Genomic DNA, 57,671 nt, shown 5'->3' on the forward strand with positions numbered 1-57,671 from the left:
TCGGCGATTTCGTAACCCAGGGCGTTGAAGAAGAGGAGTTTGACAGCGAGCACGGCAACGCCTGGCGCATCAAGTGCATGACCTGGCTGGCGCCGTTTGACCTCGGTGTATCGCAGAGGGTTGCCATCGAGACCGCACCGTCCGACACGGCGGACGTGTACGCAATACGCCTGCTGATCCACCGTGAGTCGGGCGATATCAGTAACTGGAAGCGCGTGAACCGCCGATTCCTGAATACCCTGCGGAAGCAGTTCCTGATCTGGCGCACTCTCAAGCATGCTGAGCGCGACAAGTATCTGCAGGAAGCTGCGGCCCCAGCCGCGATCGATCCGAACCCGGCGCCGGCAGTATAGCCGCCGCATAGCCTTACGCCAGTCGTTTGGAAAGGAGCCGCATCCAGCGTGGCCGATTCCGAAATCAGTCAGGTTCGGGAACAGACCGAAGCCCAATCGGCCGAGGAGGGGCATCTACCCACCGAGGTCACGTTTGAGGAAGGCTTCAGCGCCAAAACCGTTGTTGGCGCGCTGTTCGTCGGCTTTATCATGCTGCCCGGCGCGCTCTACCTGGGGCTCATTGCCGGAACGTCGCTTGGTTCTGCGGCAGAGTGGGTCACCATCGTCCTCTTCGCGGAGATCATGCGCCGGTCGTTCCTGCCGATGAAGCGGCAGGAGATTTACATCCTCTTTTACATCGCGGCTTCACTCACCGGGCTCGATACCAGCAAGGGGCTTTCGGGTGGGCAATTCGCCGGCCTCATCTGGAACCAGTACTTCGTTCAGTCGCCAAACGCCGCCATGGTATCGCGGCAGATTCCACACTGGGTCGTTCCGCCGGCCGGTTCGCCGGCCCTGCTGCACCGTACGTTCTTTGACCATGCCTGGCTGATTCCCATCGCGCTTATGCTGCTCGTCGACCTGCTGGGTCGGGTGAACAGCCTGTGCGCCGGGTACTTCCTGTTTCGCGTTACCTCCGACATCGAACGCCTGCCGTTTCCCATGGCGCCTATTGCGGCATCCGGAGCCACCGCGCTGGCGGAGGCAGCGAGCAAGGAGGAGAGCTGGCGATGGCGCGTGTTCAGCGTTGGTACGGTCATCGGGCTCGTATTCAGCGTGTTTTATATCGCCATCCCGGTATTCACCGGCGTGGCGTTCGGGAAGGCGTGGACGCTGCTGCCGATCCCATTCCTCGACCTCACCCGCAACACCGAGTCGCTGCTGCCGGGCGCCGTAAGCGGCCTTTCCTGCGATCTCGGCGGCGTCCTCGTAGGCTTCGTCATCCCGTACCCCATCGTAGTCGGCACCTTCTGGGGCTGCATGCTCACGCGCGTGGGCATGGCGCCGGTTCTGTACCACTTTGGCCTGTTTGGCAACTCCGATAACAGTGGTTGGACGCCGGGCATGAACGGTATCTACACGAAGCAGATCACCGACATCAAGTTCTGGATGGCTATCGGTATCGGCCTGCAGCTCGCGGTGGCGGCGATCGGAATCTGGATGGTAATACGTACACTGTCCAGCATGCGGAACACCGTGCGCAACCGAGGCATGCGTCGGCCGCTACCGGCCGGTCGCGGCGACTTGCCGCTCTGGATTCCCGTGCTGATCTGGTTCACCATCACGGTGACATTTCTGTGTATCTGCGACTACTTGCTGCACGTCGATTCCACGCCGACAGAGAATCACGCTATCTTCCCGGTTTGGCTGCTGGTGTTTTACGGGCTCGTCTGGTCGCCCGTGCAGTCCTACATCTCGGCGAGAATGATTGGCATCACGGGCAGCGGCGTGTCGTTTCCATATATGCAGCAGGTCTCCATTATGAAGTCCGGATACCCCTACGTGGATATCTGGTATATGCCCACGTCTCTCAATGACTATGGCGGCATGGCGCAAAAGTTCCGGGAGATTGAACTCACAGGCACCAAATTCAAGAGCGTCGTCAAGGCTGAGGTGCTAGCGTGGCCCGTACTGGCGATTGGAAGCTTCATCTTCTGGGCGTTCTTCTGGCACACTACGCAAATCCCAAGCGCTCAGACGCCATTTGCGGCAACAATGTGGCCCATTGCCGCCACATTCCAGGCCCTGTTCAATACGATCAACCGCAAGGTTGGCGCGCTCGCGTGGGTTAAGGAGGCGATCAACTATCCACGCATCGGTATCGGCTTCGCCGCGGGGCTGGCACTCTACGCCGGGTTCGCCTTCTTTCATCTACCCGAGCTGATGTTCTACGGCTTCATCGGTGGCACGGGCACAACTCCACCGTACGTGATTCCAACGATGTTTGGCGCCTGGTTGGGTAAGCGTTACTTTGAAACACGGTTTGGCGTGACCAGTTGGCGAATGTACGCGCCGGTGCTGATGGCGGGATTTGCCTGCGGCACAGGGCTTGTCGCCATGGCAGCCATCGGTTTGGCGCTGATCGCCAAGTCCGTGAACTATCTGCCCTTCTAGTCAGCCGGAATGTCGATAGCACAAATAGCAAAAATCGTTCAGCTCGGCGTGCTCACGCTGCAAGCCATTGCCCTGATGCTTGGCCTGCTGGCGTCGCGCCGCCTTCGTGCTCCGCGCCGCGCGGCCGGGGTCACGGCGCTAACACTCCTGGTAGTGCTCGCCGCAGCGTCCTGGCCGCTGCGCGCTCGCGTCGGACCGGTTGCTTCCTGGGAAGCATCGCTGATCGCCGGCGCCGTTGGCGCGTTCTTCGCTGCCGGCATCGCGCTGCCACGGCGCAAAGCGCCGGCCGCGGCTGCACTGATACTGGGCGTCGCTTGCCTTGGTGGTACGGCCGTCCTGAATGGAAAAATTGTATCGTTGGCCAACCGGATCGGCATCGCCGGCGGCGCGGTATCGTACAAGCCTGAAGTGAACAAATCGTGCATACAAAACCTGCACAGCCTATACCTGGCGTTCTCGATGTACGCACAGGATTACGACGCGCTGCCGCCGGCCGCCGGATGGCTTCAGAACCCGGACCTCGTCTCCAAGGTCCGGGAGAACACATGGCTGCATTGCCCTGCCGTCTCAAATCGGCATGACGACAAATATGGCTATGCCATGAATGATGCCGTCTCCGGAATGCCGATGCATGGACGCGATCTGAAGCAGACTCCGCACGCGGCCGAAACCGCGCTGGTCTATGACTCCAGTAATCTCGCCATAAGCGCGCACGACCGATTCAGTTCGCTGCCCTCACCGGGCAGGCATGCCGGCAAAGATAACGTACTGTACATGGATGGCCATGTCGCTGCCGTGGCGCCACACTGAATGACAGCAACCGCACCCAACGTCACCGGGGAACCGCTCCCGAGCGCCATTGATCCGCGCCGCACGCGGGTGGGATGGCAGGGCGTCACATTGGATCTGCCGCCGGACTGGACTGTGAGTGGCTTTTCGCTCGATAAAATGGATGGCTACGTTAGGGTGGATTCGCCCGGTAACGGCGGAATGACCGTGCAGGTACGCTGGCTCAACGCTACGCGACCGCGATCCGGCTCGCAGAGCCTCTACTCGCTCACCACGCAGTGGATGCGCCGTACGCCGCGCGTTGTCGTCGGCGCAGGAACAACGCCGGACTTGCGCGATAACCTTGACCGGATGATGAAGGACGCGGAGAAGCAGGCAAAGAAAGCGCGCCGGGCGTTCGAAAGCAGCGCCAAGCCGGAGCACACGGAGGGTGAGGACGGCGAACGCCAGGCGGTCAATTTCAAGTGGCAGGGCGATGGCCGCGCGCAGGGCAAGATCTGGTACTGCTCTCAGTGTCAGCGGGTTGTCATTGCGCAGGTGGTGGGACTGCAGAAGGATGCGGCAGCAATCTCCACGATCGGCGCACTCCTGTTTCAGAGTATCCGGTGCCATAGTCGGACGGATTGTGATCTCTGGGCGATCTTCGGCCTGGAGCTGGAAGTTCCAACCGATTTCCTCCTAAAGGCACACAGCCTCACCTCAGGCCACATGCACCTGGAGTTCCGCCGTAGGGCAGAGCGACTGCTGGTAGATCGCTGGGGGTTGGCCAATGTGACACTGAAGAGGTTTTCGCTTGCAGACTGGGTGGCCAACAACGCCGTGGCACGCGTCTCACGATTGGCGGCGCAGCCCGAACTTGAGCGCGCTCCGCACGGCGCGGTAATCCGTAGCGGCGGCAGTCCGTTGATGCTGCGCCTCCGAATGTTGCCGGAAATCATCACAGCGCCCAGAACCTTCCCGGCCCTCCTCGACGTGGCGGCATGGGAGTGTAAGGAAGCCAATCGAATTATGCTGCTGCAGGCCCTGCGCAACCGCAGAAGCGCCGGGCTTATACCGGCGGTACTCCAATCATGCCGCTGCCACTGAGACAACGTGTATATGGAATGGCAGCGCGACATCTGCCATTCCTCAAGCTCCGACCGCCAATAGCTGATCGCGCGGCGGCGCTGTCACTCAGGCCGGGCCGAAATTCGCGCATCGAGTGGGAGCAGTTGGATACCGGTGAAGTCGTTCTTCGGATACCGGTCAAGGAGGCCGGAACGCGGCGGACCCGCTTCGTTCGGAGCCTGTTTCACCTCCCGGGCGAAAAGAGGGTGGAACTGGATGAGGTGGGAGCCTTTGTGTGGCAGCTTTGCGATGGTGCGAACACTGTGGAACAGATCGTCCAGCAAACCGGGCGCCAGTACAAGATGAACCGCCGCGAGGCCGAGGTTTCGGTGCCCACATTTTTGCAGATGCTGCACGAGCGCAACTTTATCGCCTTTTACAAGAAGACGGGTAAGGTCAGGAGATGAGAGTGAGCCCAGCATGAGTGCGCCATCGCAAGGAACCGTGGCTCTGCGCAGCGAGGTCCAGCGCCAGATCCAGCTGCCGCTCTACAAGGCGTGGCAGATCAGCCTGAAGAGTATCCGAATGCGTTTTGCACGATCGGTGATTACCGCAATGGGCATTCTGCTGGGCATCGCCTTCTACAGCTCCGTCCGCACATCGGGCCTCTTCCCAAACCACGGAACCAGCGCCGAAGCGTTGGCTGCAGCGCACCGGCAGGAGTGGCTCGCGGTGATGGCGCTCCTGGTCTGTTTCGTCGGCATTATCAACTCGATGCTCATGTCGGTTACGGAGCGGTTCAAGGAGATCGGCACGATGAAATGCCTGGGAGCGCTCGACAGCTTCATTGTGCGCCTCGTGATTATCGAAGCCGCACTTATGGGCTTCATCGCCTCCGTCTTGGGCTGGTTTGCGGGTTGGGCCATTATCATTCTGGTACATCTAATTGGTACCGGCTTCTCCATTTTCACCGTAGCGCTGCTCCGCAACTCGTTGCGCGAGGCCTTGATAACAACTGCGCTCGGCTCTATCATTACGCTGGTGGCCGCTGTGCCGCCCGCGATGCGCGCAGCGCAGATGCCGCCGGCGGCTGCGCTTCGAACAGAAGTTTGAACGCCGTCTCTAGAACAGGTGACCTATGACATCTCACGAATACGTAGTTCGTACCAAAGGGCTGGTGAAGGAGTTCACCATGGGCGATCAAACGCTTCGAGCCCTTAATGGCGTCGATCTTGATATCTACCGTGGCGAGTACATCTCCATCATGGGTCCTTCCGGCAGCGGAAAGTCGACGCTCTTCAACGCGATCGGCGGCCTCGATAAGCCCAGCGAAGGCTCTGTGTTTATCAACGACGTGGATATGGCCCAACTCGATGCCCGCGAACTCGCTTATCTGCGCTGCCACACCATTGGATACATCTTCCAGACGTTCAACCTGATCACCGTTATGACGGCCCTCGAGAATGTAACGCTGCCAACCGTCTTTGCCGGCATGTCTACCGATGACGGTGTGGAGCGCGGGATCGAACTGCTGAACATTGTCGGCCTGGGCCACAGGCTGCACCATCGACCAAGCGAGCTTTCGGGCGGCCAGCAGCAGCGGGTTGCGATAGCGAGGGCATTAGCAAACCGCCCGTCGATTGTGTTGGCGGATGAACCCACTGGGAACCTGGATCTCAAGACCGGAAAGGAGATCATCGAGCTTCTCCGGCAGTTGAACCGCGAACAGGGTGTCACCATCATATCCGCCACTCACGACTTGAAGATGGTGGATGTAAGCGACCGTATCGTGTGGATTCGGGACGGCAGGATCGACCGGATCGAAGAGCGGGCCGACGTGGACCTGGACAAGATGCATGAGATGGAGGGCGAGGTAGCGCACGCCTGAGCGGCGCTGTTCTCATCCGCTGATGAAGGATCGAGATTACGCTGCCGCGCGTTATCAGGATTGGCGCCGCCTTGCCGGCATCGTTGAGCGCGCCGGCGCCAACCGGCGCGTGCTGCCTGAGGATCGGTTGGCGCTGCCCAAACTCGTCCGGCACGCCGCGGCCGATCTGGCTCGACTGCGTCGTTCGCCGTACGATGCGGAAGCAATCGCATGGTTGAACGTAGTGGTTGGCCGTGGTCGCGCGCTGATGCAGGCGCCGGGCCGGCTACGCAGCACCGTTCGCGCCATTGCCAACTTCTACCTGGTGGAGTTTCCCGCTGCGGCGCAGCGTGAATTCAAGTTGTTTGCCTTGGCCTTTCTAACCACTGCCATCGGTGTGGTGTACGCGTACGGCGTCTGCGTGCATAATGCGCACGCACTGAACGTCATGATTCCGCCGATGTTTCAAAGCTCGGCCAAAGCCTGGAAGAGCGGACATGTGACCGCTCAGTCCAATGCCGCGTTCTCGGGCTTCTTGATGACCCATAATCTGACGGTGGATCTTATCGCCGGCTGCGGCGGCGTGTTTGGCGGCGTGCCAACGCTTGGCGCGGTCTTCGCCAATGGTGCGACGATGGGTGCATTTGCGGCACTGATGACCCGCGCACACGCACATGCAACCTTCTGGCCGGGCATCCTGCCACACGGCATCGCGGAGCTTACGGCGCTGATGCTATGTGCAGCCGGCGGCCTGGTGCTAGGCCGGGCGGTACTATTGCCGAAAATGCCGTCACGCGCCGAATCGCTGCGGCTGGCGGCGCCGACGGCGATGACGCTCATGCTGGGAACGCTACCCCTGACGCTTTTTGCCGGCCTCGTGGAAGGCATGCTCTCGCATGTGAATCTATCCCACGCGGTGCGGTACACTTTTGCGGCCATCAACGGCACGCTCTGGTACCTTTACCTCTTCGTGCCACGCCGGGCCGGAGTGCCTGCCGGAACGGAACCGCCTCCCGCTGCGTAGTGCAAACGGTAAGGCTCGCCGGCTAATCCCAGCGCGCATCCTTCTGGCTGTCTGCTCTCGTTTATGGTCCTAATAGCCGAAGATACCGCACCAGCCGTCGTTCTACGGCAGTTGATTGCACAGCACCCCGACGTGAGGTTCCTTGCGCTGGGCCAAACGCCGCTTTGGGACGAGCCACTGAAGGCTGCCCTCATACCGTGGCTGCGCCGGGTGGGAATTGCCACCGGGATCGTAATTGGCGTGCACGATACCGACTATTTCGCCAAAAGCCACATCCACAGCGGCGGCGACCCCGGATTCCGATCGCTGCCGCACAACGACGGCTCAACGCGCAACCTTTGGTCGGCCGCGGGCGAGGTTTCGCAGCTCTTCGGCAGCGAAACGTTTCTTACCAGACACGACCTGCAGTCATTTGGAGTGGGCCTTAAAACAGCGTCCATGGCTGCCGGCGCTGCCCCGGAGGTACTTCTGGATCAGCTTACCGAAGCGTGGGGCTGGCGTGGGCTGGTAAGCACCCGTTCCGACGACATTACGGTGATGGCGCTGCCACTTTCGCAGGTCGGTGAACCGCTCCTTCGCCAGCTCCAGGACTCGGTGGAAAGTACCGTCGAGCTGGTTGGTCCCGAGTGCTGTCGGCGCGAAGGCCGTCGTGCCGGTGAGGCGCTCACGAACCTTTGCACCAGCTACTGTCAAACCCATCCCGACGCAACGCTTTCCGACCTGTTTCAGCATATCTTACCAAGCCTGTTCCGCCAGCTCTTGGGCGAACTGCCGGATAACATCACTGTTCAGAGCACCTCCCGCCTGCTGCGCTTCAACCGGCAGACCGCTGCCCAGAAGCGCTTCCAGTTTGTCGAGCTCTTCCTCAATCCGGCAACACGACCCATTGCGGAGCAGGCTTACAATCACGCTCTGGCCGGTTCCGAAATCTATACGCTCGATCGATTTGGCAGGGGAGCGATTCCCTTTGACGTGGTTACTCGGCTGCATGGGCGCGGCACACTGCGTGTTACACCCCGCGTCGTATTCGTAGAAACGCGCAACCCGGTGGCCATAGCATTGACGGAACCGGTTACCTCCGTCGCACAACTCGCGGAGGTACTCGAGCATCGATTTGGCCCCGATGTGGTCCTGACCGGCAAAGCCGTTGCGCTCATCTCGATGCTGGCGCACGAATTCAGCTTTGTGTTCAGTGAAGAAGGCTCGATGTACGTGCGCAGAACACGCGCGATGAATGACCAGATTGTGAATGCCGGAATACAACTCCGACTGATGCCGCTGCTGCGTATGCGGTATCACACCTGGAACAGCCTGTCGGAGGCGACATGTACTCTGCGTCTACCGGGCCATCTGGCACGGGCGTTTGGCGCCGACTCGATCGTAGCGCCGGAGTTCGCGGCCGGTTGGCGCGATGTGGTCCAGCGCCAACGTGAACTAAGCCGCCAGGCTGCGGAGTGGCGCAAGCCGGTGGTCGCCATGGAGCATCTGGCCCTGCTTCAGCCGGCCGAGGATTGGGACGCCCGTCGGAGCTCGTGGCTAGCGTCACGGGCCATCATTGCAGCCAACTATCGCGACTCGCTGCCTGCGCGCGCACACATCAAGGCGTTGTGGCAGCTGCTCCACGAGATAGACGGCACAATCAGTGCGTACCAGAGAGGCAGGCGCGAGGCGGTTACCGCCGCTCGCCATGCAGATCCTGACTCTGGTGCTGAGGTCGTAGCGCTGGTCGGCGACCTCACCGCCGCCAATGCGCGCCGGGCGGATCTGTGCAGGCAAATACGGAAGGCACAAAAGGGTATTCGGTGCTGGGATCGGGCGCCCGCGGTAGCAGCGGCTCGGGCAGAACAGAAACGAATCGAAGCCCAGGTTGACCTGGCCCGGATCCAACTGCTTCAAACAGCGATGCTAACTATTCGCGGCATGGAGCACACCAATCACCGGCCCACCGCATGGTGGTTTCCGGTCGTCGACAGCTCCGGCCGGTGGTTCCAGGAGGTGATCCGCACGCTGGAGCTGTATACGGAACCCGTTGTCACGGCCGGCTGAGAGCATGGCCCACGCCGCAACGGCCATGGCGGATGCCGTATGATTGAGTCGCCCGACCAGCTCCCCGATTTGCGGCGGTTGATCGCGATGTGCGCTGTCATCGCTGTAGTCGTATTCGCTATAATAGCCCGTTTGTGGTACCTCCAGATTGTTCTTGGCAGTTCACTCGCAAGCGCTTCGGATTCTCAGCGGACACGGCTCATACGCCGAACTGCCGCACGCGGCATCATCGAAGATCGCGCCGGCAATATTCTAGCCACCAGCAAACCACGCTATGTTGTATCTCTCCTGCCGAACGAGGTCCATGCCAACAGCCTGGTGTTGCCGCGTATCGCCGCTCTGATCGGCGTACCTGTCAGCGACATCGTTCAAAAGATTGCGCAGAACCGTACGACGCCGTTTGACCCGGTGCCTATTGCTGTTGGCGTGGACATGCACGTAATTACGCGTGTGGAAGAGCAGAAGCTCGACCTGCCGGGTGTGCTCATCACGCGCGATCCCATCCGGTACTATCCGCAGGGAGCTCTCTGCGCACACATTATTGGCCTTACGCGGCCGATCTCGGCAGCGCGGTTAGCGGAACTTCGGCCAAAGGGTTACCGCGGTGGAGACTATGTTGGGCTTACCGGCCTCGAAGAGAGCTACGAGTCGGATTTGCGCGGAACCAGCGGCGGCCTGGTGGTTGCTGTAGATGCAAATGGTCGCCTACAGCGAGATCTCGGCGAAACGCCTTCCGCGGCAGGGCACACGCTGGTGCTGAACCTGGACCTCAACCTGCAAAAGGCCGCCGAGCAGGGCTTGAACACGGCTCTACAGGAGGGTCATCCCGGCGCCGCCGTGGCGCTGGACTGTAGTACCGGCGGTGTGTTGGCAATGGTGAGCACGCCGTCGTTCGATCCGAACACCTACGGGCACGATTACTCGCAACTCCTCGCGAATCCCCAGCATCCGCTTATTAACCGCGCCACCGATAGTCACTATCCGCCGGGCTCAACCTTCAAGCTGGTGACGGCTGCTGCCGGATTCGCTTCGGGCACCACGTCGCCATCTACCGGAGATTACTGCAGTGGCTCCATCACGGTGGGAAAGCGCGTGTTTCACTGCGACAAACGCAGCGGTCACGGCGCCCTGGCCTTCGTCAAGGCACTGGGTGTTTCGTGCGACGTCTACTTCTGGCACGTGGCGATGCGCGCCGGCACTGCCGCACTTTTAGACGCTGCACACCGGTACGGGCTGGCGCAGCCCACCGGTATCGACTTGCCCGCCAGTGTGGATGACCGCGGTAATGTGCCGTCGCCAGATTGGAAAAGAAAACACAAGCTAGGTCCCTGGCTCCCGGGCGACCTCCTCAATATGGCGATTGGCCAGGGATACGTGGGCGTAACGCCGCTCCAGTTGGCCGACTACACAGCTGCAGTAGCCAATGGTGGAAGCCTGATGGTGCCACACCTGGTATCGGAGGTGTTGGATGACAGTTCCGGCACGGCCAGGGTGGTACGCACCTTGAGCCCGGCCGTCCGGTCGCACCTGGGCCTCACGCCGGATCAGCGCGACGCCATCGTTTCGGGCATGATCGAATGCCTCGGGAAGGGCGGTACCGCAGAAAACTGCGGCATATCCGGCCTGACCTGGGCCGGCAAAACCGGCAGCGCGCAGGTGTTTATTCACGGGAGAAAGGCCACCACTTCCGTGTTCGTCTGCTTTGCGCCGGCATGGCAGCCTCGCATTGCCATAGCAGTGCTGGTAGAAGGCGGCGGCTACGGCGCCGATACAGCCGCGCCAATTGCCCGGCAGATGGTGGCTGAGTATCTCCACATCAAACTGCACCACCAGGTGGCCATTGGGCCACGACCCGGCCACTGACCACATGCTTGCATCCCTCAGCATACGGCAGTTCGCCATCATTGAACGGTTGGACGTTGAGTTTGGACCTGGTTTGTCGGTTCTTACGGGTGAAACCGGTGCGGGCAAGTCCATAGTTATCGACGCCCTAGGACTTGTTTTGGGTGAAAAAGCCGACTCGGCGGCAGTGAGGGATGGCGCCGACCGCGCCACCGTTGATGCCGTATTCGATCTTTCCCGTGCACCTGCCACGCGCGCAGCGCTGCTGGAAATGGGATTCGACTTGGATGAGGGTACGCTTCTGGTCTCGCGCGAAGTCACCACAGCCGGCAAGTCTACCGCGCGGATCGCCGGCCGGCCCGTGACCAATGCTCAGCTGCGTGAGGCCGGCGCCGTCCTCGTGGACCTTCACGGGCAGCACGAGCATCAGTCGCTGCTCAAAACCTCCGCCCAGCTTGCTTTCCTCGATGAGTGGATCGGCGACGCCGCTCAGGCGTTGAAATCGCAAACTTCCGCCATCTGGAGAGAGCGCGCGGAGGCAATCGCCGAGCTGGAACGTGTGGCCGCCGCCGCCAGCGCTCGCGGCAGTAACCTCGAGCTGGCGCGCTTCCAGGCAAGCGAGATTCGCGAGGCAGGATTCACGACGACGGAGGCGGAAGCGCTCGAGCGCGATCGGGAGCGGGCTGTGCACGCTCACCGTCTCGCCGAGCTTGCCGGCACCGCGTTGATGGCGCTCTCCGGCGACGAGCAGACGCCCGGTTGTGCGGATACTGCGGCCCTCGCAGCGCAGGCGCTGGACGCCATGATGCCGCTCGACGCCTCGGTCAGTTCATTGACGGACTCGGTCCGGGCAGCCCAGATTGCGCTTGTGGAAGCGCGCCACGAGCTTGTGAGTTACCACGAGCGGCTGGAGATGGATCCGGAACGGATTGCTCAGATCGAGGCGCGCTTCGACCAGCTTCAACAGCTCCGTCGCAAATATGGCGCCACCGTGGAAGATATCCTGGCTTATGCGGAGGCCGCGGAAGCGCAATTGAGCGGCGCGGAGGATCAAACTGCACGCATGGCCGAACTGGAACGCCGTGTTGAGGAACTCAACGCGCTCATGGCGGAGCAGTGCACGCACCTTTCTCGTGTTCGTAGCGAGGGCGCCCGGCGCTTTGAGGCAGCCGTGATGGAAGAACTCATGGGCCTAAGTATGGCTGGCGTCCGTTTTCAGGCAGAGCTGCACCCCTCGTCGCCCGGGGCCAATGGCGCCGACACCGTGGAATTTCTGATTTCAGCCAATCCGGGCGAGCCGGCCAGGCCACTTGTGCGGATCGCGTCCGGCGGAGAAATATCGCGGGTGATGCTTGGCATCAAGTGTGCCCTGGCGCGGAATGAACCGATGCCCTCTATGGTTTTCGACGAGGTGGACGCCGGTATCGGTGGCCAAACCGCCAATGCGGTTGCCCACCGTCTCTCATCCCTTGCCGAAAGCGCGCAGATACTCTGCATCACCCATCTGGCTCAGATTGCCAGTCGGGCGGGCCACCACTTCGCCATCGTAAAGACGGAATCCGGTGGGCGCATCACCACGTCGCTGAATCCGCTGGATGGCGAGGATCGGGTCGTGGAAATCGCACGCATGATTGGTGGCGCGGAGCAGAGCGCAGCGGCGCTCATGCACGCTCGTGAGATGCTGCGCACACCGTCGCGATCCGACGACCACACGGGTATGAAGGGCCCAGCCTAGTCCGCCTTGCCAATCGCAGACCGCATGGCCGTGTAGCGAGCGTACAGCTCGTCCCACTGCGCCGTCTCGGCTCCGGGCAGATACTCCGTTACGGAAAACGACCGGCGCACCACCGCCCTGGCATCTGCCAGACTGCCAATGTGCCCCAGGCCGATTGCCTGGACCAGGACGTTGCCAATGGCTGTGGCTTCCACCGGTCCGGCCGCTACTCGTCGGTTGGTCGCGGATGCCGTCATTCGGCACAGCAGTTCGTTCTGAGAGCCTCCGCCCACGATGTGGATCGTGGTGAAGCGGCGCCCGCAGAATTCCTCCAGCCGTTCCAGAGTCCAGCGATATCGCAGCGCAAGGCTCTCGAAGCAGCAGCGCGAGATTGCGCCTATGGACATCGGCTGCGGCTGGCCGGTGCGACGGCAGAACTCCTGGATAGCGCCAGGCATATCGGTTGGGGCAAGAAAGCCGGAGTCGTCCGGCTCAAGAACCGCGCCGAACGCAGGCGCCGCGGTCGCCTGCGCCACCAGGTCGCTGTACGAGTACTCCTGCCCGGTACGCCGCCAACTGGCCCGACACTGCTGCAGCAGCCACAATCCCATGATATTCTTAAGCAGGCGGGTGGTGCCGAACACGCCGGCCTCGTTGGTAAAGTTGCTGCGCAAGGTCTCTGGCGAAATCCTCGGCGCTTCCAGCTCCACACCCATCAGCGACCACGTACCGGAACTGATCCACACAGAGTCCTCGCAATCCATGGGCACGGCTACTACGGCAGATCCGGTGTCGTGCTCCGCCGGGGCAACATAGCGAAGGGCGTCGGCGCCGGTCTCTTCCGTAACCGCACGGGTCAGGCTTCCGCGAACGGCGCCGGAGGGACAAATCTCCGGTAGAATCGCAGTGGGCAGGCCGAGCCGCTCCAGCAGTCCGCGCGCCCAATCTCCAGTTGCCGCATCCACCATCTGCGTGGTGCTTGCTATGGTCCGTTCCGCTCCGGATTCTCCCGTAAACCAGTAAGCGAGCAAATCCGGCATCATCAGGAGCCGGTGCGTTTGCGCCAACAGTTCGGGGCGGCGCTGCTTAAGGTACAGAAGCTGAAACAGAGAGTTGAACTGAAGGAATTGGATACCGGTAGTCGCGAAGAGTTCGGCACGCGGCACAATCTCAAATGCCGCCTCCGGCATTCCCTCGTTACCGGCATCACGATAGTGGCGTGCCGGCGCCAGGAGCGCGCCATCCCGCCCGACAAGCCCGAAATCCACACCCCACGTGTCGATACCCAACGAGGCGATCGCCGATCCATACGTGTGCGCGGCCTTTGTCAGACCAGCTTTCAGCGCGGCAAACAACGCCGGCGCGTCCCAAACCAGCCAATCGCCCTGCTGTTGACCGCCGTTGGCGAACCGATGCGCTTCGTCCAGAGTCAAGCGATCGCCGTCAAACGCGCCGACCAATGCGCGGCCACTTTCGGCTCCGATATCAAAGGCAAGGTATTTCTGTTCGGCCAAAGGCTCCTCCCCGCGCGGCCACCCACGCTACCTCATTGGTGTGGCGACGGACGTAAATCCTGCGGCATACCGCTCGGTTGCCGGCGCTCGGCGTGAGCCGCCGCACGCTGACGCCTCGCCCGCTTGACGATGCGGCCAACGCGCGCCACCGCCTACAGAGCCTGGCTGCCGGCCCGGTTACCGATGGCCTGGTGGAGGAGCTTTGGCGTGCTACAGAACCCGCAGCTCGCCTCTCTGCAGACCCGGATCAAGCCGTCCGCTCGTTGGTGCGCTGGGCCGGTGCGGTCCATACACCATATCCCCACCTCCGATTCCTCATTGATCACCCGCCGGCGCTCAAGCTCTTCTGCCTGGTGACGGGCGCCAGTGGCTACGTTGCGGACCTGCTTGTACGCCATCCCGGCCTTATCGAGATGGTAACCAATCCCGGTATGCGAGACAGGCTGGTCACCGGTGACCAGATGCGAGCTGATCTCCTGCGCCTGATCGGAGGCATCCATGGCGCAGCCATGCAGGGTGAAGCTCTGCGCAGTTGGAAGGCTCAGGAAACAGTTCGGATAGCAGTACGAGACCTCGCCGGCCTCGATCCGCTGCAAACCGCCGTCTCCGGTTACTCCGCCGTCGCCGACGCCAGTATTGAGGCGGCGCTAATGATGGCAGCCGGAGTGTGCGGAGTCGATTCGGCCCGGCCACTTGTGGCGGCCGTAGCGCTCGGCAAACTCGGAGGAAGCGAACTCAACTACTGCAGCGATATCGACCTCCTGTTTATCGCGGACGAGCTCGCCGATGAGCGCGTGGCGACGGAGGTCGCAGAGAGAACTATCCAGATACTCTCGGATACAACGGCGTCGGGCATTGTGTTCCGCGTGGATACGCGCCTGAGGCCGGAAGGCAATTTCGGAGCGCTCATCCGCTCACCCTCCTCGTATAACGCCTACTACGAAAGCTGGGCCGAAGTTTGGGAGCGGCAGGCGCTGGTAAAGGCACGGTTTGTATCAGGCAATCGTGACGCGGCCATGGCATGGCAGAGGTTTGTTACGCCGTTCGTCTACCGGAGCGGGACCACACCGGATGTGGTAGCCGCCATACGGAGCAACAAGCAGCGCATCGAGGCAGAGGCCGAACTCACCAATGAGCAGCACTCCAACATCAAACGCGGCATCGGCGGTATACGGGATATCGAGTTTACGGTTCAGTTGCTGCAGTTGGAATATGGCGGAAGGTTTGCAGACCTGCGCACGCCAAACACACTCGACCTGCTGCACCGGCTCGCGGAACGGGAATTGATGGCGGCCGGCGAAGCGGAGTACGCCGCCGAAGACTACATCTACCTGCGAACGCTGGAGCATCGGCTGCAGCTGGCGGCTGGGCATCAAACTCAGTCGCTACCCGAGCCGGGCCGCGAGCGCGACCTGCTTGCGCGCCGAATGGGATTCTCGGACCCGAAAGTGTTCGAAGCCGATCTTGCGCGCCGGCGGAGCCGAGTACGGCGCTTGCTCGAGATGCGATTCTACGGCAGGCTGGCGCAACAGTCGTCGTCTGAGACGAGCGCAACCACCGAGTTGCTGCGACTGTTGCAAACGGTGGATAACCCGGATGCCAGAATCCGTCTCGCACACAGCTTGAGCGCGATGGGTTTTCAGCGCCCGGATGCCGCAATTGAAATCCTATCGACGTCTGTACGGGGCAACGAATACGGCGGCATGCCTCCGGATACGGCGCTAAGGTTCCGGCGCCTGGCTAACAGGCTTTTATCGCTCTGTACTTCCACGCCGGATCCCGATGCCGCGCTCAACGGAATAGAAGAGCTTGCGACAGCGGTGCCGAATCGGGCAGAGCTCTATGCCGCCATGCACGACGGAAGCGACCTGATGGAGCGTTTGGTGTCGCTAGCCGCGGCGGCGCCGTCGGTAGTCCGGCAGTTGGCCCGGCATCTCGAATGGTTGGAAGGCATCATTGAGTCGCCAGATCAGTCCGAGGAGGGTTACGGCAGCGCTGCGGAGGTTGTCGCAGAGCGCGATACCGACTCCGCGCTTCACGCACTTTCGCTGTATCATCAGCGGCAGCTGGCGGGAATAGCCGCAGCCTCGGTCGCGAGGCAAGCCGGCGCTGCACGCGTCGGCGCGCAGCTCTCCGCACTGACAGATGAGACGCTTGCTGCGCTTCTCAGCCTGGCGGTGCGCCAAGTACCCGGCGTGGCGAGCGCAGATCTGTGCGTTGTGGGCCTAGGTAAGCTGGGAGGCCGCGAACTTGGCCTTGGGAGTGACTGGGATGCCGTCTTTGTTTACAACGACGGCTCAGCCGATGCCGCGACCCGCCAGGCTGCTGAGGAGGCAGTTGGCTGGCTGTTACGCGCGGTCGACACGCTCCGGGATTACGGCGCGGCCGTTTCACTCGATTTGCGCCTTCGTCCTTGGGGCGCCGCTGGCGCCATAGTTTGGGGACTTCACGCTCTTGCGGAGTATTATAATCGGGACGCCGAAACGTGGGAACGGCAGGCAGCTCTGAAAGCGCGAAACGTGGCAGGCGCCGCGGAAACCGGGCGAGCGGCCGTACGGCTGTTGAACGAGGCCTCCTGGGGACGTGGGCTTTCGGGCGAAGCCGACTCCGAAATCCTTGCGATGTGGCGCCGTGTGCGCCGCGAGCGCTATCGCCCTGCCGACGAGTGGAGAGATCTGAAGCTGGCGCCGGGCGGAATGCTGGATATCGAATGGCTCGTCCAGCGGTTCCAACTTTTAGGCGCCGTGGCGAATCCCGATCTGCAGGCTGCTTCAACACGCGCCGGCCTGCTCGCGCTTGTTTCTGCGGGCTATATGCACAGCGACGACTGCACTAAAATGGTCGAACACTACGATGCGTACGGACGGTTGCGGAATAGCGCGTGGCTGCGAGCGCCAGGTGAAAACCGATTGCTGCCGGAGGACCCCGGCGAGATGGCTCGGCTTCTGCTCCTGTCGGATTGGAGGGATTGGCAGCCAGACTATCCTCCTGACCAGAGGGTGACGGCACGCATGGATCAGGTTCGCGAGATAATGTCGCGCAGTTGGTCCGGCGCCGGGTTAGAGGAATCGGAATAGTGCCTGGCATGGCGGCAATATGGGTGCTGGCTTCGTACCTGCTCGGCTCAATTCCGTTCGGTCTATGGATCGCACGCCGGTTCGCAGGCGTGGATATCACGGCGGCAGGAAGCGGTAACATCGGTTCCACCAATGTGATGCGCGTTTGCGGCCCACGGCTGGCCATCGTGGTGTTTCTGCTGGATGTGCTGAAGGGATTCGTGCCACCGTTCATCGTGTTTCACGCCGGAATGGCTCCGTCGGTCATTATCATGGCTGCCATGGCCGCCATAATCGGGCACAACTTTTCGGTGTGGCTTGGCTTCCGCGGCGGAAAGGGCATCGCCACCAGCCTTGGCGCACTGCTGGGCGTATCGCCGCTCGTCGGCGTTTCAGCGCTTGCCGTGTTCTTACTTGCCGTTCTCGTCGTCCGGTACATATCCGTTGGGTCGATTCTGGCTGCAATATCGCTGCCGGTGTTCATGCCGATCTACTACCCGCACGATTTATGGCGACTAGGCTTTGCTTCGCTTGCTGGAGTGATGGCGTTAATAAAACATCGCGCCAACATTGGGCGTCTGCTCAAAGGGACCGAACCTCGCCTCAACCTTAGGCGCCGAATTGCGCGAGATTGATAGAAGCGACTATTCCCGCAGCGGAAGTGACGGTGTGGGGTGGGCTGCCGCGCGACAACGCCACGCTCACGTGGTGCGTACCGCCGCATCTTGTGGGTTCGCTGGAAGTCGGCTGCTGCGTGGAGGCGCCGCTCGGGAGCGGTACCGTCTTTGGATTTGTAATGCGGCTTTGGAATATGCCGTCGCAGCATCCGCTTGCTGACCGCCTGCGCCCGATCTCGGCACGGATCCTTGGCGGACTCGACCTCAACCCGGAGCTCGTGGACCTGTGTGCGTTTATGGAACATCTGTGGCTCGCCACGCCGGGCGAGGCCCTACACACGCTGGTACCTGGCCGTGGCGGCGCCCGCATCGTGCGTCGCTTACGTCTGGTTGACGGCGTTAACGCCGACAGGCAGTTGAGGAACGCGCCAAATCAGTCCGCTATCGTACGTGCACTCGCCTCTTTGGGAGGCGCGGCCGAATCCGGCGCCGTGCAGCAAGCGAGCGGTCTCGCGGCGTTTCAGCCAGCAAAGGCTGCCCTGGTACGTCGAGGCATGCTGGTGGAAGAGCCAGCGCTGGTAGCAGCGCGCGCGCCGGTTCGGGCACAGCGGTTTTATCGGTTACCGCCGGATTACGCTCGGATCCATGCGCGCCTCGGCCGGCAGCAGCAGCGCATCCTGGAACTTATAGAGGCAGTTGGAGAGACGGCCGGCGGCGAGCTGAGCGAGGAGCAGGTCATCTCCGCCATCGGTTGTGCACGGGCTTCCATTACCACGCTGGTGCAGTCCGGTCGCCTTCTTGTGCGCTCGGCCGCACTCTGGCGGAATACAGTGGCAGCTCACAGCAGCGCCAGCACGCCTCCGGTGCTCTGCGGCGAGCAGGCGGCCGCGGCGCGGAGCATGTGCAGCGCAATCGACGCCGGATCGTTCCGGCAGATACTGCTTTTCGGTGTAACCGCAAGCGGCAAAACTGAGATCTATTTGGCCGCGGTGCGCCACGCACTCGACCAGGGCCGGACGGCACTGGTGCTTGCGCCTGAAGTGGCAATCACCGCGCAGGTGCTCGACCTGTTTGCAGCCAGGTTTCCCGGCCAGTGCGCGGTGCTTCACTCACATCTGGCCGATGGCGAGCGGCTGGACCAATGGCGCAGGATAGCGGCCGGCGAGGCGCGCGTGGTCATCGGCGCGCGCTCCGCCGTATTCGCACCGCTCACCAACATCGGTCTGGTGGTTGTGGATGAAGAGCACGACGCATCGTACAAGCAGGAGCAGGGCGTGCGATACAGCGCGCTAGATGTTGCGCGATGGCGCGCGCAGCGCTGGAACGCACTGTTGGCCCTCGGTAGTGCGACGCCGTCTTTGGAGTCGTACTACCTCAGTGAGCAGACGGCACAAGGCGCATGTACGCCGCTGGTGCGATGCGAGGTCACGACGCGAGTGCTGGACCGAGCGCTGCCAACGTTTGATGTCGTAGACATGCGGGTGGCCGGCAGCCGGACCCTGCTCTCAAAGCCGCTTACCGACGCCCTGACGGAAGCGGTGCGGGCCGGCGAGCAGGCTATTCTGTTCCTGAACCGTAGGGGCTACGCGCGATTCGTTCTCTGTCGCGATTGTGGCCACACTCCACACTGCGTGAACTGCGACGTGGCGCTAACGCTCCACATGGAGGACCTCACGCTGCGGTGCCACCACTGCAACAGCAAAACGCGCTGCCCGGTGGTCTGCCCCCAATGCAGCAGCAAGCGCATCCAGAGTTTCGGAATCGGTACCGAGCGGCTTGACGAGGAGCTGCGGCTGTTGCTCCCGGAGGCTCGGATTGCGCGGCTGGACCGCGACACCACAGCGCGTCGCGGAGCGCACTCCACGATTGTGCGCGACTTTCGGAACCACACGTGTGACATTCTGCTGGGAACGCAGATGGTGGTGAAGGGTCTCGACTTCCCCGGCGTGACGCTGGTCGGCGTCGTTGCAGCAGATACCTCCCTGCAGACGCCGGACTTTCGCGCAGCGGAGCAGACGTTTCAACTCGTCACCCAGGTGGCCGGTCGGGCCGGGCGCGGCGAGCGGCCGGGCAAGGTGGTTGTACAGACGTTCAACCCCGATCACTATGCCCTGCGGGCGGCGATAGCACACAACTATATCCAGTTCTATTCCCGTGAGATCGAGTATCGGCGCGAACTGGGCTACCCGCCATTCGGCCGCATTGTGAATCTGCTCTGGCAGGATGAGCAGTCGGATGCTGCCAGGCGCAGAGCGCGCAGCGCGGCTGGCATCGTGCGCGGAATCGTGGCTGACGGCACTGTGAAGGTACTGGGCCCGGCGCCGGCGCCAATCGAGAGAATAAAAGGTCGCTATCGCTGGCACGTTGTATTGCGCGCACCAAACGCGTTCGACCTTACAACCGCCGTGAGTAAGACCATGCAGGCCGCTCCGCCCGATACAGCCACCGGTCTTGTGATCGACTTCGACCCGCGAAGCCTTGTCTAAGGCTGGGCCAGGCGCGAACATGCCAAAAGCAAGCTCACTGCCTATCGCCGAACTGGTTGAACTCGAAACCGGCCGTGTGATCGCGCCGCGATTATTCGTGGCCACTTCGGCTTGGAGCAGAACTGCCGGGTTACTCGCGCTCCCACGGCTCGCTCGAGGCGAAGCGCTCTGGCTGCAGCCATGTAACGGTATACACACCTGGATGCTGAGCTATGCTATCGACGTTCTGTTTCTGGCGGCCGATGGCGCCACGCTCCGTCAACAGAGCCATCTTGCGCCATGGCGGTTTTGTGGCCCGGTGCGTGGGGCGCGCGTCGCCGTGGAGCTGCCAGTCGGCGCGCTTCACGAAGCCAGGCTCGATCTCCGGATGCACTACGGCCTGAGGCGTACGGAGGGCCGGTAAAGGAACGAGATTCCCCAGGCGGCCGTCAAAAGTAGCGTCGGCCTGCACTGTGCCCAACTTTTGGCTGAATCAAGGAGCATTTATGTACGGAACGTTCCAAAACGAACCGATTGTGGGATTTACCGATGACAAAAGTCGGCGCTTGATGCAGGATGCCATCAAGCGCGTCGGCGGCGAATTGGGCCGCGACCACCCGGTGATCATTGCCGACGAGCGCATTCATACCGACCATACCATCGCCAGCCGCAACCCGGCACGACTTACGCAGAGCCTTGGCGTGGTCTACGACGGTACGCCCGAGTTGGTTGACCGCGCCGTAGATGCAGCCACCGAGGCGTTTCCGTCGTGGTCACGGCTCTCGTTTGAAGAGCGCAGTCGCTATCTGGCCAAAGCTGCCGCGATGCTGCGCCGCCGCATTTACGAGTTTTCGGCGTGGATGGTTTACGAGGCCAGTAAGAGTTGGCCGGAGGCGTACGGCGACGCCGCTGAGGCGGTTGATTTCCTCGAATACTACGCCCGGGAAGCGGTTCGGATGGGTGAGTACCACGAAATGTCGCCGTATCCCGGCGAGGAGAACGAGCTCCGCTACATCCCAATGGGCGTGGGCGCCATCATCAGCCCGTGGAACTTTCCGCTGGCAATTCTTTGCGGCATGACGGCGGCCGCCATCGTTACGGGCAATACCGTTGTGATCAAGCCGGCAGAACAGACGCCGATAGTCGCCTCGAAGTTCTGGGAGCTTCTGCACCATGCCGGCGTGCCGCGCGGTGTGGTGAACCTGGTGACGGGTCCCGGTGAGACGGTTGGGGAAGCGCTTACGGGCCACGCCGGCATACACTTTGTATCGTTCACAGGCAGCCGGGATGTTGGTCTGCGAATCTACCAGCGCATCGCCACGCCCGTGGCCGGGCAGCGCCACATCAAGAAGGCTGTTCTGGAGATGGGTGGCAAGGATGCGATTATCATCGACCAGGATGTGAACCTCGATGGCGCCGCCGACGGCGTAGTCGCCTCGGCATTCGGCTTTCAGGGACAGAAGTGCTCGGCCTGCTCGCGCCTTATCGTACACACGAAGGTTTACGATGCCATCTTGCCCAAGTTGCAAGAGCGCGCGGCTCGCCTTACGGTTGGCGATCCTACAAATCCGGAGAACCAGATGGGCGCGGTCATCGATGCCGATGCTTATACCAAGGTCTCCTACTACTCCGCGGTTGGCCGGGCCGAGGCGCAGTTGCTTTTCGGTGGGGAGGATGCCAACGAAGCTCCCGATGGTGGCTACTTCGTCCATCCCACCATATTTGTGGATGCACGGCCCGACTCGCGCATTGCCCAGGATGAGATATTTGGACCGCTTCTCACCGTAATCCGGGCCGAGTCGTTCGAGGAGGCGCTGGTTATAGCCAACAACAGCGATTACGGCCTGACCGGCGGCGTCTACTCGTACAATCGCGAGAATCTTGCGCTTGCGCGCCGCGAATTCCAGGTCGGTAACCTCTATCTCAATCGCAAAATAACCGGGGCCCTCGTTGGCGTTCAGCCGTTCGGAGGCTTCAAACTCTCCGGCACATGTTCCAAGGCGGGTGGGCCGGACTACCTGGGCCACTTTGTGCAATCCAAGGCGATCTGCGAGCGCTGGTAGGCTTCAGCGCGAGGCTGGCCGAGTTGCCCATCACGTATCGTCTGCGCCGCGAAGCTTGTCCAGCGTCGGTGCCGTTCATCCAACCGGCTTGTCATTCCGAGTCAAGCCGAGGGAGTGGCAGTTGATGGTTCCGGGTCTGCCATTGTTTGCCGCGTTCCTGTCTGGCCCGTGAGTACCCGAGCCCGGAGCTGGAGATAGTCCCCGCGTCGCTCAGAATGACAGTTCGCGCCTGGTTGACGTCTGCGGATGGGTCGTCACGTCCGGCCACGCCCTGGTCCCGGTGCATCCGCCGGATCCGACCTTATTGAGGTTACCCCCACCTGTGACGCGGCCGGCTTCGGTTCTGCCGCGCAAACCAGCGCTTGACGCTCCCGAAACACCATGCTATACTTTCGTTTGTGCCATGCCGACGTAGCACAGTGGTAGCGCAGCTCTTTCGTAAAGAGCAGGTCGTCGGTTCGAATCCGACCGTCGGCTCTCGCAGCCTTCGGGCACGCATAATATCGCCGGCTTGAATACCGGCACGGCAGTGTGCGGCCCGTGGCTCTCTATCCGCCCGGGCCGTTTCTTGCAGCAGACAGATCGCCAGGCACGGTGGGCAGCCCGAGATGGCGTGGTGATCGAAATCGGATCGCGGTTGGATGGCAGGCGCTTGCCGGTCCACGTTCCCAAGCTCTGCGGCTCCCGATGAGGTTGCCATGGATTTCGATCTGAACACCTCGATACCGCAGTCGGCGGATGCGGATGGCGAGTACAGCATCGTCGCGATGGGTCTTACCAAGCGATTCGGTGCTCAACTGGCCGTGGATAACGTTGATCTTGCCGTGAAGAAGGGCGAGTTCTTCGGCTTTCTGGGGCCGAACGGCGCCGGTAAGACAACCGCTATCCGGCTGATGTGCGGCCTCCTGCGTCCGGATGGCGGCGGGGTTCGCCTCGCCGGCTACGAGTTGGCGACGCAGCCGCTTTTAGCGCGCGGATGCCTTGGTGTTCTACCGGAAGAGCCTTACCTATACGAACGGCTGACCGCGCTGGAGTTCCTGGTTTTTGCCGGTCAGATGTACGGCATACCAAAGGCCGATGCCACGGCCCGCGCGGGCGATTTGCTGGAGTTGATGGAGCTTACCGAAGATCGGAACAAGCTGATCATCGATTTCTCCATGGGCATGAAGAAGAAGACGGCGCTCGCGGCGGCTATCATACACTCTCCACGGGTGATGTTTCTGGATGAGCCGTTTAACGGTATCGACCCAATCTCCGTTCGAGCAATTCGCACTGTCTTGCGTCATCTTACTGAGCGTGGAACCACGATCTTTATCTCGTCACACGTTATGGAGGTCGTGGAGAAGCTGTGTGATCGCATTGCAGTGATCAATCATGGCCGTATTGTGGGTATGGGCGCTATCAGCGAGCTGCGCGAGCAGGTTCAAGCCGGCACGGGATCGACGCTGGAGGATATCTTCCTGAAAATGGTGGATGCCCGCGAGGAAGCAGAAGAGCTGAAGTGGCTGTAGCGCCGTCCCGGCGGGCGCCGGCGCAGCCCTCGCCGGCCAGGTCTGCGCGTGTCATCCGACTTCTGGTCTGGCTGAAGACCAAAACCATGTTGCGGCAGATGCACGGGCGATCCCGCGCCAGCGCGATTATCACCGGCCTCGTTCTTCTTGTGATGCTTGGGCCGGTAGGTTTCGGCGCCGCATTCGCCGTCGGCGGGTTCGCACTCAGCGTTTCGGATGACGCGGCGCTCCGCCTGGCCGAGGTGCTGCTCTACTTCGTCTACTTCGTTTGGGTGATGGGACCGTTGATGGGCTTCCAGATCAGCGAGATGTACGATATATCCCGCCTCTTCATCTTTCCGGTTACGCACCGGCAGATTCTGATCGCTGCAGTGGTCGGCTGCCTCTCGGATTTCTGGGTGATCTTTGCATTGCCAACCTTGACGGTTCTGGTGCTCGTCTTCTCCAACCGTACCGGTACCGGCGCCATCCTTGCGGCAACTGCAATGGTTCTTTTTCTCATCCACACATTCGCTCTCTCGCAGGCGATCGGCATCTCCAGCAGCGCGCTTCTCAAGAGTCGAAGATATCGCGAAGTTGTGACCGTTGTGGTAACGCTGTTTTCGCTGGGCTTCTATTTCGCCTGGCAGATACTGGCCCGAAGCGCATTTACATTCAACTACCGAAACCTGCTGCACAAACCGCTGTGGACATGGTTGGCCGCGATGCCGCCGGCGATGGCCGCGAATGCGATGGCCGATGCGCGTGCCGGCGCAATACTGCCGGCGCTCACCTGGATCATCGTGCTGGCGTGCGCCGCCGCAATCACGGTTTGGGCGGCCGCCTGGGCCGTGGAGCGTACGTGGCAGGCGGGTGAAGTCCTTCCACGCCAACCGAGACGCGCCGCGACAAATCACGCCGAGGTCGAAGTTGCACCATCACGGGCGCTCGCGACGCCAACCTGGATACCGCGAGTCGTGGCTGCGATGGCGAGCAAGGAGAGCGCGTACATCGTTCGCGATCCGATCTACCGGCAGTACGCCCTCAGCCTGATCTATGCCGTTGGCGTTGGCGTGCTCCTTGGACTGAAGCGTGGAACTGCGCAGGTTTTTGGCGGCGCGGAGCACGGCTTTGTATTTGCCTGGCTGCTATTCATGGAACTTGCGCTGATGGCGAACTGCTTTGGCGCCGACGGCGCGGCGGCTGGGCAGCTCTTTCTGTTCCCCTGCCGGCGCAGGGAGATATTTCTCGGGAAGAACCTTCCCATGTTCGCGATTCTTTCCGTAGTCAACTCCGCCGCGATCGTTCTGGTGGCGGCGATTACGGATACCTTGCCCGGCATCTGGCAGTGGGTGGTTCTGACTGAATTGACGCTAGTGCTCACGATTGGTGTCGGAAACATCACCTCTGTCCTCGCGCCGTATCGAGTCCAGCTTCGCAACGCGCGGCTACGTGGCGCGGCCGGTGCGCGTGGCTGCACCTACTCGCTCGTCTATTTTGGCGTCTTCCTGGCGGTTGGTATTCTGGCGCTGCCGCTAGACGCCGCCGTGTTTGTGCCCGGCTTGCTCGTAGGCGCCCAGTGGTACGCGCTTTCAATCCCATTGGCCGTGCTGTACGCGCTGGCCATGTATGCCGTGACGCTGACCATTGCTGAGCGGCTGCTTAATGGGCGGGAGCCGGATATTCTGGCCAAGCTTGCAGCAAGTACTTAACCCAACAGTGAAGGAGATAAGAGATTGGTAGAACCGATTGGCCTTGCAGTAATCGAGAGCTATCTGGACGGCCTGGTCCCGGCGCGCAATGCCGTGATGGCGGAAATGGAAGCCTACGCTGCGGAAGTCAACTTTCCCATCATTGGTCCTGCCGCAGGCTACTTCAACTACACCGTTGCACGCATGCTGGGTGCCCGGCAGGTCTTCGAACTGGGTTCCGGGTACGGATACTCAACTGCATGGTTTGCGCGCGCAGTACGGGAGAATGGTGGTGGCACAGTTCACCATGTGGTTTGGGATGACGAACTCAGCGGCAAGGCTCGCGGTTATATCGAGCGGCTTGGCTACACCGATACCGTGGAGTTTCACGTGGGCGAGGCGGTGAAGACGCTCGCTGAAGTTGGGGGCGAGTACGACCTGATGTTCAACGACATCAACAAAGATGGATACCCGGCCTCAATTCCGGTGATCAAGCAGCACCTGCGGCCCGGCGGCGCACTGCTTATCGACAACATGGTCTGGAGCGGAAAGGTGCTCGGTTCAGCAGACCAGTCCGCCGAAACCAACGGCATACGCGAGGCAACCCGGCTGCTCACCACTGATCCCGATTTCATCACCACCCTCGCGCCGATCCGCGATGGTGTTATGCTGGCGTGGCGAGCCCGGTAACCGAAAATGGTGCCCGTGGTAGGCGTGGGACCACCGACACTCGCGGTCGATCGAGAAAAGCCTGCAGCGCCAGGCCAGCGCCCAGCGTGACCAGCAGGTCCTCTCCGCCAGCCGTCATGCTCGGCCCGCAAGCCATAGCGAGATAAGCCCGTTGCGGGCATTCGGCGCACCGGCTTCGTGGCCCCGTGGCTTTAGTATCGTTAACGGGATAGCTCCGTTTCTATCCCGCTGAAGTCCCTTCTGCCCGTTCAGCCATCCTGAGCGAGGACGAGCCGCAACTCGAACAGGAACCGGGATCGTACTCGCGATGGTCGGGCTATCCGGCAATTCACCGCGTAAGATGGCACGGCGTCTCCGCGGGCGTGCATTACTCGTTGAGGGCAACTGGATCCGGCACAGGAACTAGGCGCACTAATGCGTCAGTACTGCGGCGAGAGGCTGGCGCCCGATCCTGCCCCGAGCGCCACGGACCCGTGTCTATACCGGGTCGTGAACCGCTGGCCGGCGAGACATTACGAAACAGTCATCCTGGTGATCTGCACGGTTGGTTGTGAGAAACCATTTCGGGACCGCGCGCTTGAGGCTATCCCTGGCGCTGGACTTGCAACGCTGTATTCTCCTCCGACGGCTTGGACTGGCCGGCTCACTGTCTTCTCGTACCACCCAGTGACATGACGCTCCATAAGGCGAAGGCAATCCTCAAGCGCCTGGACCACTACGGCGAGATTCGTGAGCTTGTGACTACCAACGATCAGTACAACCTGGAGTCCAGGTCTGCACCGTAACGCTTGATCGATGCGGTTCGGGTGCTTTGGCTCGGCCCTGGAACCATCGCGCTGTGCCTCCTCCACAACGCCTGGGAGCGGCGTCACCATCAGAACGGCAGCGGCGAAGCGTGGATGGCGGACCGCATTGTTATCCTGGGCAAAGCGAAGGATCACTCTGCCGGCCCTTACGACGTCAGCCGCAACCCGAGCTGCCCGGCATCCGGAAGCAGACTTCAGGCACGCGTATCAACCTTACCGAGCCTGGTGCCCGGCCGCCTGGGCGTCGCCGCCGAGAGCGGGTACGCGCGAATAAGAATGTCAGAAGCGATTCCGAGCGTACCGCTGAGTTTACGTATCATCGTGATTGTCAGCGCTCGCCTCCGGTTGAGTACCTCATTGACGCGCGCGCGTGAACCGATACAGGTCTGCAACTGACGCGGCGTGATTCCACGGCTCTCGATGTAGTACCGCAGTGCATCAATCGGATCAGGCGGCGCGATTGGGCAAAACCGTTTCTCGTGCGCCTCAATCAGTGTTGCCAGTACGTCGAGTGTGTCCTCGTCCGTTGATCCGGTCACGGCGTCCATCAGCGACTCCATCTGAGCCAGCGCCGCATGATAGTCATCTTCAGATCTAATTGGGCGTATATTCATCGCGCGTCCTCAAACGGTCCCAGCATCCACTTTGTCGTAGTCAGCATGAGTTGCGATGAATCGTACAAATACGATCTCACAATTGTAGTGGATGGCTACGATCAGTCTATATTCATTGCCTTTGATACTAAACATGACGCGATTATTGGAGATAATACTTGCGTTCCGATAGCCATCTCGGACAGCCTGTGGAGTGTTCCAGGCTGCGGACTCTGCGTCTTGCAGCCATGCACGCTACGGACCCTCCGAGTCGACATTCGCAGGTTTCTCCCAGAACTCCCGCAACCTGCGCCGCGCGATTACTCTCATATTGCGCTGTACCACGTTCCCAGTATGGGATCGAGCCCGGGCGAGACGGGTGTGCGCACTGCATTATGAACGCCGGGTCGGCTGATGGATGCCTCAACCGCCGCCTGCAAGCAATAAGAGGTCTGGCCCCGTCTGGGAATGCGTCCCAGACGCTCCATTGGTCCCAGGGCGCGGACGCTTAGCGTGCAGCCGTATCGCGGCCAGTCCGAACGGATCCGTGATCGCTCGCTCGGTTAAAGGCGATCCGCAGTTTCCGTGCAGGAAGTCGGACCTGGTGGTGCGAATCCTGGATCACCTGGATGTTGCGAACAAGGAGCGAAACCGAAATGGGAAAAGTAGATCTGCCCGCGTTTCTGGGTGGCCGATTGCGGCATGCCGGAAATACGCTCGCCGAGGCCTGTGAGAAGATGCCGGACGACCGGTGTGCATGGAACCCGATCGTGGAAGGCAACAAAGGGCGCGATGCCCTGGATCAAGCGCTTGAGTGTGCGTACCTGAATGGGTACGGAGCCGGCGCATTCCGGGATGGCGTGATGCCGGCATTCGATGCCAGCGACTACAAGAGCCGGCAGGATGCACACCGCTCGCCGAAACAGGCCATTCCGTGGCTGCGTGAGGCTACGGAGTACCTTGCCGGCGTCGTGGAAGCCTGCACCGAGGAGAAACTCGCCACAACCGTGACGAATCCGTTCACAAAGAAGGAGTGCTCACTCGCAGACTTCGCGGATTTCCTCTATTGGAATACCGTGTATCACGAGGGCCAGGTGAACTACATTCAGGTTCTATACGGCGATATGTCGTAGTTTCGGCGACTGCTGCCGCATCGTAAGCCCACGCCGCCGACTCCATGTTGGCGGCGCGGGCGGCCTGCCTTGACCCGGGAATAGCGGATATGCGCCGTCCTGCCGACGCACTGCGGCGCACGATATCGCCCGCCACGTATTACGATTCGGCACGCATTTGCGGGTCGGCGGAGTAGTTCGGTGGCTCCTTGGTGATCCAGACGTCGTGTACGTGACCTTCACGCAGCCCGGCGTTGGTCACGCGAACAAAGCGTGCCCGGTTGCGCAGGTCTGCAAGCGAATGCGCGCCGAGGTACCCCATACCGCTCCGGATGCCGCCCACCAGTTGGTGAATCGTGTCGTGCAGATCACCCTTGTATGGTACGCGGCCCTCAACGCCCTCCGGCACCACCTTGGATGATGTGTCGGTGATGATGCCGTACCGGTCGCTGGAACCCTCGCGCATGGCGGCTTCACTGCCCATTCCCCGGTACTCCTTGTACGCGCGGCCCTGATACAGCACAACCTCCCCAGGCGCTTCAGTGGTTCCGGCAAGCAGGTTTCCAACCATGACGGCTGCGGCTCCAGCTGCCAGCGCCTTTACGGCATCCCCGCTGAACCGGATGCCGCCGTCGGCAATCGTGGGTATGCCGCGTCGCGCAGCTTCGGTGGCACACTCCATCACGGCAGTCAACTGAGGCACACCCACACCGCTGACGATGCGTGTAGTGCAGATGCTTCCGGCGCCCAGGCCTACTCGGATGCACGACGCGCCCGCGCTGATCAGGTCTCGCGTTGCCTCAGCCGTTGCAGCGTTGCCTGCGATGATTATCAGATCCCTGTGACGGCTTCGGATTGCAGCTACAGCGTCCAGTACTGCCTTCGCCTGCCCATGGGCGGCGTCCACCACAACGGCATCAACGCCTGCTTCCACCAGGTGGTCGGTTCGGGCCACCGGCTCACGAAGCGGACCTACCGCCGCGCCGCACTGCAGCCGTCCCCGCGCGTCCTTGGTGGCGTTGGGGAACTGCCGCACCTTCTGGATATCCTTCAGCGTGATCAGACCAAGAAGCACCTCAGCGGCGTCTACAATCGGCAGCTTCTCAATTCGGTGCTCCTGAAGAATACTCTGCGCGGCGTCCAGTGACGTGCCGGCCGGCGCCGTGATCAAACCGCCCGGCCGCGTTTCGGCCGAGGTCATCAACTCCGAGACCTTGCGTCTTGGATCAGGCTCAAACCGGATATCGCGGTTGGTGAGGATGCCGACCAGGCGGCGCGAGTGGGCACTGTCAACAATCGGTACGCCCGAAATGTGATACCGGTTCATCACTTCCATGGCTTCACCGATGGTGGCGTCCGGCGCCAGGCTGATCGGCTCACTTATGATGCCGTGCTCCGAGCGCTTGACCCGGTCAACCTCGGCAGCCTGTACACCCACCTCCATGTTGCGGTGGATAATGCCGAGGCCACCCTCACGCGCCATTGCGATAGCCATTCTGGCATCGGTAACGCGGTCCATCGGCGAACTGACTATCGGCGTTCGCAGAACAAGATGCTCCGCCAACGAGGTCGTGGGGTCGACGCCGGATGGCGCCACATCGGTACTGCAGGGAATCAGCAGGACGTCATCAAAACTCAAGCCCTGCTCAACGGAAATACCAGCCTCGATCATGGTTCAACTCTCCCGGGGTATTTCCAAACAACTCTACCGCAGAATCGCTCCGGAAGTCAACTTTGATGCCGGGGCGGTTCGTCGCCGTTCTGCCTCCGGCTGCCGGCTTCGGCGACTTCAGATTGGTCCTTGACATCGTGAGCGTTGACGCACAGAGGTCCAGCGCCTTGTTCTTGATGACAGTTAGCCCCTGGCTGGCTGGTGCGAATAGCATCTCATTGCTAGCCGGTAGTCGGCTCCGACGGATTTGGCCCATCCGACCTGCCGTGGTTACCGCGTTTATTACCGTGTGCGAGCCACGAATGGCTTCGGTTCTGCATTCGGTTTTGGCTTTCAAGCCGGGCTGTAGTCCGGGCTTCGCTACCCTTACCGTGCGTATGCCCGAGAAGCAGGCTGCAGCCAGGGCTTTCGATGAAGCCACATGCTGTGTTGACAGCGCCTTACCGCACAGGTACACTCCGTCGCGCGTGAGGGCCCATAGCTCAATGGTGGAGCGGCCGGCTCATAACTGGTTGGTTGTAGGTTCGAATCCTACTGGGCCCATCCGTCGGCGCTGTACCCGGAGTGCGCGATTTGCAATTCGCCGCCCATGTGTGATATCTTGTGCACACTTTGCTTGTACGCTTCGCGGCCAATCATCTTGTGAAAGGCATGATCTCGTAGGACTGGGTAGGGCGCGTCGCGCAGGTTGCGCTCGACGTACTACCAATTGCTCCATGTTGTCTATCGGCCTAAAAAGTCCGCGGTACCACCGGCGCAAAATGCTCGCCTGCCTGTGTCTGCTCCTGTCTTGCAGTGCTGGCGCGTCCGCCAAGCCGGGCCCCGATTCAGGCAGCCTTCGCGACTCGCGCGAAGTTCACCTGGCAAATGTGCGGCAACTCACATTCGGTGGGCAAAATGCCGAGGCGTACTTCAGCCGGGATAGCATGTGGTTGACCTTTCAGGGTGTTCACGGAGCGCATGGCTGCGATCAGCAGTATGTAATGCGCACCGACGGCTCCGGTATGCGCCGCATAAGTAATGGACTTGGCCGCACCACATGTGGCTGGTGGCTTGCCGGAGATCGGCGCATCCTGTTTTCCAGCACATTTGCGTCGGACCCACACTGCCCGCGCAAGCCCGACATGTCCCAGGGATATGTTTGGCCCGTTTACCCAACTTACTGCATCTATTCGGTAAAGCCCAATGGATCCGACTTGAAGCGTCTGTTCCCACGCACTTTGAGGCCCGGCGAGCTGCCTGGCTATAATGCCGAATCGGTGGTATCGCCCGATGGAATGCGGATCACCTTCACCAGCAGCCGCGGCGGTGACCTGGACGTCTGGGTGATGAATGTGGATGGAACGCATGCCAAACAGCTCACACATGCGCTGGGTTACAATGGCGGGCCATGGTGGTCACCCGACGGTAAGCGCATCGTTTATCGCGCTTATCATCCGAAGGGCGCCGCTGCCGTGGCCGAATACAAGCGCCTTCTGGCAAAACACCTCGTGCGACCTACCACGCTCGATCTTTTTGTGATGAACGCCGACGGCAGCCATAATGTACAGGTAACCCATGACCGCGCGGCGAATATCGCCAACTTTGCGCCGACCTGGTCGCCGGACGGCAAATGGCTTGTGTTCGCAAGTAATCGGGCAGATAAGCAGCGGATGCGTTTTGACTTGTGGCGCATCAGGCCGAATGGCTCCGGGCTGGAGAGGCTGACATGGGGCGGATTCTTCGATGCGTTTCCATGCTTCAGTCCGAACGGTAAACAGATCGCCTGGATCTCTGCGCGGGGAGCAAAACAGCCGGATGAAACGAACGTCTTTATAGCGGATTGGAGACCCTGAGTCAGGGTGCTGCGTCTGGCCCAGGAACGCAGGGCGCAGCCGGAAAGTGAATGGCAACATGTACGACGACGTAAAAGCGATGCTCATCGCTCAGTACGGGGAACAGTGGTTGAACGGCATAACCAACCAGAACGGTATTGCCGAAGACCTCTCGATCTTCGAAAAGGACGTTACGCGCATCAGCCGAAAGTTTGGCCTTGCAGCTCGCGGCATGTTCCTCTCGACGGAATCGGAGGTAGTTGCGCGCTACGAGGTCGTCCGACCGGTTAAGACCCTGTTCGATCTCGACGCCATCTTCTACGCCTGGTGGGGGCATCGCGCATCCGAGAACATCAGTTATGTGCAGCGCGAGATCGCTGACGACGAGGTGATCTACCACTTCATCACCGGCACGCCGACGCATGGCCACTCCGGACGAATAGTGTTTATGGGGCGCGAAGTTCGCGCAGTGATCGCCAAGCGATGGGAACGGCGCATGCGAACCCTCGATCCTCGAGCACCTGCAGATTCCCATGGCGCCACGTCGGACCGGCCGGCCGCAACAGACGGCTAGCATCGTGGGCGCTGCTTCGCTACGCGACGCGGTTGCCAATTCGATTTGTGTGATCGGCAGTGAAGCGTATTCACCGTGGCAGGCTGCGTGTGGTATGATCGTGAGTCATGGACGAACGCGCGCGGCTCTGGCCGGTGGCAATCCCGTCGAAGTTGCGCGGTACCCGCACTGCGCACTGGTCCGAAGTATTCCCCGCTCACCGGCTTCCGGTGCTTGCAAAAACGGTCTTGCTGGTTGCGCTTGGCGCCTGGCTTTCCGGCACGCGTTTGCATCCGTACCCCCTCGGCGCGACCATCGTGGTTGCATCGGTGCTCTGGCTGGGCCTCTACGGCATCAACGAGTATACGGACCTTACGCTGGAACAGCGGCTGCAGCCGGCGCCGTTCGGTTTGGCGCTTGCCGTATCGTTCGTACTCGTCGCACTTCTGGGCTCTCTCTGGCTGTCGCACATCCTGACATTATTGCTGTTAGCGATGGTGGCTGGACAGCTGCTGTACTGCGTGCCGCCGGCCCGGGTCAAACGCTGGTGGTTTGCCGTTGTTTTGCTCAGCGGCATGGCGAATCCGCTTCTGCGGCTGGAGTGCGGCGCCACATTTGGCCGTCATGGCATACCCATCTCATTGGTGGCAACCGTCATTCTGCTGCACGTCGGCGCTACCCTTCGCTCCAGGGGATTGCTGCGCCGGCGTGATGCGGGTTTCGGCTATCGCGTGGCTCCCCCGGTAGCAGAGGCGGCCGGGAAGACGTTTACAGCCCTCGGCCTGATTGGCGCCTGGGCGGTGTGCCTGGCCGGCATCGTTCCGCCTATCTTTCTCAGCTTTGTAATCCTGGCCACATTCTTTGCCGCGTACGCATGGTCCGGCCGGGCGCCAACTGTGGATAGGCTGCGGGGCGGTTGGATTTGGTTCGCCATTTTCACCGGCATCGGATTGCTGGTGCTCATCTACCGGGGCTAGGCATTCGATCCATGACCGATTGCGTTTTCTGCCGCATAGGCTCCCGGGAGATTCCGGCTTCCGTCGCGTGGGAAGACGAGGAGTTCCTGGCATTTCAAGACCTCAACCCGATGGCCCCGGTGCACGTGCTGGTAATTCCCAAACAGCATATCGCCACGCTGATGGAAATCACCGATGTCGGGCTGTTGGGGCGTGCGATGCTGGCGGTACAGCAGGTTGCGCGGGTGCTCGGCATATCGGAGCACGGTTTCCGCGTCGTGGCGAACATCGGTGACGATGGCGGCATGACTGTGGGGCACCTGCATTTCCACCTGTTGGGTGGTCGACAGATGCATTGGCCGCCCGGCTAGATCCGGCGTGAAGAAGGCGAGAGCGCCATATTCCGCCGGTCGCCGGCACTACCGCATCGCCGTCGCAGAATAGTCCACCTGCGGCAGGGTGACCAACGCCCGTAACTCGTGAAACAGGTAGCGCCGGTCCGCCGACCACGCGTCGGCTCGTCCGCTAGTGCTCACAACAACAAACGCCGGACGGTCCGCGAACCGTTCGCGCTGCAATCCCCAGGACGACGCGGGTGTGCCGGAGCACATCTGGTACACATCCTTGCCGTTGAAGCAGATTACGTCGGGCCGGTACGTTGCCAACTTGTCGCAGAGTTTCTGCTTATCGGCAGCAGGCGGCGGCGGCAGATCGGCGTTGGCGTGGATGGCGATGTACTTCATCAGGCCGGTAAGGCCAATGCCGTACCGGGTAATGCGCTCGTCATCCTCAGGGCGGAGCTCGCGATCGGTAAACCCGGTCTCGTGGAGGAGTGACCAGAACCGGTTGCGGGTTCCGGCATAGTAGTGGCCCTGTGCCGCGGCGGCCATGCCGGGAGCGGACCCTACAAAAACCACTCCGAGCCCAACAGTCAGATAGTCTGGCAGTAAGTCAGGCAGGTCAACTCGATCAGAGCAAATGCTCAAGGCCGGTAACCAGTCCCTGGAATTGGTGCACACGGCGAATAGCCAGCAGTATTCCCGGCATAAATGAACTTCTACTCATCGAGTCGTGGCGTATTGTCAGCGTCTCGCCCGCACCGCCGAAGGTTATTTCCTGATGCGCCACCAAACCCGGCAAGCGGATGCTGTGCACAGGCACTCCGTTTTCATCCGGAACGTTGAGTCCGCGAGAGGGTAGGGCTGGTCCGGCCGGTCCAGGAGTGCGTACCGCACCGGCAGCTGACCTTGTGGCGACAATACGCTGCGCGGTGAGCTTTGCGGTTCCGGATGGCGCGTCGCGCTTGCCGGAATGATGCATCTCCACAATCTCCGCATCCGGCAGGTAAGCAGCCGCGCGCTCCGCAAACTGCATCATCAATACGGCGCCGATGGCGAAGTTTGGAGCGAACAGGATCGCCGTACCATGCGCAGCCGCCTCGGCGCCAACCGCTTCCAGATCGGAAGGTGCGATACCGGTGGTGCCCAGGACGACGTGCAGACCGGCGGCCACAGCGTCGCGGATGTTCAGCCGAGCCGCATCGGCGTGCGTGAAATCCACCAATACGTCCCCACCGACCGCGAGGGCCTCCGATAATTCGCCGACTAGCAGCGCTCCGCCCGTTGCGTCACGCCAGAGCGCAGCTTTAGCAGCCTCGCGATCGGGATCGTACCCGGCCGCAATTTGCAGATCCGTGGCGCCTGCCACGGCGCGCCCAACTTCCATTCCCATTCGGCCTAGCGCGCCGGACACAATCACGCGAAGCTCAGCCACGCTCAGGCCGCCTGTCCATACTTTCCGTACGGACCAACGGTGGCAAGTGCAAGTTTGTCGAGATCCAGAACCTTGTCCGCCACCTCTGCGATGGTTGCTCCTGAGACCCGGTCGTATTCAGCCAGAATCTCGTTGAGCGGTATCACGCGCCCAAAAGTCAGCAGGTGCTCACCGTAGCGCGCCATCCGGGCAGCCATGCTCTCCAAACCCAATACCAGCTCGCCGCGTACCTGGCGCTTACCTTTCACAATCTCCTCTTCGGTCAAACCTTCCGAGCGTACTTGCGCAAACTCGGCCCGAGTAAGCTCAATAACCTGATCGAGCGCTTCCGGTTTGGTGCCGCCGTACACGCAGAAGAGACCGCCCTCCTTGTACGTGCGCGCGTACGAACCGATCGCGTAGGCCAGGCCGCGCTTCTCGCGAATCTCGCTGAAAAGCCGCGAACTCATGTTTCCACCCAGAGCGTCGTTCAGTATCGAAAGCGAGTACTTCTCCCGGTCGAATTTGCTGTACGCCCCGGTGCCCAAGCAGAAGCTGACCTGCTCCACGTCGCGTTTGTGAATCTGTTTCCGTTTTGTGGTGGGTGTAGGCGGCTCGGCCGCACGCGCCTTTACCTCTCCGGAAAGCGAGCCAAGCGCCCGCTCGGCCTGTGACACAAGTCGGTCGTGGTCCACGAGGCCCGCGGCCGAGAGTATGATCCGATCGGGCCGGTACCGCTCGGCAATATAGCCGGTGATTGCGGTGCGAGTAAAGCCACCAACGGTCTTTTCACTACCGATGACCGGGGCGCCAAGAGGGTGCCCGTGCCACAACGTGCTCTCAAACACATCATGGACCAGGTCGTCGGGCGAATCCTCATACATCTTGATCTCAGAGATCACCACGCCCTTTTCCCGTTCAATCTCTTCTTCCATAAACAGCGAGTTGCAGAGCATGTCGGTGAGCACATCCACAGCTGTCTCGCAATCGTCGGCGAGTATCCGCGCGTGGTAGCAGGTGGACTCCTTACCTGTGAATGCGTTCAAGTGGCCGCCGCGACTCTCGATTTCCGAGGCGATTTCGCGCGCGGTCCGTTGGGAGGTTCCTTTGAACAGCATGTGCTCGATAAAGTGCGAGATGCCCCGGTTCCGGGGAGTTTCATCGCGGGAGCCCGCGCCGGCCCAGAGTCCAACAGCGGCTGATCTTACGTATGGAACCGACTCGGATACAACGCGCAGACCGTTCGATAGGGTGGTAACCCGAACGTCCTCGACATGGAACTCTGTGCTCATTTGGCTATGATACCCGCACGTTGTTGCGAGGTTGACGGGCCGCAGGCGGCCCGCGTCTGCTATAATCGGCCCTTGTGAACACCTGGTTTAAGAGAGGATCCGTATGCTGAAGCCCCCTTCGGACGAGTCCACAGCCCGTCTCTATGCCTGGATTGACGACCATACCGATGAAATGGTCGCATCGCTTCAGGGCGTACTCCGCATTCCGAGCCTGGAAGCTGCGGCCGAGGCGGGCGCGCCATTTGGCGCCGAGGTAAAGCGCGCACTCGCGTTCACGCTTGCGCACGCCGCCGAACTTGGTTTCCGCACGAAAGACGTGGATGGTTTCGCCGGCCATGCCGAATTCGGTGAAGGTGATGAGATGGTTGCGGCTGTTGGCCATCTGGATGTGGTACCGGAGGGCGATGGCTGGAAGCATGCTCCCTACGGCGCCACGATAGAGGATGGTTACATCTATGCCCGCGGTTCATCCGATGACAAAGGGCCAACCTGGGCAGCGCTCTACGGCGCTTGCGCACTGTTGAACTCCGGGCTTCCGCTGCGCCGGCGCGTGCGCGTTATCTTTGGGTGTAACGAGGAGAGTGGCTTCCAGTGCGTGCACCACTACTGGGAGGTAGCGCGTGAGGAGCGGCCGGTATTTGCGTTCACGCCCGATGCCGGGTTCCCTCTCGTCTATGCCGAAAAGGGTATCGCGAACATCGTGCTCCACTACGCTTCACAACCGGCGGAATGCGATCTGTGTGTCACGAGCTTGAGTGGCGGCCGCCGACCCAATATGGTGCCGGATAGTGCCGATGCAGTGCTTGCCGGATCTGCCGAGGCGGTAGCATCTGCCGCCGCCGCGCTCGACGCGCTTGGCGCCGAGGGAGTGACCAGCACCGTTGAGCATGCTGAACTGAAGGTACACGCCGTTGGCAAATCGGCCCACGGCAGCCGCCCGATGGATGGCGTCAACGCCGTAATCCGGCTCGCCGATGCCCTGCTTCACCTCGCACTACCGGCCGATGAGAAGTGGCTGCGGTTTCTTGTGGATGCATCCGGTCCGGATGGCACCGGACTGGGCATAGCGGGCTCAGACGAAGTGGCCGGCGAGCTGACCAGCAACCTTGGCATTTTCGAGTTTACTCGCCAGAACGGTGCGCTGGCCACATGGAACATCCGATATCCGGTTACCTGGAGCATCCAGCGCGTCAGCAGCGCCGCCATGGCTGCGGGTGCGACCGCTGGGTGGAACCTGCACCAGGTCCACGACCAGCCGCCGCTCTATGTACCACTCGACAAAGAGCCCGTGAGCACACTGCTTCGGGTTTACCGTGAGGCCACCGGCGATGAGGAGAGCCAGCCGCGCACTATGGGCGGGGGCACGTACGCGCGGGCGACGCCAAACGCCGTGGCATACGGCGCCGGCTTCCCGGGTGGCTCCGATGGACCCGCTCATGAGCCCGACGAGCGTATCGCTATCAGCACCGTCGTGGATGCCGCCAAGGTCTTTGCCGTGGCGCTCTACGAACTTGCGCGATAGAGCAATGGGTTCAGCGGGCTGATCGCTGGTTCACCGGGGGCAACGCCAGGCAGCCAGGCGGCAAGGTCAACCAGTCTGTTCTCGTTGCCTGGGTCCGCCATAACGCGAGTCCCATCCGCGAAGTAGATCACCGTCATGACCTCGCGCACCTGGTCGGTACTATTGCCCGGTGCGGAGTGAAGCGTCCAGCCGGAGTGGAATGTGGCGTCACCGGCTTGCATCGCGCTGCACGTGGGCGTGTAGCCTTTCCCGGCAACGTACTGGTCAAACTCCTCCTGTGACTCGTCGGAGATGCCGATATGACCGAGGAAGCCGCCTTGTTGCGAGCGGCTTGCAAACGTGAGTGCGCCCATCTCTACGGGTACATCTACAAGTGGCATCCACATGGTGACGGTGTCGCTGGTATCCAAAGGCCAATAGAACTGGTCCTGATGCCACGGCGTCAAACCACCGTGGGCCTCCTTGAACAGCGCCTGGTCATGGTATAGTCGCACGCCATCCACGCCCATCAGTCTGGCGGCAATCTCGGCAAAACGCGTCGCCAGCACGAAGCGAGCCACTGTCTGGTCGCGCTGCCATAGGTTTGTGATCTGGATAAACGCCTTGTGGTAGGTGTCACGTTCCTCCATCGGACGCGTCTCACGATTGTACGCGGCTACCGCGGCAGCGATCGCGGGGCGGTATGCCGCAACCTCCAGCGGCGATGCCACGCCACGCAGCAGCACGTGGCCCTCAGTGCGGTAATGCTCCACAGAGCCGGCATCCAGTGGATAGGCGTCGCTCAAGTCCGGGAGAACGGATACCTGCTCGTCTGTAGCCATATTGAACCTGCCTCTCTACCGCGCACGGTGGCTTCACGCTCGCGCTGTTCGAGCCATGGCAGGCCGCTTCCTGCATACTTCCCGCGCAAGGTCGTTACCAGTCCACCAGATTTGGAACTAAAATTGCACGCAGCAGTTGTCAGGCGCTACTTCATGAGTTATACTGGCTGGTGTGAATTGACCTGCATCGTGCCGTTAACGCGCCCATCAGAGGCGTGGACTGCCCTGCCTGAGCCGGAAGCTCGTTTTGACAAGCAGTTCTCAAAACAGATTGTTGCCGCGTTAACCAGCAGCAGGAGGTCCATATGCCCGTAGTGCCGGCAGAGGCGCACGAACGGCGCAAGCGGTGGGTGCTCGCCAGAGCAGCCGTTTTTGGCGCTTCGGTACTGGCAGCCGCGTTTCTTTCGGTCGCTTCTTTGCCCGCGGCCGGTCTGGCAAATCTGCATCCTGTGAGGCTGCGGATTCTCGGGTCCGATTTTGTTTCGTCTGTTGCCCCATTGTCCGATGGAACCGATATCTGGGTTCCACTTAAGGTTTTTCCGGAGCTCGGCATGCAGGCGGTAGTGGCGCCGGCTGGTGACGTTGTCTCGGTTGTACGCACGAGCACGGGCCAGCACGCGGATATCGCGCTTACCGCCATTGATGGCCGCAAAATGGTCGCGTTGGGCGATGTTGCGCGCGCATTCTCGGCCGTGGTCATCAATGGCGATGATCCGCCGAAAGGCGTCAGCGGCGCCCAGCGAGGTGTTGTCTATTTCCTTGCCCGAGTTACGGGCGTGCAGTACAAGCCCACCGGCGTCACGGTCACAACATCACTTCCAACGCCATATAGAACGCGCTTTCTTGCCGGCAGGCAACCGCGGGCCTATATCGACGTTATGGGCGCCTGGGCAAACGAAGAAGGCGCAAGATCGGTTGAGCCCGGTGTCAGCATCCATACCGGCCAGTTTGAGGTGGAAACAGCGCGTGTCGTGCTGGACGTGCGGCCGGGCATGTCGATTACCGATTCCGATAATGCTCGAAACAGCAGCAATACCGTGGGTGTAGCGATTGAAACTGCGGCCAACAGTCCACAGGTGGCAGTCGGTCAAAAGCAGCCCTCGGTGCAAGTTCGCACTCCCATCGCTGCTGCACGTGCCGACAGCACCTCCGCCTCCGCCGGTGGGGTGGGCCTCAACGTCTTCGGGGATGATCTCAATCATACGACCGGCACTGCGGGACCGCGAGCCAGGGCAGTAGCCCACACTGCGCCGGCTCATTGGTCACCAATCGCCGCGGCGCCGATCCGCCATAGTACACAGCTTGCTTATCGCGGCGGCAAGGTCGTCCGTGGCGGATTCCCAGTCTCGATCACCGGCATCGGCGTCGACGACGTGGCCGGCGCCACGCGCCTGGTCATACGGACCAGTGGCAAAGTGCGTCCCACCGTACAGTACCAGCCTGACGGATCGGGACTTGCCATCCACATTCCAAATGCCGTAGCAGCCACATCGATCTCGCCGGGTTCGCCGTCCGGGATCATCTCAGCTCTGCGGGTTGTGCCCGACGGTGACCCGGCCACCGGTACCCGGATCGATGTGACAACTACCCGCGTCGCTGGCTTCACCGTTGACGAATCGCGCGGCGCTATCGTGCTCAATCTCCGGACACCGCGCCATTCCGGCGGAACGCTTCAGGGCAAGTTGATTGTTGTTGATCCCGGGCATGGCGGTACCTCCACGGGTGCTACCGGCCATGACGGGCGCGGCGTGGTGTACGAAAAGAACATCGCTCTCGCGATCGCCCTGCGGCTGCGCGATGCGCTTGAAGCCCAGGGCGCCAACGTCCTGATGACGCGCGATGCCGACGTGAATGTAGACTTGTACGAACGGCCCCGCATGGCCGATGCAGCGCACGCCGATTTCTTTGTGAGCATCCACAACGATTCTAACGGCACGCCAAACTCTGCAAGTGGCACCAGCACCTACTACCACCTTAGCGATCCCAGCAGCCACGCACTGGCCGAGTGCGTTCAGCGCGATGTCTCGGCTGTGACAGGCCTACCAAGTCGCGGCGCGCTTTCGGATGGCATAATGTATGCTCACGGATTCGCCGTGCTGCGTATGAGCACCATGCCCGCCATACTTGTTGAGGTAGCCTACATCAACAATCAGCGCGATCTTGCACATTTGGAGAACAGTGATTTTCAGGAGAACGTGGCGCAGGCTATCTGTCAGGGCCTGTCCGACTATGTTGCCGGCGTCGGCGGTCGGACAGCAAACCCGCAAGATCAGCAAACCATCCAGCCTACCGATACACCGCCGCCGCTGCCGGGCGACGGTGGTTCACAGGATGGTCATTAAGCGGGTGCGTCGGACTCACCGGCTGATTCTGGTCGTGACGTCCGCTGCCGCCGGCATTTGCGGTTGTGCTGGTCACAAGCCCGCTCCACTAGCGCCGGTTGTTCGCTTGACGCCCACCGTCGCTGCGCCGGCTTCCAAGTCCCCTACGCTGCGGGGCCCAAGCAGCGCTCAAGCAGCGCTCCAGGCGGTATCGCGCCTGCTTCAGGCCGACGCTGCCTCGGCTAATCCGCACTTTCCCACCGGCACGCGCGTTGAGCGTGTGCGGGTTCACCGCGGGATTGCGACCATACAGTTCAATCGCGCGTTCGCGCATCTTGCGGATATGGGCGAATCGAACGAGTCATTGGTTCAACACGCGCTGCAGGTAGCGCTCTCCAATACGCCGGGAGTCTCTTCGATGCGGGTCCGCGTCGGCGACGGCCCGTTTCGGAGTGACGTTACCGATTGGGATACGCCATTTCCGGTCCGCGGAGTCGCCGACGATGAGTCGTCTGACTCGCGATCCGGCCACAACCAGTGAGCGCCGCCAATCCCGAAATGCTCGGCGTTTTCGACTCGGGTGTCGGCGGGCTTTCCGTGCTGAACAGCATCGCGGCGGCCGGCGTGAATCTGCCTACACTGTATGTTGCCGATCAGGCCAACGTGCCCTATGGCGGCCGGCCGCTCGACCAGATCCGCAATTACGCGGCGGCAATATGCCGCGCTCTTGTGCGGGCCGGCTGCACCCACATTGTTATGGCGTGCAACATCTCAAGCGCGGTGGCGTACGAAATCGTCCGCGCCGAACACCGCAACCTCATCGTTATCGGCGTCATTGAACCCGGCGCAGCGGCTGCAGCGCGATTGGAAACAAACCGGGTCGCGGTGCTGGCTACGAAGGGCACGGTGGAATCGCAGGCGTACCGACAGGCATTTCACCGAATCGATCCGGGCATTGAGGTCGGCGAGCTGGCTTGCCCCGAGCTTGTTCCTCTGGTAGAGGCCGGGGTCACCACAGGCGAAGAAGCCGTGGTTGCGGCGCGAATGCGGATGGCGCAGGTACAGTCCTACGGCGCCCGTACCGTGGTGCTGGGCTGTACCCACTATCCCTTCCTGCTGCCCGTGCTTCGCGCGGCAGCTCCCGAGGTGCGGTTCGTTGACCCGGCAGAAGCCACGGCGCAGTTGCTCCGCTCTTACGTTTCGCTCAACAACGGTGGCCCGCAACATGTGCGACGGTTGATAACCACCGGCTCGCGCCACACGCTGCAGAAGCAGGCAGCAGCCATGATGAATGGCACGGACTTCACGGTGGCGGAAGCTGTGTGGAAGGGCGACGAACTGCTGCTTCCGGTGGGATTGCCGACCTGATACCGGTGCGCCGCACAGGAGTTTGCAGCGCACATGCCGAATGGCTCGGCACCTTGTCCCGCACCGCATTGCGCCGGTCGGACCCGATTCCGGGCGTTTCTTCAAGGAGTTTACTGCCGTGACCCGACCCGATGGGCGCAAAGCCAGCCAGCTTCGACCGGTTTCCTTGACAACCGGCTTCATGCCGAACGCCGAAGGGTCCTGCCTTGTTGGTATGGGCAACACCCAGGTCATTTGTACCGCCTCCGTAGATGACAAAGTCCCGCCGTTCTTGAAAGGCATGAACAAGGGCTGGGTGACGGCCGAGTATGCGATGCTGCCGCGCTCCACCAACACGCGTTCTCCGCGCGAAAACCGCAGTGGGCCGGGCGGACGGTCCGTTGAGATACAGCGCCTCATCGGGCGCAGCTTGCGCGCTGTTACGCGTATGGATCTGCTGGGTGAGCGGACGGTTGTGCTCGATTGCGACGTCCTTCAGGCCGATGGTGGTACCCGCACCGCCGCGATTACCGGGGCCTGGGTGGCGCTGCACATGGCTTTTGGCAGGATGCTTGCCGCCGGCGTTCTCGCCACGATGCCGCTGGAAGCGATGGTGTCGGCCGTAAGTGTTGGGGTGGTCGGCGGCGCAGAACTGCTGGATCTCTGCTATCTTGAAGACTCGTCTGCCGATGTTGACATGAACGTGGTGCTAACCGACGCCGGAGCATATATCGAGGTCCAGGGCACGGCCGAGCGGACTCCCTACAGTCGCGAGCAGTTGAACCGCTTGCTCGACCTGGCCGCGACCGGCGCGGCCGAACTGTTTGAGCGTCAGCGCGCGGCAGTCGCCGCCGCATGAGCGGCGCTCGGCGGGTCTGGATCCTTGCGAGTGCGAACCGGCAAAAGGCTGCTGAGATCCTGGCGATTCTGCGGGCCACCGATCTGCCCATTGACTGGCGGACTCTAGCTGACTATCCCTCCCTGCCGCCCATAGATGAGACCGCAGACACGTTTGAGGCGAACGCAGTACTCAAAGCCGAAACGGCCCGCTCACTGGTGGGCCTGCCGGCGATAGCCGACGATGGCGGGTTGAGTGTAGACGCGCTCAACGGCGCTCCCGGTGTGCATTCGCACCGATACCTCGGTGAAGCAACGCCTATGCCGGCAAAGATCGCCGAAATCTTGCGGCTGATGGAGGGCCGGCCCGAAGCCGAACGGAGCTGCCGCTTTACTTGCGTGGTCGCCATTGCGGTGCCCGGTCGCAATACCGTGTGCTGCGCCGGCCACCTCGCCGGCACCATCGCCACCGAACCGCGCGGTGTGAATGGCTTTGGCTTCGACCCGATCTTCCAACTTCCAGATGGTCGGTGCATGGCCGAGCTGGCGCCGGCGGAGAAGAATCGGATCAGCCACCGGAGCAACGCACTTCGCGCAACCGCGGAGATCCTCAGCAAGATCGTTCAGGATAGTGATGCCGGCGTCCGTCAGCAATAGCGAGCCGCTTCTTGCCGACCTGCGCCTTACGGTGCAGTTTGTAGCCGCATGGAACAGGCGGCACTACAGCCTGATGGCCGCCGCCTGCGCGTATAGCGCCCTGTTGGCCGTGGTGCCGGCACTTGTCGTCTCCATGTCTGTCGTGGGGTTCGTGGTGCACGCTTCGTCCGCCCGCACGTCGGCCGTGCTCCATGCAGTGCAGGCGTACATACCGGTACGCGCGCCGTGGCTGCGCAGCGTACTTGCCAGCACAGCGCACAATCGCGCCACTATCGGGATTATCGGCCTGCTCAGCCTTGCGTATACCGTTGCCCGCTGTTTCCTGGCGGTCGAAGCGGCGCTCAATACGGCCTCCGACTCTGCGCCGGTACGGACCTGGATTCATCGCCGGCTGGTGGCGCTGGAGTGCGCTACCGCCGCCATCATCATGTTGAGTGGCGACGTGTTTCTCACCGGCCTTATTCCGCACCTGCACCTCCACGCGCACTCCGCCGGCTGGAGACACATTGCGGCTGTTATGCTCGTCGTCGCCACTGTTGGGCTTACAGCGCTTGAGTTCGCCTTTTTCTACAGCCGGCTGCTTGAGCCTGGTCATACCATGCGCAGCCTGTTATCCGGAGGGGCTATAGCCTCACTAACGTTTCAGACGACCAAGATCGGATTTGCCGTCCTTTTGCTGCATCTCAACAGTTACGACGCTGTATATGGCACGGCAGCCGGCCTGATTATCGTGGTGGTTTGGGCGTGGTACAGTATGGCGATATTTCTGGGTGGGGCAGAGTTGGTTCGGCTGCATACGGTGCGGCGTGGAGTCAACCTGCCCGGAGCGCGCGTGGCCGGCAGCGCGGAGGTGTTATGACGCGTTATCGACTGTTTGAATTCCTGGCAGCCATCGCCATGCTCCTGACACTGCCTGGCGCCGTCCAACGTCCGGCGGATCCTGCTCAAATCGCCGTCCTCATGGTGGGCGGCGGACCGAGCCGTCAATACAACCAGGTTGCAATAGAAAGCAACATGCGGTACGTGGGCCGCCTGTTGCCATCAGGCGCCACCGTCACCAGCCTGTTCGCCGACGGCGATGCCGGCGCAAGCTCTGTGGAGTATGCGTCCTCCGACCGGGCACTCGGCGCGCGCGTGCTCTCGCTGGCGCTGGATCGCGTCACCGAGGATGACCCAACCATCAAGTTTCGCCAGCCTGCCATCGGTCGGAATATCGACGGTTCAAACCGCAAGAGCAGCATCGATTCCGCCTTCGGCCGTCTGAGGTCGTTTGCCGTGGCTAATCCGACGGAGCCGGTCCTCATCTACTTCACGGGGCACGGCAGCCCAAATCGCCGCAATATTGAAGACAACTACTACGACACCTGGAATGAGTCCCGCGGCCTTTCGGTGCGCGCGCTCGCCGCTGAAATTGCTCGACTTCCGGCGACAACTCCGGTAACCATTGTCATGGTCCAGTGCTTCTCTGGGGCATTTGGCAATCTGCTCTTCGATAATGGTGATCCGAGCGCTCCGCAGGTCCGGCGTGACCTCGTCGGCTTCTTCGCCACAGTAGAGGACCGGGTTGCGGCCGGCTGCACAACGGCAGTTAACGAGGCGGAGTATCACGACTTCACTTCCTACTTCTTTGCAGCGCTCACTGGCCGCGATCGGGTAGGGCGAAAGGTGGAAGGCGCGGACTACAACCATGATGGGCGGGTCGGCATGGACGAAGCGTTTTGCTACACGCTCATACATGATCAATCGATTGACGTGCCGGTCTGTACGAGCGATGTTTTCTTGCGGCGGTTTGTACCGATGTCCGATGCCGCCGTGACGGCCACGCGATTCAAGGACCTGTTGAAATGGGCGCGTCCGGCGCAGCGCGCGGCACTGTCGGCACTGCAAAAAGAGCTCAAGCTACGCGGACCGAGTCGGTTCCAGATTGCTTACAACGAAGCAGTGAAGCGCCTCGGCAAAAACGCAGGTATGCGGTCGACGACAGATCCGGGAGCAATTCGCAGCCTCAATCGTCAGGAACAGTCGGCCAGCCGCTACGTACTGGCCCAGTGGCCGTCGCTGCAGCATCCGGATGCGCCGGAGGCGAAGCCGGAACTGGACGATGCCCTGACTGCCCTCACCGACCAGGCAGTCTCCGGTCGGTGGAAGAAGCTGCTGGATGCAGATGACCGTGTAGAGATCAGCGAGAAACAGGGCGAAGCCAGTGAAATCGCCGACAGCAAGCTGTTACGGTTCATCCGTTTGGCAAAGTCGGTTGTGCTGGCGCACCGGCTGCAAACTGCCGGCACACCGGCAGCGCAGGCTGCGTTCAACCGGCTCTCCAACCTGGAAGCACGGTCGCTGCTGCCCAAAGCCGGTCCGTTTGCGACCACCGTTAAAACGTCGGCGGACGGCAACGGTGCAGAACAGACTGCCATGCTGCTCCGTGAGCTTCGAACGGCCACGCTGCGCTGCTGCGCAGAGTCCGGCGCGCACGGGCGCGGTGCATCGTGGTTCTAGGCGGTTGACGAAGGGAGTTTTGCGCACGAGCACCCACGGCGAGCGGGCCGTATCGGCGCCTAATGCGCGGCGACATATGCCAATGCATCTTCCGCGGTATAGTCGTCAGGCATCGCCGTCAGGAAACCCAGATCATCGCCCAGGGTTACCAGCGGCAGTTCGTCAATGCCACCGGGGCGCACCTGGCCCAGGCCCATCGTGGCCGTGAGACCATTGCATAAGCACGCTCGCCCCAGCGCATCTTCCTCGCGCCCGCCCTTCCGAATGAAGTGATCCAACGGCTCAGCGGGACAGCGGTAACCGACCTGCCCATCTGCGTTCCGATAGAGCGTCCGAAGCGCGCCGATGTCGCACAACTGCCGGCGCAGCGGCATCTCCAGATCGGTGATCGTACCTTCGAGCTCTGCGCATTTGAACGGATATCCCGTCGGAGATATCCGGCCGTCTGTGCGGATAACCAGCTCCCCGGCCCGTGCCTTCGCTATCACTCGCGCACGCAGAGTGGGATCCAAGCCCGAGTCCTGCGACAGTGCAAAGATCGTGCCAACCTGAACTCCGGCCGCGCCGAGGGCACGGGCCTCACTCAACTGGTCTGAAGTCGATCCGGCCAGCCAGAATGGTCGGCCCAGCGCAGCTATTTTGCTCAGATTCGGCCTGTCCTTGTCGCCGTATACAGGCTGGCCCGAGGCGTCAACCTCCTTGCCCCGCGGCGGCGCATTGTGACCACCCGCCGTCGGGCGTTCAACAACGAAGCCCTCTATAGATCCCTTCGCGCGATTCGCGAGAATGGTTGCCACGATGTCTGTCGATATGACTGCCAGGAAGCTGGCCCGGCTAAGTGACAGGTGGGTCAAACCAAATCGGGTCGGGTTGAACGACACGGAGTAGGCGTACTCCGGGGCAGCACCCTCCACGTGCAATCTGTACGCTGCAGGCTGATGCGCGGCCAGCAAGTCAAGAACCTCCGGAATCTGGATCGGCATTCCGGCTCCAACCAGAACATAGTCGACGCCCGCCAGCAGGGCGCCATAGAGCACCGGCATCTGCATCAACTGGATTTTTTCAAGCAGGTTTATGCCGACCACGCCGTCGTGCCCGGCTTTTGCCAGCCACACCTCCGCGAAACTGGCGAGAACCATAAGGTTCTCCAACCTCGGATCCAGCGTGGCTTGCTGCGAGTTTTGCGCCTTCTTCAGGTTCAGCATCGGCGCAGCGCGATATGGCCGACCGGTCCGGCCGCCAGGCTGATAATAACGCTCCAGCACTTCGCGGACGATCTCTTGATTCGGAAAGGCTGCAAAGGCGCGCCGCAGGTGACCATCGGTGTCGCCGTCCTGCAGCATGCGCGCAGCCAGCACCCAGATACCCGTCCCGGATACGACGCCAAGCTGTCCGGCTGCGCTCACCTTGCGAGCCAGGCGCCAGCCGGAGATGCCGATCCCCATCCCTCCCTGGATGATGGTCGGACGAGGTGCCATAGGTGCCTCTTTTCGCTACCGCCCCGGGCTGCACGTCTCGGCGCTGTTGACCCGTGCGGACGTCAATGCAACTGCATTGAGAATACCATCCCGGCCGGTCAATGCCCACACCACTCGAGCGTAATGCAGCTGCACGCCGCGTGAGCTTGGTCCGACGCCTACGGTGACGATCTGCAGATGGTTACCGAGCATGGGCGGCACACGCCGGTTATGGATCGGACCGCGTTGCCCGCGCCGGTGCCCTGCACAAATCCCGTATTCGGTTCCCGCCGGCGTGCGCTACTGCACCGAAGCGGCATAGGCCCCACTCAGGCGCGCTCGGTGAATTCGCCCCGCTGCTGAGACCGTGCCTCCCGCGTGATGAAGTGCAGCGCAATGAAGAAGCAGAGCGCAGCCGGCGCCAACTGAATTACAAAGTTGAGCAGCGGCAGCCAACCGAACGGCCAGTTGAACACGCGCAGCATCAGAAGGACGAATCCGGCTGCAGCGTACCGAAACATAAAGCGTGCGTTGCGTCCACGGCACCGATTCGAGGCTGCGTAGCAGATTCCGCCGGCAACCAACGGTCCGATGTGGTACAAAAGCCAGAACAGAATTAGCATGATCGTGCCTCTCTCCATGCCCGCCGCATCTCAGTACGGTAATCGCGCATGCACGGTGTCATTTTATCAGAAAAATGGTTCGATTCCAACGTCGGCGACCCCGTCCACCAACACGGCGCGAATCTGCGACAGGGTGCGGGGCGGCGTGCAACTTTCGAGAATCCTGTGCGTCTTACAAGGTTGGAACATAATCGGCAACGCTGTTCAAGACGGTGGCGTCGCCGTTCGGGGGTGCCCGCTGCTGCTGGTGCGATCAAATGTTGAGCGATTCTGAGCGACCCTACGAAGACGACGCCATTCTGCTCGCGCTCAACGCGTGGTTTGATGGCGAAGCGGAGCCCCAGGAGTGCGAGCGACTGCTCGGCCTGCTGGAGGCGAAACCGGACCTCGCTGACGCGTTGCGCGTGATGCGCGATACACGCGTCACGATGCTTGAGATCGGCGACATCGAACCGCCGCTGGGCCTTACCGAAAACATCATGGCGGCCGTTCGCGCAAGCGCGCCCGACCAGGTCGCACCGCAGGCCGCACGTAAGCGCGTCGCGCTTGCAGGCGCGCCCGTGGCTTGTGCAGCGGTGCTGCTTCTGGCCATGGTGCTCAGAACCGCCGCGCCCCGGAACGCCATCGAGGGTATGCTCGCCCGCTCGTCGTTGATTAGCGACGCCAATCACGCTCCAGCCGCCGCTGCCGCGGTTGCGCCTGGACGCGTCCGGCCGGTCTCCGGTCCTGTGCTCTTCCAGCCGGAAGCTGATCGCGTGGATGCTGCCTCCCAACTCGCCGCCAACGCGTTGGAAACGGCATCCCGGATTGCGCTGAACCTGGTTACGACGCCCTCGCCACGCACGGCCGCGGCTCGTCCAGACGCTGCACGCACGCAAGTTCGGCAGCACATACCGGGTGTTACGTGGCCGCCAGACATCAACATGATTCCGCCGCCCCCGGCCGTCAGTCTGGCCTCGTCGGAGTCCGATGCCTCTGCTGACTTCATGGCCAAAAGTGACGCCAATTCGTTTACGGAGGTCGCGCAAGAGCCGGTACCAGCCAAGGGAATTGAACACCCGGTACGAGCCGTCACCGTCGCTGCTACGCCACCACAAGCAGCGCGCCCTGCACCGGCTCCGCCAGTCGTCCACCGCGGACGCCTGATGCTATCTGAACTGCCGCCGGCATCGCACTTCAACGGGATGGACGTCAAGCAGCAGATTGCGGCAATGAACATGGGTTACAGCCGCGAAACACTGGAGAATATCAAACGCCACGTAGCAGCAATTTCCATCATCGATAGCTCGTTCTGACGATCCGGCGCCGCATTGCGCGGCGCTAAACACCATGCCGACTCGTAGCGCCCACAACTCGGTTCGTAATGTGTTGATGGCAGTCTGGCCGATCTCAATCGGTCTCTGCGCGCTTGCGTGTACGCGCGCGGCCGTTGCGCAGAACGAACTTGGAAGCTTCGGTTCGCCTGCAATGGTTACTCCGGCGCCAACCACCCAGGTGGATTCAGCCGCCGGCCCGGTGGGAATTGCCGCTCACGAAATCCTTGGTGGAAATGGTACGCGAGCAGGCTACAACCTCTCCCACGGAAACGTTCTCCCGCAATCGGTGGTCATGTTCGGGCCTTCCGGAGTAATGCAGCCGAACAGAGACTACTGGCTGGATGCGCCTTCCGGCTCCATTTTCTTCGCGAGCTCGCTTTCTAACGGTGATAACGTAACCGTCACATACCGGTACCTCGACGCCAAGGACGTGCCCAACTCCGGAACCCAAGCGCCCGGTATCCAGCTCAGCTTCGGTTCGGCCGCACACGTCGGCCTCTTCTATGGTTCGTCCAGCAATGCAGCCAGTGGGCTGAGCACCTCCACATACGGGCTGTCGTTGAACAACACGATTGGCGGTTCCCTGGCCGGCACCTGGTCGGGGCTGCTCTATTTTGCCAACAGTTCCCGCAGCAACAACCTGGCGCTCAACCTGAACGGCTCCGCGCCGGCCGCGCCCGTGACTGGGCCAACAAAGGCTGGTCTCGATCACCTCATCGTGCAGTCGTTGAACCTCAGCAAGGGAAGATGGCTGATCAAGGGCCTGTATCAGGATGTGGGAAGCCAGTTTGGCGGCTTCGAGGCACTTCGCGCCGCAAACGCTGGAAATGCAGCCGCCGTCCAGCAGCTAACGCAACTGCAGTCCGAGACCGGTATCAAGCGGACGGGCCTCACGCTTGGTTATTCCCTCGGCGCAAAGCCTGGCCTACAGGATGGTATCAGCCTCGGCTTCAACACGATCAACGACGGCAAGGGCTCCATTCTGCAGCAAACTGCGGCGCTGCAGACCGGCGCAATGCATCTGAACTACAACTCACAGCAGATTGGCGATCAATTCACCCGGTTCGCCGGCCTCAGCGATGCCAACAAAGCCGATTTACAGAAGGCGCACGGATTGTGGTCCCGCAGTCTCGGCATTGGCTTTACCCTCAACGGCGCCCACGCCAAAGGCAAGCCGCCCTCGGCGCCCGGCGCGCTGGATATGAACAGCCAGAGCTTTGGCGATAAAGATGGCAGCCTGCAGGAACAGTCGGTCAGTCTAAATCAACACGCGCTTCAGTTCAACTGGATGCATCGAAGCACCGACGCAGCGTTCAACAGGCTGGGCGATCTTAGCGATGCCCAAAAAGGCGCACTGGCGCTGGACGTGTTTCACGCCTACGATCCGCAGGCGATGCTTCAGCAGGTAACGCCCGGGGATCGCAATGCGATAGCGGCTGAGGCGGGCATGGCCCGCAACGCCCTTATGGCCGGATTGGCGCTGGGCAAGTCGGATGCTTTTTCGTTTTCCGACGTTTCATTGGCGACGGTGGCTAAAGGGACAACACCGGCTGCCGGTTTCGACCGGCAGCAAATCCGCTTCTCAAGTCCGCTGCTGAGCCTGGACCTCACCGGGCGGCGCGTGGATCCGCTCTTTACCGGAGCAGCGGCGCTCACAGATATCGACAAGCGGTACCTGGCTCTCGACATATTGCGCCAGTTCAATCCCGACGCACCGGCCGCGCAGGTCACGCCCGTCATGATGCAGCAGGCGGCCCAGCAGACGGGCTTCGAGCGATCGGCTATGAGCGCGGCCATGAATCTGGGATCCAACAAGAATCCGAGCTCGCTAACGGTCAACACGTTCCGCATCGCCGACATCTCGCAGCAGGCAGTCGCGCCGGGAACGGCCTCTACCTCGACCGGATCTCCGGCAATTCAGCGCTCCGCACTTGCGTTTACAAATCGGGCTCTATCGGTTAACTGGATGTCGCAGAGTATCAGCAACGCCTTTGACCGCATCGGGACGCTCACCGACGTTGAGAAGGCTCAGTTCGGCAACGAATACGGACTCTCCCGCAACCAGCTTGATGTCATTTGGCAGCTTAACAAACTTACTAAGCTCACCTTCCATTCGCTGCACTATGGCTTCACCCGTGACGCTGCGGCTGCGGCGGTGGCGGCCGCGCTGAAGGCAGGTGCGGATGCCAGGTCGGTAAGCGCCATCATGGCCGCGCAACTGGACCGTCAGTCGTTCAACATCGCGGGCAAGAATCTCAACTTTACCTGGGATACCGGCGCGGTGGCGAAGACCTTCGATCGCGCTTGCGACCTCGCACTGGCTCCTGCCGACAAAACCCTGGCGCTGGCCGAGCTTGGCTTTCAGCGCACCGACTGGGCCGGACATTGGGTGGCGCTCAAGGGCTTGACGCTGGATGGCACAGGATATAACGCTGCCGATACGCCGGACCAGCTTCTGCATAACAAGTTCCACCAGGCCGCGAGCTATATCGCAAACAAAACCATGAGCCTGGCGTACACGGCCGATGGCGACGTGGCATCCGCAGCAGGTCAGCGAAACGGCACGGTCTCCAGCCTGTTTTCGCTGGTCAAGTCGTTCTCCAAGGGGCTGTCGCTGTCGCTCTCGCAGAATAACCTGACCACAGTGGTCAACAGCGCGCCAACGCTCCAATCCTCGGAGTTGCATCTCGAATCGCTCCAAACGCAGCCAAACAGTTTCCAGTTTGATCAGAAAAACGTCGTGCTACCGGGCGGCCAGTTTCAGGACTCCGTTGACGTGAATGTCCACGCCAAGCCAACCCGCCTCTTCTCGTTCAGCCTGGGCCATTCTGAACTCACCGCCGATGCTCAGAACCCCTCCTATTCAACCAACTCCGTTGGCATACAGTGGCAGGCAACGAAGCAGTTTGCCGTGGTTGCCGGGCTGGCGGGAACCACCGCTACCAACAAGCTGAACAGCGACACCGTCTCCGTGGGCCTGCAGGGCCAGCCGGTGCAGAACATTACGTTGGCAGCCAAGTTCGATGAGGCTCACAACAACGCGGTCAATACCAAGGATACGGCCGATATCGCCCTGAGCAATGGTAAGCCGTTCAACTGGGGGCCGGTTCACGGACTCACGTTTACCGCGCGCTATGCGTCGCTCAACGACCAGCGCAAGCTTCAGAACGAAACGATGACCGGGCGCGCTGCATGGACGGTGTTTAACAACCAGTTTCTTCTGGATTACAGTGGCGTGACGCTTCCCTCCGGAAGCAGTACCATTGAGCGTACGTACCAGTTTGTTACCGACAGTAACCCGAAGCGCTGGCTTCATGGAAGCTTTATGTACAAGGATCGCACCCTCATCGATGGCAAAGAGGTGCTGGTGCGCAAGTTTGCTGCCGATGCCCGGATTGACCGGAAGACTCAGTTCACATACTCGTTCGGCACGATGCCGGAGGACGCCAAGGGGAACATCACTCCGGAGACAACGGCAGACCTGGCGCTCCACCGGACCTTGACGCGGTTCCTCACCGGCCAGTGGTTCTACAAGTACGATAACAACCTGGCCACCAAAATATACACGCGATCATTTGGCCTCGGCCTGACCGGGAAACTCGACTCCGTCACAACCCTTGATTTTGCGTACAGCGTGGATGGAAACGGCTTCAACACGCTCTTCGATCACTCCGACCATTTCCACCTCGGCTTCAACCGGCAGGTGGATGCGAACCACACCCTGGGGATCAGCGCCGAAATCCGCACGCACGATCAGATGGGCCTGATCGGCGCGCTCCAGTGCAATCTCGATTTCCACACGATCTTCTGACATTGTCGGCATGCGTTGATCCCGGGCCTCGCAGTTTTGGTGGATGAACCTCCCCGACTTTATCGCCGATACCCGCGAGGGTAAGTCACTTTCGGGCGAGCGGATCCAGGAATTTGTTGCGGCCGTAACTCTCGGTACGGTTCCCGACAGCCAGGTGGCGGCATGGTTGATGGCTGTTACACTGCGGGGCCTCAGCTATGCCGATGTCCGCCATCTTACCGAAGCCATGCGCGCCTCCGGTCGTACTCTCGATCTGGCCGGGGCGTTCCCCGGAACTACGCTGGACAAACACTCGACCGGCGGTGTGGGTGACAAGACAACCCTCGTAATGGCGCCCGTGGTGGCTGCTGCCGGCCTGCACATGCTCAAGATGAGCGGGCGCAGCCTCGGCTATACCGGTGGCACCGTCGATAAGCTCGAAGCCGTCCCCGGGTTGAGGGTGGAGCTCGGGGCGGACGAGGCGTTAAGCCAGGTTCGCCATATTGGCGCGGCGTTCAGCACGCAAAGTACCGAGCTGGCGCCGGCAGATGCTCGTATGTATGCCATCCGAGATGTGACGGCAACCGTGCGCTCCATTCCATTGATTGCAGCCAGCATCATGAGCAAGAAGCTGGCGATAGGCGCCGGGTGCATTCTGCTCGACGTGAAAGCGGGCGCCGGCGGTCTCGTTACCACGCGAAAAGATGCCGTTGAGTTGGCGGAGCTGATGGTGCGGCTCGGCCGTGCCGCAGGTCGCCAAACGGCGGCTGTCATCACGCCGATGAACACTCCGCTAGGTAGGGCCGTGGGTAATGCGCTGGAAGTGCGAGAAGCGCTCGACGCATTACAAGACCCCGATGCCGCCGACAGTAACCTGCGCGCACACTGTGGCCTGCTGGCCGCGCTTGGCCTTCGTTTGGCGCTGCAATGCTCGTCGGAGGTGGCAGCTGCCAAAGTGGACGAGGTGTGGCGCACCGGGGCAGCCTTGCGGAAGATGGTTCAGATAGCGGCGGCGCAGGGCGCGCCGGATAACCTGGACGCTCTGCTCGGCTCGCTGCCCGTGGCGCCGTACCGATTCCCGGTGCGGGCCACATCGAGCGGTTTCGTACGCTCCATCGACGCAAGTCTTGTTGCCCGAATTGCCAGCGAGTTGGGCGCCGGCCGGTTCCGACCCGGTGACCGTATCGATCCCGCAGCCGGCGTGCTGCTCACCGCCGGCCCGGGTCAGAGGGTGGAGCGGGGAGATGAAGTTGCCGTGCTGCACAGCAGTAGTGCCGCACACTCCATCCTGACGGCCCGGATGCAGGCCGCAGTAAAGATTGGCGTAGAGAGGTCGAGCGAGCGAGCGCCGCGGACCATGATAATCGGTTTGGAAGGGCCCCTTCCACCATCGCACCATAGGTATGGCGATCGGTGCGCAGAGCGCACCGGCCGCCAATAAGAAACAACAGCCCTCCGCCGGTGGCGGAAGGCTGCTGCAAACTCCGGAACGCCGAATGCCCGATTTGAACTAGAACTTCATACCCAGCGTAAGGCTGTAGCCATTCAGCTCGCTGTTCGATCCGCTGATGAAGTAGTAGCGCAAGTCGGCCGAAATCGGATTCGGACCGTGAACCAGGTCGTATCCCACCAGCAGCATTGCGGCTGCGCCGTCGGTACCGGTACCACTCGCGCGCTTCCCGAACGAATAACCGGCGCCACCGCCGTAGCGCAGATTGTCCTTGTGCGCGATAAGGTTGACCATCACAGGGATGCTGTAGACAGTGTCCCAACCGTTGTAGCCGATGCCAACGGTGATGTCGTATTGATTCCCGGTGTAGACCTGCCGCTCAACCATGCCGCTGAACGCCACGTTGCCGATCTTGCGTGAGGCGGCCTCGCTGCCTACAAAATACGGACCTACGCGGAGCGTCCAGTTTTTGGCTAACTCCGGCGTACTCTCGCCATCCTGAGCACGGCATATGCCGGGCGACATAACCAGCACCAGTCCGAAGGTTAGGGCAATGAGCCCGGTTCCCAGAAAGCGTTTCACAGAGCCTCCTCCTATTTCTGCTTCAGGGTATGCCGCGGCAGCAAGCCGCAGCAAACAGCCGAACACCTGCCACTACTGTACCCGGTTCCACTTCCGCACCGCATATTCCTTCACGGTTCACCTGGAGCATTCGCGAATCGGCGTGGCCGGCTACAGGCTGTGCCGCCGCCGCAGCACGGCGCCGGCCAGGTTGTTCGTAGGTTTTCCGTGCCGAACCGCTGCAACGCCGTTAACAAACACCCACTCAATGCCAATCGGCGTTGAACGCGGCGCTTCAAACGTTGCGGTATCGGCAATGCGCGCCGCATCGAACACCGCGATATCAGCCGCGTAACCGGGCCGCACCAGTCCACGCCGATCGAGCCCAAGGCGAGCTGCCGGACTGCCCGTCATTTTGTAGATTGCATCCTCCAGCGTTAGAATCCGCTCCTCGCGGACGTAGCGGCCCAGCACGCGTGGAAAACAGCCGTACAGGCGGGGATGGCACGTACCACGCAGGTGCAGCCCGTCACTGCCTATCATCTGGTGGCGCCACTGAAGCATCTCGCGTACATTGCCCTCATGCGCCGAGTGGTTGATGTAACAGGCGGCGAACCGCTCCTGGGCAATCACCCGGCACAACCAGGCCGGCACGCTCATGCCGCGCGCCTCCGCAGCGTCGGTAAAACGCCAGCCCTCATGCCGGGCACCGTCGGCAGATTGCGCGCCGGAGAGCCGGTACTGCTCCCAGTTGAAACCTGTCGCCGCCAGGTCGCGTTCTATAGCGGAACGCTGCTGGGCATCGTTCAGCCGCTCCTCCAGCCGCACCGGACCACCCTCGGTGCACCACTCCGGCAGCAGCGCCTGCAGCAGCGACGACCCGGCCGTGTATGGATAGATGTCGCTGGTCACGTCGACGCCGGAAGCGCGCTCCCGCTCCAGAATTTCAATCAGCTCGCCGGCGCGGCCGGCATTGGCCGGCCCGTTCAGTTGGAGATGCGATATCTGTACCGGAACGCCGGCTTCTCGCGCGATGTCACAGCTCTCTCGCGTGGCCTCAAACAGGCGTTCGCCGTAGTCACGCTGGTGAGTGGCAAAAAAACCGGCGGTTCGGCACAACCTGACTAGCTCGTCGCGAGATGCCGAACGCATGGGTGCATACCACAGTCCCGTGCTCATGCCCCAGGCGCCATCCGCTATTGCTTCTTCCAGCAGCGCGGCCATCGCGTTCAGCTCACCGTCGGTGGCAGGCCGGTTCTGCATACCCATCACCGAGACACGCACCGCACCGTGCGGCGCAAGATAGACGACGTTGCAGCCTATTCCGGTGCGTTGGTACTGCGACAGGAGATCGCCGACGCTCTCCCAGCTGCAATCAACGGAGCCGTCACTCGCATCACCGAACAAGCCACCCAGGTACCGTCGCTGCACGGCCAGAGCTTCGCCGGTTACGGGTGCGAATCCGAGCCCACAGTTTGTGAACACCTCGGTGGTAACGCCCTGCATCACCTTCGGCAGGTGCTGCGGGTGGGCAAGAAGCGCCAGGTCTGCGTGCGTG

The 57,671-nt window shown here is 61.6% G+C and carries 47 protein-coding genes, 2 tRNA genes and 1 pseudogene (2 of these 50 cut by a window edge); 37 read left to right on the top strand and 13 right to left on the bottom strand.

Going from position 1 to position 57,671, the window contains the following annotated elements; genetic code table 11:
• From KGJ62_14055 to recN, 11 genes are all read left to right on the top strand, one after another.
• Positions 1–353 carry the 3' portion of a M28 family peptidase gene (locus tag KGJ62_14055; protein MDE2127703.1) on the top strand. 4,489 nt of this gene lie to the left of the window's left edge, so the window shows 353 of its 4,842 coding nt (coding positions 4,490–4,842); the start codon falls outside the window, past its left edge; its stop codon occupies positions 351–353.
• A gap of 48 nt (positions 354–401) precedes the next feature.
• Positions 402–2,447 (top strand): peptide transporter, encoded by a 2,046-nt coding sequence (locus KGJ62_14060; protein ID MDE2127704.1) that lies wholly within the window; start codon positions 402–404, stop codon positions 2,445–2,447.
• A gap of 9 nt (positions 2,448–2,456) precedes the next feature.
• Entirely contained in the window at positions 2,457–3,257 is an 801-nt protein-coding gene (locus KGJ62_14065) for a hypothetical protein (protein MDE2127705.1), read from the top strand.
• The gene (locus KGJ62_14070; protein ID MDE2127706.1) at positions 3,258–4,322 is read left to right on the top strand and encodes a hypothetical protein; all 1,065 of its coding nucleotides are present in this window, start codon (positions 3,258–3,260) and stop codon (positions 4,320–4,322) included.
• Between the two features lie 17 nt (positions 4,323–4,339).
• Complete coding sequence (locus tag KGJ62_14075; protein MDE2127707.1) at positions 4,340–4,750, top strand: PqqD family protein; 411 nt, start codon at positions 4,340–4,342, stop codon at positions 4,748–4,750.
• Positions 4,751–4,763: 13 nt separating this feature from the next.
• Complete coding sequence (locus KGJ62_14080) at positions 4,764–5,396, top strand: FtsX-like permease family protein (GenBank protein ID MDE2127708.1); 633 nt, start codon at positions 4,764–4,766, stop codon at positions 5,394–5,396.
• Between the two features lie 25 nt (positions 5,397–5,421).
• On the top strand, positions 5,422–6,171 hold the full coding sequence (locus KGJ62_14085) for an ABC transporter ATP-binding protein (GenBank protein ID MDE2127709.1): 750 nt from the start codon (positions 5,422–5,424) through the stop codon (positions 6,169–6,171).
• Between the two features lie 22 nt (positions 6,172–6,193).
• Positions 6,194–7,174: a stage II sporulation protein M gene (locus tag KGJ62_14090; GenBank protein ID MDE2127710.1), complete on the top strand. Its 981-nt coding sequence runs from the start codon at positions 6,194–6,196 to the stop codon at positions 7,172–7,174.
• Between the two features lie 63 nt (positions 7,175–7,237).
• Entirely contained in the window at positions 7,238–9,220 is a 1,983-nt protein-coding gene (locus KGJ62_14095; GenBank protein ID MDE2127711.1) for a hypothetical protein, read from the top strand.
• 39 nt (positions 9,221–9,259) lie between these two features.
• Positions 9,260–11,083: a penicillin-binding protein 2 gene (gene mrdA / locus KGJ62_14100; GenBank protein MDE2127712.1), complete on the top strand. Its 1,824-nt coding sequence runs from the start codon at positions 9,260–9,262 to the stop codon at positions 11,081–11,083.
• A gap of 4 nt (positions 11,084–11,087) precedes the next feature.
• The gene (recN, locus tag KGJ62_14105; GenBank protein MDE2127713.1) at positions 11,088–12,797 is read left to right on the top strand and encodes a DNA repair protein RecN; all 1,710 of its coding nucleotides are present in this window, start codon (positions 11,088–11,090) and stop codon (positions 12,795–12,797) included.
• Here the strand turns inward: recN and KGJ62_14110 are convergent.
• On the bottom strand, positions 12,794–14,290 hold the full coding sequence (locus tag KGJ62_14110) for a rhamnulokinase (GenBank protein MDE2127714.1): 1,497 nt from the start codon (positions 14,288–14,290) through the stop codon (positions 12,794–12,796). The two genes, recN and KGJ62_14110, sit on opposite strands and share 4 nt — an antisense overlap.
• Before the next feature lie 92 nt (positions 14,291–14,382).
• Here KGJ62_14110 and KGJ62_14115 point away from each other — a divergent pair, with 92 nt between their 5' ends.
• From KGJ62_14115 to KGJ62_14155, 9 genes are all read left to right on the top strand, one after another.
• Positions 14,383–17,367, top strand: a complete 2,985-nt coding sequence (locus KGJ62_14115; GenBank protein MDE2127715.1) for a hypothetical protein — start codon at positions 14,383–14,385, stop codon at positions 17,365–17,367.
• Between the two features lie 8 nt (positions 17,368–17,375).
• A complete protein-coding gene (gene plsY / locus KGJ62_14120; GenBank protein ID MDE2127716.1) occupies positions 17,376–17,981 on the top strand; it encodes a glycerol-3-phosphate 1-O-acyltransferase PlsY in 606 nt (201 codons plus the stop codon).
• Entirely contained in the window at positions 17,978–20,449 is a 2,472-nt protein-coding gene (priA, locus tag KGJ62_14125) for a primosomal protein N' (GenBank protein ID MDE2127717.1), read from the top strand. The genes plsY and priA overlap by 4 nt, the downstream gene beginning before the upstream one ends.
• 19 nt (positions 20,450–20,468) lie before the next feature.
• Positions 20,469–20,852 carry a DUF192 domain-containing protein gene (locus tag KGJ62_14130; GenBank protein MDE2127718.1) on the top strand — a complete coding sequence of 128 codons (384 nt, stop codon included), beginning with the start codon at positions 20,469–20,471 and terminating at the stop codon, positions 20,850–20,852.
• A gap of 82 nt (positions 20,853–20,934) precedes the next feature.
• The gene (locus tag KGJ62_14135; protein ID MDE2127719.1) at positions 20,935–22,491 is read left to right on the top strand and encodes an L-glutamate gamma-semialdehyde dehydrogenase; all 1,557 of its coding nucleotides are present in this window, start codon (positions 20,935–20,937) and stop codon (positions 22,489–22,491) included.
• A gap of 405 nt (positions 22,492–22,896) precedes the next feature.
• Positions 22,897–22,968 (top strand) — tRNA-Thr (locus tag KGJ62_14140).
• Between the two features lie 221 nt (positions 22,969–23,189).
• The gene (locus KGJ62_14145; protein ID MDE2127720.1) at positions 23,190–24,002 is read left to right on the top strand and encodes an ABC transporter ATP-binding protein; all 813 of its coding nucleotides are present in this window, start codon (positions 23,190–23,192) and stop codon (positions 24,000–24,002) included.
• Positions 23,993–25,693 (top strand): hypothetical protein, encoded by a 1,701-nt coding sequence (locus KGJ62_14150; GenBank protein ID MDE2127721.1) that lies wholly within the window; start codon positions 23,993–23,995, stop codon positions 25,691–25,693. The genes KGJ62_14145 and KGJ62_14150 overlap by 10 nt, the downstream gene beginning before the upstream one ends.
• Positions 25,694–25,789: 96 nt before the next feature.
• Positions 25,790–26,362: a class I SAM-dependent methyltransferase gene (locus tag KGJ62_14155; GenBank protein MDE2127722.1), complete on the top strand. Its 573-nt coding sequence runs from the start codon at positions 25,790–25,792 to the stop codon at positions 26,360–26,362.
• 1,000 nt (positions 26,363–27,362) lie between these two features.
• On the opposite strand, the gene KGJ62_14160 is transcribed toward KGJ62_14155, so the two are convergent.
• Together KGJ62_14160 and KGJ62_14165 are read right to left on the bottom strand one after the other, a co-directional pair.
• A complete protein-coding gene (locus tag KGJ62_14160) occupies positions 27,363–27,782 on the bottom strand; it encodes a transcriptional regulator (protein ID MDE2127723.1) in 420 nt (139 codons plus the stop codon).
• 9 nt (positions 27,783–27,791) lie between these two features.
• Positions 27,792–28,091 (bottom strand): annotated as a pseudogene (locus tag KGJ62_14165) (type II toxin-antitoxin system HigB family toxin).
• Positions 28,092–28,417: 326 nt separating this feature from the next.
• On the opposite strand from KGJ62_14165, the gene KGJ62_14170 reads away from it, so the two are divergent.
• Positions 28,418–28,894 (top strand): hypothetical protein, encoded by a 477-nt coding sequence (locus tag KGJ62_14170; protein ID MDE2127724.1) that lies wholly within the window; start codon positions 28,418–28,420, stop codon positions 28,892–28,894.
• Positions 28,895–29,033: 139 nt separating this feature from the next.
• Here the strand turns inward: KGJ62_14170 and guaB are convergent, their stop codons facing one another.
• Entirely contained in the window at positions 29,034–30,545 is a 1,512-nt protein-coding gene (guaB, locus tag KGJ62_14175; GenBank protein ID MDE2127725.1) for an IMP dehydrogenase, read from the bottom strand.
• A 471-nt stretch (positions 30,546–31,016) separates the two neighbouring features.
• On the opposite strand from guaB, the gene KGJ62_14180 reads away from it, so the two are divergent.
• From KGJ62_14180 to KGJ62_14200, 5 genes are all read left to right on the top strand, one after another.
• Positions 31,017–31,088: transfer RNA gene (locus KGJ62_14180), tRNA-Ile, on the top strand.
• Between the two features lie 389 nt (positions 31,089–31,477).
• Positions 31,478–32,380: a PD40 domain-containing protein gene (locus KGJ62_14185; GenBank protein MDE2127726.1), complete on the top strand. Its 903-nt coding sequence runs from the start codon at positions 31,478–31,480 to the stop codon at positions 32,378–32,380.
• A 58-nt stretch (positions 32,381–32,438) separates the two neighbouring features.
• The gene (locus tag KGJ62_14190) at positions 32,439–32,933 is read left to right on the top strand and encodes a hypothetical protein (GenBank protein ID MDE2127727.1); all 495 of its coding nucleotides are present in this window, start codon (positions 32,439–32,441) and stop codon (positions 32,931–32,933) included.
• Between the two features lie 209 nt (positions 32,934–33,142).
• Complete coding sequence (locus tag KGJ62_14195) at positions 33,143–33,889, top strand: hypothetical protein (protein MDE2127728.1); 747 nt, start codon at positions 33,143–33,145, stop codon at positions 33,887–33,889.
• Between the two features lie 11 nt (positions 33,890–33,900).
• On the top strand, positions 33,901–34,239 hold the full coding sequence (locus KGJ62_14200; protein ID MDE2127729.1) for a histidine triad nucleotide-binding protein: 339 nt from the start codon (positions 33,901–33,903) through the stop codon (positions 34,237–34,239).
• A gap of 48 nt (positions 34,240–34,287) precedes the next feature.
• On the opposite strand, the gene KGJ62_14205 is transcribed toward KGJ62_14200, so the two are convergent.
• From KGJ62_14205 to KGJ62_14215, 3 genes are read right to left on the bottom strand one after another with little or no spacing between them, the layout of a single operon-like run.
• Complete coding sequence (locus KGJ62_14205) at positions 34,288–34,854, bottom strand: mismatch-specific DNA-glycosylase (protein MDE2127730.1); 567 nt, start codon at positions 34,852–34,854, stop codon at positions 34,288–34,290.
• Positions 34,838–35,647 carry a 4-hydroxy-tetrahydrodipicolinate reductase gene (locus KGJ62_14210; protein ID MDE2127731.1) on the bottom strand — a complete coding sequence of 270 codons (810 nt, stop codon included), beginning with the start codon at positions 35,645–35,647 and terminating at the stop codon, positions 34,838–34,840. Before KGJ62_14210 ends, KGJ62_14205 begins: the two co-directional genes overlap by 17 nt.
• A complete protein-coding gene (locus KGJ62_14215) occupies positions 35,644–36,912 on the bottom strand; it encodes an insulinase family protein (protein ID MDE2127732.1) in 1,269 nt (422 codons plus the stop codon). The genes KGJ62_14210 and KGJ62_14215 overlap by 4 nt, the downstream gene beginning before the upstream one ends.
• Positions 36,913–37,015: 103 nt before the next feature.
• Here KGJ62_14215 and pepV point away from each other — a divergent pair, with 103 nt between their 5' ends.
• The gene (gene pepV, locus KGJ62_14220; protein MDE2127733.1) at positions 37,016–38,434 is read left to right on the top strand and encodes a dipeptidase PepV; all 1,419 of its coding nucleotides are present in this window, start codon (positions 37,016–37,018) and stop codon (positions 38,432–38,434) included.
• Here the strand turns inward: pepV and KGJ62_14225 are convergent.
• Positions 38,416–39,255: a phytanoyl-CoA dioxygenase family protein gene (locus tag KGJ62_14225; GenBank protein MDE2127734.1), complete on the bottom strand. Its 840-nt coding sequence runs from the start codon at positions 39,253–39,255 to the stop codon at positions 38,416–38,418. The two genes, pepV and KGJ62_14225, sit on opposite strands and share 19 nt — an antisense overlap.
• A 305-nt stretch (positions 39,256–39,560) precedes the next feature.
• On the opposite strand from KGJ62_14225, the gene KGJ62_14230 reads away from it, so the two are divergent.
• The 7 genes from KGJ62_14230 (at position 39,561) to KGJ62_14260 (ending at position 46,916) form a co-directional block, all read left to right on the top strand.
• Positions 39,561–41,597 (top strand): N-acetylmuramoyl-L-alanine amidase, encoded by a 2,037-nt coding sequence (locus KGJ62_14230; protein MDE2127735.1) that lies wholly within the window; start codon positions 39,561–39,563, stop codon positions 41,595–41,597.
• 106 nt (positions 41,598–41,703) lie between these two features.
• On the top strand, positions 41,704–42,117 hold the full coding sequence (locus tag KGJ62_14235) for a GerMN domain-containing protein (protein ID MDE2127736.1): 414 nt from the start codon (positions 41,704–41,706) through the stop codon (positions 42,115–42,117).
• The gene (gene murI, locus KGJ62_14240) at positions 42,114–42,944 is read left to right on the top strand and encodes a glutamate racemase (protein ID MDE2127737.1); all 831 of its coding nucleotides are present in this window, start codon (positions 42,114–42,116) and stop codon (positions 42,942–42,944) included. The genes KGJ62_14235 and murI overlap by 4 nt, the downstream gene beginning before the upstream one ends.
• 40 nt (positions 42,945–42,984) lie before the next feature.
• Positions 42,985–43,782: a ribonuclease PH gene (gene rph / locus KGJ62_14245; GenBank protein MDE2127738.1), complete on the top strand. Its 798-nt coding sequence runs from the start codon at positions 42,985–42,987 to the stop codon at positions 43,780–43,782.
• Entirely contained in the window at positions 43,779–44,417 is a 639-nt protein-coding gene (rdgB, locus tag KGJ62_14250; protein ID MDE2127739.1) for an RdgB/HAM1 family non-canonical purine NTP pyrophosphatase, read from the top strand. Before rph ends, rdgB begins: the two co-directional genes overlap by 4 nt.
• Positions 44,395–45,276, top strand: a complete 882-nt coding sequence (locus KGJ62_14255) for a YihY/virulence factor BrkB family protein (protein ID MDE2127740.1) — start codon at positions 44,395–44,397, stop codon at positions 45,274–45,276. Before rdgB ends, KGJ62_14255 begins: the two co-directional genes overlap by 23 nt.
• Positions 45,273–46,916, top strand: a complete 1,644-nt coding sequence (locus tag KGJ62_14260) for a hypothetical protein (protein ID MDE2127741.1) — start codon at positions 45,273–45,275, stop codon at positions 46,914–46,916. The genes KGJ62_14255 and KGJ62_14260 overlap by 4 nt, the downstream gene beginning before the upstream one ends.
• Positions 46,917–46,975: 59 nt before the next feature.
• Here the strand turns inward: KGJ62_14260 and KGJ62_14265 are convergent, their stop codons facing one another.
• The 3 genes from KGJ62_14265 to KGJ62_14275 form a co-directional block, all read right to left on the bottom strand.
• Positions 46,976–48,394: a nitronate monooxygenase gene (locus KGJ62_14265; GenBank protein ID MDE2127742.1), complete on the bottom strand. Its 1,419-nt coding sequence runs from the start codon at positions 48,392–48,394 to the stop codon at positions 46,976–46,978.
• A gap of 15 nt (positions 48,395–48,409) precedes the next feature.
• Positions 48,410–48,586 (bottom strand): hypothetical protein, encoded by a 177-nt coding sequence (locus KGJ62_14270; protein MDE2127743.1) that lies wholly within the window; start codon positions 48,584–48,586, stop codon positions 48,410–48,412.
• A 116-nt stretch (positions 48,587–48,702) separates the two neighbouring features.
• Positions 48,703–49,014, bottom strand: a complete 312-nt coding sequence (locus KGJ62_14275; protein ID MDE2127744.1) for a hypothetical protein — start codon at positions 49,012–49,014, stop codon at positions 48,703–48,705.
• 239 nt (positions 49,015–49,253) lie between these two features.
• Between KGJ62_14275 and KGJ62_14280 the strand changes: the two genes are divergently transcribed.
• Genes KGJ62_14280 through KGJ62_14290 form a run of 3 tightly spaced genes read left to right on the top strand, consistent with a single transcriptional unit; the run spans position 49,254 to position 55,543 of the window.
• Complete coding sequence (locus KGJ62_14280) at positions 49,254–50,291, top strand: hypothetical protein (GenBank protein MDE2127745.1); 1,038 nt, start codon at positions 49,254–49,256, stop codon at positions 50,289–50,291.
• Positions 50,292–50,325: 34 nt separating this feature from the next.
• On the top strand, positions 50,326–54,123 hold the full coding sequence (locus KGJ62_14285; GenBank protein MDE2127746.1) for a hypothetical protein: 3,798 nt from the start codon (positions 50,326–50,328) through the stop codon (positions 54,121–54,123).
• Positions 54,124–54,166: 43 nt separating this feature from the next.
• Positions 54,167–55,543 carry a thymidine phosphorylase gene (locus tag KGJ62_14290; protein ID MDE2127747.1) on the top strand — a complete coding sequence of 459 codons (1,377 nt, stop codon included), beginning with the start codon at positions 54,167–54,169 and terminating at the stop codon, positions 55,541–55,543.
• A gap of 69 nt (positions 55,544–55,612) precedes the next feature.
• Here the strand turns inward: KGJ62_14290 and KGJ62_14295 are convergent, their stop codons facing one another.
• Positions 55,613–56,134 carry a hypothetical protein gene (locus KGJ62_14295; protein ID MDE2127748.1) on the bottom strand — a complete coding sequence of 174 codons (522 nt, stop codon included), beginning with the start codon at positions 56,132–56,134 and terminating at the stop codon, positions 55,613–55,615.
• A gap of 150 nt (positions 56,135–56,284) precedes the next feature.
• Positions 56,285–57,671, bottom strand: the 3' portion of a protein-coding gene (locus tag KGJ62_14300) for a D-aminoacylase (protein MDE2127749.1). 191 nt of this gene lie beyond the right edge of the window; the window shows 1,387 of its 1,578 coding nt (coding positions 192–1,578); its start codon lies off the right edge, out of view — the gene reads right to left on this strand; the stop codon is at positions 56,285–56,287.

The sequence above is a fragment of the Armatimonadota bacterium genome (genome assembly GCA_028871815.1).
In the GTDB taxonomy this organism is placed as follows: Bacteria; Armatimonadota; Chthonomonadetes; order Chthonomonadales; family Chthonomonadaceae; genus REEB205.

Bases quoted from the DNA above. Each gene is read 5' to 3' on its own strand.
- KGJ62_14065 (MDE2127705.1), top strand. From the start codon at position 2,457: ATGTCGATAGCACAAATAGCAAAAATCGTTCAGCTCGGCGTGCTCACG.
- KGJ62_14070 (MDE2127706.1), top strand. From the start codon at position 3,258: ATGACAGCAACCGCACCCAACGTCACCGGGGAACCGCTCCCGAGCGCC.
- KGJ62_14075 (MDE2127707.1), top strand. From the start codon at position 4,340: ATGGCAGCGCGACATCTGCCATTCCTCAAGCTCCGACCGCCAATAGCT.
- KGJ62_14080 (MDE2127708.1), top strand. From the start codon at position 4,764: ATGAGTGCGCCATCGCAAGGAACCGTGGCTCTGCGCAGCGAGGTCCAG.
- KGJ62_14085 (MDE2127709.1), top strand. From the start codon at position 5,422: ATGACATCTCACGAATACGTAGTTCGTACCAAAGGGCTGGTGAAGGAG.
- KGJ62_14090 (MDE2127710.1), top strand. From the start codon at position 6,194: ATGAAGGATCGAGATTACGCTGCCGCGCGTTATCAGGATTGGCGCCGC.
- KGJ62_14095 (MDE2127711.1), top strand. From the start codon at position 7,238: ATGGTCCTAATAGCCGAAGATACCGCACCAGCCGTCGTTCTACGGCAG.
- mrdA (MDE2127712.1), top strand. From the start codon at position 9,260: ATGATTGAGTCGCCCGACCAGCTCCCCGATTTGCGGCGGTTGATCGCG.
- recN (MDE2127713.1), top strand. From the start codon at position 11,088: ATGCTTGCATCCCTCAGCATACGGCAGTTCGCCATCATTGAACGGTTG.
- plsY (MDE2127716.1), top strand. From the start codon at position 17,376: ATGGCGGCAATATGGGTGCTGGCTTCGTACCTGCTCGGCTCAATTCCG.
- KGJ62_14130 (MDE2127718.1), top strand. From the start codon at position 20,469: ATGCCAAAAGCAAGCTCACTGCCTATCGCCGAACTGGTTGAACTCGAA.
- KGJ62_14135 (MDE2127719.1), top strand. From the start codon at position 20,935: ATGTACGGAACGTTCCAAAACGAACCGATTGTGGGATTTACCGATGAC.
- KGJ62_14145 (MDE2127720.1), top strand. From the start codon at position 23,190: ATGGATTTCGATCTGAACACCTCGATACCGCAGTCGGCGGATGCGGAT.
- KGJ62_14155 (MDE2127722.1), top strand. From the start codon at position 25,790: ATGGCGGAAATGGAAGCCTACGCTGCGGAAGTCAACTTTCCCATCATT.
- KGJ62_14160 (MDE2127723.1), bottom strand. From the start codon at position 27,782: ATGAATATACGCCCAATTAGATCTGAAGATGACTATCATGCGGCGCTG.
- KGJ62_14170 (MDE2127724.1), top strand. From the start codon at position 28,418: ATGGGAAAAGTAGATCTGCCCGCGTTTCTGGGTGGCCGATTGCGGCAT.
- guaB (MDE2127725.1), bottom strand. From the start codon at position 30,545: ATGATCGAGGCTGGTATTTCCGTTGAGCAGGGCTTGAGTTTTGATGAC.
- KGJ62_14190 (MDE2127727.1), top strand. From the start codon at position 32,439: ATGTACGACGACGTAAAAGCGATGCTCATCGCTCAGTACGGGGAACAG.
- KGJ62_14200 (MDE2127729.1), top strand. From the start codon at position 33,901: ATGACCGATTGCGTTTTCTGCCGCATAGGCTCCCGGGAGATTCCGGCT.
- KGJ62_14215 (MDE2127732.1), bottom strand. From the start codon at position 36,912: ATGAGCACAGAGTTCCATGTCGAGGACGTTCGGGTTACCACCCTATCG.
- pepV (MDE2127733.1), top strand. From the start codon at position 37,016: ATGCTGAAGCCCCCTTCGGACGAGTCCACAGCCCGTCTCTATGCCTGG.
- KGJ62_14225 (MDE2127734.1), bottom strand. From the start codon at position 39,255: ATGGCTACAGACGAGCAGGTATCCGTTCTCCCGGACTTGAGCGACGCC.
- KGJ62_14230 (MDE2127735.1), top strand. From the start codon at position 39,561: ATGCCCGTAGTGCCGGCAGAGGCGCACGAACGGCGCAAGCGGTGGGTG.
- rph (MDE2127738.1), top strand. From the start codon at position 42,985: ATGGCTCGGCACCTTGTCCCGCACCGCATTGCGCCGGTCGGACCCGAT.
- rdgB (MDE2127739.1), top strand. From the start codon at position 43,779: ATGAGCGGCGCTCGGCGGGTCTGGATCCTTGCGAGTGCGAACCGGCAA.
- KGJ62_14255 (MDE2127740.1), top strand. From the start codon at position 44,395: ATGCCGGCGTCCGTCAGCAATAGCGAGCCGCTTCTTGCCGACCTGCGC.
- KGJ62_14260 (MDE2127741.1), top strand. From the start codon at position 45,273: ATGACGCGTTATCGACTGTTTGAATTCCTGGCAGCCATCGCCATGCTC.
- KGJ62_14265 (MDE2127742.1), bottom strand. From the start codon at position 48,394: ATGGCACCTCGTCCGACCATCATCCAGGGAGGGATGGGGATCGGCATC.
- KGJ62_14270 (MDE2127743.1), bottom strand. From the start codon at position 48,586: ATGCTCGGTAACCATCTGCAGATCGTCACCGTAGGCGTCGGACCAAGC.
- KGJ62_14275 (MDE2127744.1), bottom strand. From the start codon at position 49,014: ATGGAGAGAGGCACGATCATGCTAATTCTGTTCTGGCTTTTGTACCAC.
- KGJ62_14280 (MDE2127745.1), top strand. From the start codon at position 49,254: ATGTTGAGCGATTCTGAGCGACCCTACGAAGACGACGCCATTCTGCTC.
- KGJ62_14285 (MDE2127746.1), top strand. From the start codon at position 50,326: ATGCCGACTCGTAGCGCCCACAACTCGGTTCGTAATGTGTTGATGGCA.
- KGJ62_14290 (MDE2127747.1), top strand. From the start codon at position 54,167: ATGAACCTCCCCGACTTTATCGCCGATACCCGCGAGGGTAAGTCACTT.